53 protein-coding genes and 1 pseudogene (2 of these 54 cut by a window edge) are annotated in these 55,689 nt (G+C 71.6%); 26 read left to right on the forward strand and 28 right to left on the reverse strand.

The annotated features are described in order from the left end of the window. From IE206_RS18400 to IE206_RS18415, 4 genes are all read right to left on the reverse strand, one after another. Positions 1–321 carry the 5' portion of a gas vesicle structural protein GvpA gene (locus tag IE206_RS18400; RefSeq protein WP_189963243.1) on the reverse strand. 99 nt of this gene lie to the left of the window's left edge, so the window shows 321 of its 420 coding nt (coding positions 1–321); it begins with the start codon at positions 319–321; the stop codon falls past the left edge of the window. Positions 322–430: 109 nt separating this feature from the next. Beyond that, a complete protein-coding gene (locus tag IE206_RS18405) occupies positions 431–709 on the reverse strand; it encodes a gas vesicle protein GvpO (protein WP_189963244.1) in 279 nt (92 codons plus the stop codon). 210 nt (positions 710–919) lie between these two features. Further along, positions 920–1,672 (reverse strand): MBL fold metallo-hydrolase, encoded by a 753-nt coding sequence (locus IE206_RS18410; RefSeq protein ID WP_189963245.1) that lies wholly within the window; start codon positions 1,670–1,672, stop codon positions 920–922. Positions 1,673–1,775: 103 nt separating this feature from the next. Then, a complete protein-coding gene (locus IE206_RS18415) occupies positions 1,776–2,192 on the reverse strand; it encodes a phage holin family protein (protein ID WP_189963246.1) in 417 nt (138 codons plus the stop codon). Positions 2,193–2,360: 168 nt separating this feature from the next. Here IE206_RS18415 and IE206_RS18420 point away from each other — a divergent pair, with 168 nt between their 5' ends. Together IE206_RS18420 and IE206_RS18425 are read left to right on the forward strand one after the other, a co-directional pair. Beyond that, entirely contained in the window at positions 2,361–3,194 is an 834-nt protein-coding gene (locus IE206_RS18420) for a class I SAM-dependent methyltransferase (RefSeq protein ID WP_189963247.1), read from the forward strand. A gap of 215 nt (positions 3,195–3,409) precedes the next feature. Then, complete coding sequence (locus tag IE206_RS18425) at positions 3,410–3,763, forward strand: VOC family protein (protein WP_189963248.1); 354 nt, start codon at positions 3,410–3,412, stop codon at positions 3,761–3,763. Positions 3,764–3,829: 66 nt separating this feature from the next. On the opposite strand, the gene IE206_RS18430 is transcribed toward IE206_RS18425, so the two are convergent. Then, a complete protein-coding gene (locus IE206_RS18430; RefSeq protein ID WP_226599713.1) occupies positions 3,830–5,797 on the reverse strand; it encodes a DUF5107 domain-containing protein in 1,968 nt (655 codons plus the stop codon). Positions 5,798–5,899: 102 nt separating this feature from the next. Beyond that, positions 5,900–6,085: pseudogene (locus tag IE206_RS18435) on the reverse strand (arginase family protein); the annotation flags it as partial. Positions 6,086–6,240: 155 nt separating this feature from the next. On the opposite strand from IE206_RS18435, the gene IE206_RS18440 reads away from it, so the two are divergent. From IE206_RS18440 to IE206_RS18450, 3 genes are all read left to right on the forward strand, one after another. Then, positions 6,241–6,582: a DUF6204 family protein gene (locus IE206_RS18440; protein ID WP_189963250.1), complete on the forward strand. Its 342-nt coding sequence runs from the start codon at positions 6,241–6,243 to the stop codon at positions 6,580–6,582. 63 nt (positions 6,583–6,645) lie between these two features. Continuing rightward, entirely contained in the window at positions 6,646–7,578 is a 933-nt protein-coding gene (locus IE206_RS18445; RefSeq protein WP_189963252.1) for a class I SAM-dependent methyltransferase, read from the forward strand. Beyond that, positions 7,575–8,117 carry a hypothetical protein gene (locus IE206_RS18450; protein WP_189963254.1) on the forward strand — a complete coding sequence of 181 codons (543 nt, stop codon included), beginning with the start codon at positions 7,575–7,577 and terminating at the stop codon, positions 8,115–8,117. The genes IE206_RS18445 and IE206_RS18450 overlap by 4 nt, the downstream gene beginning before the upstream one ends. 82 nt (positions 8,118–8,199) lie before the next feature. Here IE206_RS18450 and IE206_RS18455 read toward each other — a convergent pair whose 3' ends face one another. The 3 genes from IE206_RS18455 to IE206_RS18465 form a co-directional block, all read right to left on the reverse strand. Continuing rightward, positions 8,200–8,820, reverse strand: coding sequence for a GNAT family N-acetyltransferase (locus IE206_RS18455; protein ID WP_229853206.1), 621 nt, complete (start codon positions 8,818–8,820; stop codon positions 8,200–8,202). 317 nt (positions 8,821–9,137) lie between these two features. Beyond that, on the reverse strand, positions 9,138–9,464 hold the full coding sequence (locus tag IE206_RS18460; RefSeq protein WP_226599714.1) for a hypothetical protein: 327 nt from the start codon (positions 9,462–9,464) through the stop codon (positions 9,138–9,140). Further along, positions 9,464–9,709, reverse strand: a complete 246-nt coding sequence (locus IE206_RS18465) for a LapA family protein (protein ID WP_189963255.1) — start codon at positions 9,707–9,709, stop codon at positions 9,464–9,466. Before IE206_RS18465 ends, IE206_RS18460 begins: the two co-directional genes overlap by 1 nt. A gap of 175 nt (positions 9,710–9,884) precedes the next feature. On the opposite strand from IE206_RS18465, the gene IE206_RS18470 reads away from it, so the two are divergent. Next, on the forward strand, positions 9,885–10,616 hold the full coding sequence (locus tag IE206_RS18470) for a GntR family transcriptional regulator (protein WP_189963257.1): 732 nt from the start codon (positions 9,885–9,887) through the stop codon (positions 10,614–10,616). Positions 10,617–10,660: 44 nt separating this feature from the next. Continuing rightward, positions 10,661–11,764, forward strand: a complete 1,104-nt coding sequence (locus tag IE206_RS18475; RefSeq protein ID WP_189963259.1) for an adenosine deaminase — start codon at positions 10,661–10,663, stop codon at positions 11,762–11,764. A gap of 18 nt (positions 11,765–11,782) precedes the next feature. On the opposite strand, the gene IE206_RS18480 is transcribed toward IE206_RS18475, so the two are convergent. The 5 genes from IE206_RS18480 to IE206_RS18500 all read right to left on the reverse strand — a co-directional run bounded on the left by IE206_RS18480 (position 11,783) and on the right by IE206_RS18500 (position 18,867). Next, on the reverse strand, positions 11,783–13,621 hold the full coding sequence (locus IE206_RS18480; protein ID WP_189963261.1) for a CocE/NonD family hydrolase: 1,839 nt from the start codon (positions 13,619–13,621) through the stop codon (positions 11,783–11,785). Positions 13,622–13,775: 154 nt separating this feature from the next. After that, positions 13,776–14,711, reverse strand: a complete 936-nt coding sequence (locus tag IE206_RS18485) for a S66 peptidase family protein (protein WP_189963263.1) — start codon at positions 14,709–14,711, stop codon at positions 13,776–13,778. Then, positions 14,708–16,687, reverse strand: a complete 1,980-nt coding sequence (locus IE206_RS18490; protein ID WP_189963265.1) for a dipeptidyl-peptidase 5 — start codon at positions 16,685–16,687, stop codon at positions 14,708–14,710. The genes IE206_RS18485 and IE206_RS18490 overlap by 4 nt, the downstream gene beginning before the upstream one ends. 22 nt (positions 16,688–16,709) lie before the next feature. Further along, positions 16,710–18,041 carry a M20/M25/M40 family metallo-hydrolase gene (locus IE206_RS18495; protein WP_189963267.1) on the reverse strand — a complete coding sequence of 444 codons (1,332 nt, stop codon included), beginning with the start codon at positions 18,039–18,041 and terminating at the stop codon, positions 16,710–16,712. After that, positions 18,034–18,867, reverse strand: a complete 834-nt coding sequence (locus IE206_RS18500; protein WP_189963268.1) for a M55 family metallopeptidase — start codon at positions 18,865–18,867, stop codon at positions 18,034–18,036. The genes IE206_RS18495 and IE206_RS18500 overlap by 8 nt, the downstream gene beginning before the upstream one ends. 264 nt (positions 18,868–19,131) lie before the next feature. On the opposite strand from IE206_RS18500, the gene IE206_RS18505 reads away from it, so the two are divergent. After that, entirely contained in the window at positions 19,132–19,731 is a 600-nt protein-coding gene (locus tag IE206_RS18505; RefSeq protein ID WP_189963270.1) for a flavin reductase family protein, read from the forward strand. Between the two features lie 249 nt (positions 19,732–19,980). On the opposite strand, the gene IE206_RS18510 is transcribed toward IE206_RS18505, so the two are convergent. Then, positions 19,981–21,312: a hypothetical protein gene (locus IE206_RS18510; protein WP_373300942.1), complete on the reverse strand. Its 1,332-nt coding sequence runs from the start codon at positions 21,310–21,312 to the stop codon at positions 19,981–19,983. Between the two features lie 106 nt (positions 21,313–21,418). Between IE206_RS18510 and IE206_RS18515 the strand changes: the two genes are divergently transcribed. The 4 genes from IE206_RS18515 to IE206_RS18530 all read left to right on the forward strand — a co-directional run bounded on the left by IE206_RS18515 (position 21,419) and on the right by IE206_RS18530 (position 24,678). Then, complete coding sequence (locus tag IE206_RS18515; RefSeq protein ID WP_189963272.1) at positions 21,419–22,465, forward strand: NAD(P)H-dependent flavin oxidoreductase; 1,047 nt, start codon at positions 21,419–21,421, stop codon at positions 22,463–22,465. Positions 22,466–22,557: 92 nt separating this feature from the next. Then, positions 22,558–23,280, forward strand: a complete 723-nt coding sequence (locus IE206_RS18520) for an alpha/beta hydrolase (protein ID WP_189963274.1) — start codon at positions 22,558–22,560, stop codon at positions 23,278–23,280. 81 nt (positions 23,281–23,361) lie between these two features. Continuing rightward, positions 23,362–23,754 (forward strand): response regulator, encoded by a 393-nt coding sequence (locus tag IE206_RS18525; protein ID WP_189963276.1) that lies wholly within the window; start codon positions 23,362–23,364, stop codon positions 23,752–23,754. Between the two features lie 198 nt (positions 23,755–23,952). Next, positions 23,953–24,678, forward strand: a complete 726-nt coding sequence (locus tag IE206_RS18530; RefSeq protein WP_226599717.1) for a VOC family protein — start codon at positions 23,953–23,955, stop codon at positions 24,676–24,678. 89 nt (positions 24,679–24,767) lie between these two features. On the opposite strand, the gene IE206_RS18535 is transcribed toward IE206_RS18530, so the two are convergent. The 4 genes from IE206_RS18535 to IE206_RS18550 form a co-directional block, all read right to left on the reverse strand. Next, positions 24,768–25,493, reverse strand: a complete 726-nt coding sequence (locus IE206_RS18535; RefSeq protein WP_189963280.1) for a class I SAM-dependent methyltransferase — start codon at positions 25,491–25,493, stop codon at positions 24,768–24,770. A 130-nt stretch (positions 25,494–25,623) separates the two neighbouring features. Then, positions 25,624–28,050 (reverse strand): ATP-binding SpoIIE family protein phosphatase, encoded by a 2,427-nt coding sequence (locus IE206_RS18540; RefSeq protein WP_189963283.1) that lies wholly within the window; start codon positions 28,048–28,050, stop codon positions 25,624–25,626. Positions 28,051–28,184: 134 nt separating this feature from the next. Next, positions 28,185–30,578: an MFS transporter gene (locus IE206_RS18545; RefSeq protein ID WP_189963285.1), complete on the reverse strand. Its 2,394-nt coding sequence runs from the start codon at positions 30,576–30,578 to the stop codon at positions 28,185–28,187. Positions 30,579–30,765: 187 nt separating this feature from the next. Further along, a complete protein-coding gene (locus IE206_RS18550) occupies positions 30,766–31,209 on the reverse strand; it encodes an SRPBCC family protein (protein WP_189963287.1) in 444 nt (147 codons plus the stop codon). A gap of 163 nt (positions 31,210–31,372) precedes the next feature. Here IE206_RS18550 and IE206_RS18555 point away from each other — a divergent pair, with 163 nt between their 5' ends. Both IE206_RS18555 and IE206_RS18560 read left to right on the forward strand, forming a co-directional pair. Then, positions 31,373–32,410, forward strand: coding sequence for an Rv2578c family radical SAM protein (locus IE206_RS18555; protein ID WP_189963288.1), 1,038 nt, complete (start codon positions 31,373–31,375; stop codon positions 32,408–32,410). 81 nt (positions 32,411–32,491) lie between these two features. Continuing rightward, complete coding sequence (locus IE206_RS18560; RefSeq protein ID WP_189963290.1) at positions 32,492–32,896, forward strand: RidA family protein; 405 nt, start codon at positions 32,492–32,494, stop codon at positions 32,894–32,896. A 3-nt stretch (positions 32,897–32,899) separates the two neighbouring features. Here the strand turns inward: IE206_RS18560 and IE206_RS18565 are convergent, their stop codons facing one another. Further along, positions 32,900–33,478 (reverse strand): adenylosuccinate lyase, encoded by a 579-nt coding sequence (locus tag IE206_RS18565; protein WP_189963293.1) that lies wholly within the window; start codon positions 33,476–33,478, stop codon positions 32,900–32,902. Between the two features lie 403 nt (positions 33,479–33,881). On the opposite strand from IE206_RS18565, the gene IE206_RS18570 reads away from it, so the two are divergent. The 9 genes from IE206_RS18570 (at position 33,882) to pssA (ending at position 44,701) form a co-directional block, all read left to right on the forward strand. After that, positions 33,882–35,663, forward strand: a complete 1,782-nt coding sequence (locus IE206_RS18570; protein ID WP_189963295.1) for a 3-hydroxyacyl-CoA dehydrogenase family protein — start codon at positions 33,882–33,884, stop codon at positions 35,661–35,663. Positions 35,664–35,754: 91 nt separating this feature from the next. Further along, the gene (locus IE206_RS18575) at positions 35,755–36,561 is read left to right on the forward strand and encodes a TetR family transcriptional regulator (protein WP_189963297.1); all 807 of its coding nucleotides are present in this window, start codon (positions 35,755–35,757) and stop codon (positions 36,559–36,561) included. Positions 36,562–36,964: 403 nt separating this feature from the next. Continuing rightward, on the forward strand, positions 36,965–38,302 hold the full coding sequence (ccrA, locus tag IE206_RS18580; protein ID WP_189963299.1) for a crotonyl-CoA carboxylase/reductase: 1,338 nt from the start codon (positions 36,965–36,967) through the stop codon (positions 38,300–38,302). Then, a complete protein-coding gene (locus tag IE206_RS18585) occupies positions 38,299–40,344 on the forward strand; it encodes an ethylmalonyl-CoA mutase (protein WP_264198832.1) in 2,046 nt (681 codons plus the stop codon). Before ccrA ends, IE206_RS18585 begins: the two co-directional genes overlap by 4 nt. Further along, positions 40,341–41,306, forward strand: a complete 966-nt coding sequence (locus IE206_RS18590) for an HpcH/HpaI aldolase/citrate lyase family protein (protein ID WP_189963302.1) — start codon at positions 40,341–40,343, stop codon at positions 41,304–41,306. The genes IE206_RS18585 and IE206_RS18590 overlap by 4 nt, the downstream gene beginning before the upstream one ends. Positions 41,307–41,312: 6 nt before the next feature. Further along, the gene (locus tag IE206_RS18595) at positions 41,313–41,822 is read left to right on the forward strand and encodes a MaoC family dehydratase (RefSeq protein WP_189963304.1); all 510 of its coding nucleotides are present in this window, start codon (positions 41,313–41,315) and stop codon (positions 41,820–41,822) included. A gap of 2 nt (positions 41,823–41,824) precedes the next feature. After that, positions 41,825–43,030 (forward strand): acyl-CoA dehydrogenase family protein, encoded by a 1,206-nt coding sequence (locus IE206_RS18600; RefSeq protein WP_189963306.1) that lies wholly within the window; start codon positions 41,825–41,827, stop codon positions 43,028–43,030. Between the two features lie 173 nt (positions 43,031–43,203). Then, positions 43,204–43,860 (forward strand): phosphatidylserine decarboxylase, encoded by a 657-nt coding sequence (locus IE206_RS18605; protein WP_189963308.1) that lies wholly within the window; start codon positions 43,204–43,206, stop codon positions 43,858–43,860. Continuing rightward, positions 43,847–44,701 (forward strand): CDP-diacylglycerol--serine O-phosphatidyltransferase, encoded by an 855-nt coding sequence (pssA, locus tag IE206_RS18610; protein ID WP_189389371.1) that lies wholly within the window; start codon positions 43,847–43,849, stop codon positions 44,699–44,701. The genes IE206_RS18605 and pssA overlap by 14 nt, the downstream gene beginning before the upstream one ends. A 350-nt stretch (positions 44,702–45,051) precedes the next feature. Here pssA and IE206_RS42470 read toward each other — a convergent pair whose 3' ends face one another. From IE206_RS42470 to IE206_RS18620, 3 genes are all read right to left on the reverse strand, one after another. Continuing rightward, positions 45,052–45,486, reverse strand: a complete 435-nt coding sequence (locus IE206_RS42470; RefSeq protein WP_226599718.1) for an MFS transporter — start codon at positions 45,484–45,486, stop codon at positions 45,052–45,054. Next, the gene (locus IE206_RS18615) at positions 45,429–46,571 is read right to left on the reverse strand and encodes an MFS transporter (protein ID WP_226599719.1); all 1,143 of its coding nucleotides are present in this window, start codon (positions 46,569–46,571) and stop codon (positions 45,429–45,431) included. Before IE206_RS18615 ends, IE206_RS42470 begins: the two co-directional genes overlap by 58 nt. Before the next feature lie 140 nt (positions 46,572–46,711). Then, complete coding sequence (locus IE206_RS18620; RefSeq protein ID WP_189963310.1) at positions 46,712–47,866, reverse strand: glycerate kinase; 1,155 nt, start codon at positions 47,864–47,866, stop codon at positions 46,712–46,714. Between the two features lie 142 nt (positions 47,867–48,008). On the opposite strand from IE206_RS18620, the gene IE206_RS18625 reads away from it, so the two are divergent. The 3 genes from IE206_RS18625 to IE206_RS18635 all read left to right on the forward strand — a co-directional run bounded on the left by IE206_RS18625 (position 48,009) and on the right by IE206_RS18635 (position 51,262). Further along, on the forward strand, positions 48,009–49,724 hold the full coding sequence (locus IE206_RS18625; RefSeq protein WP_189963312.1) for a BCCT family transporter: 1,716 nt from the start codon (positions 48,009–48,011) through the stop codon (positions 49,722–49,724). 60 nt (positions 49,725–49,784) lie between these two features. Next, entirely contained in the window at positions 49,785–50,297 is a 513-nt protein-coding gene (locus IE206_RS18630) for an NUDIX domain-containing protein (protein WP_189963313.1), read from the forward strand. Positions 50,298–50,527: 230 nt separating this feature from the next. Then, positions 50,528–51,262 (forward strand): SIR2 family NAD-dependent protein deacylase, encoded by a 735-nt coding sequence (locus tag IE206_RS18635; protein WP_189963315.1) that lies wholly within the window; start codon positions 50,528–50,530, stop codon positions 51,260–51,262. 39 nt (positions 51,263–51,301) lie between these two features. Here the strand turns inward: IE206_RS18635 and IE206_RS18640 are convergent, their stop codons facing one another. From IE206_RS18640 to IE206_RS18660, 5 genes are all read right to left on the reverse strand, one after another. Continuing rightward, positions 51,302–51,754: a nuclear transport factor 2 family protein gene (locus IE206_RS18640; protein WP_189963317.1), complete on the reverse strand. Its 453-nt coding sequence runs from the start codon at positions 51,752–51,754 to the stop codon at positions 51,302–51,304. Between the two features lie 115 nt (positions 51,755–51,869). Continuing rightward, entirely contained in the window at positions 51,870–52,367 is a 498-nt protein-coding gene (locus IE206_RS18645; protein ID WP_189963319.1) for a methylated-DNA--[protein]-cysteine S-methyltransferase, read from the reverse strand. A 12-nt stretch (positions 52,368–52,379) separates the two neighbouring features. Continuing rightward, entirely contained in the window at positions 52,380–53,849 is a 1,470-nt protein-coding gene (locus tag IE206_RS18650; protein ID WP_189963624.1) for an AlkA N-terminal domain-containing protein, read from the reverse strand. A gap of 127 nt (positions 53,850–53,976) precedes the next feature. Continuing rightward, entirely contained in the window at positions 53,977–54,834 is an 858-nt protein-coding gene (locus tag IE206_RS18655; protein WP_189963321.1) for a geranyl diphosphate 2-C-methyltransferase, read from the reverse strand. 89 nt (positions 54,835–54,923) lie between these two features. Next, a protein-coding gene (locus tag IE206_RS18660) for a family 2 encapsulin nanocompartment cargo protein terpene cyclase (RefSeq protein WP_226599720.1) crosses the window boundary here: on the reverse strand, positions 54,924–55,689 show its 3' portion. 428 nt of this gene lie beyond the right edge of the window; the window shows 766 of its 1,194 coding nt (coding positions 429–1,194); its start codon lies beyond the right edge, outside the window; the stop codon is at positions 54,924–54,926.

Raw genomic sequence — 55,689 nt, forward strand, 5'->3', positions numbered from 1 at the left:
GGTCTGCGCGGCGCCCGAGAGCGCTCCCTTGGACTTGCCGCGGGCGCCGGACTCGGTGATCTCGCCGACCAGGTCGGGCAGTCCGGGGCTGCGGTGCGGGCCCGCCTCCAGGTCGAGGCGGTTGCACGCCTCGGCGAACCGCAGATAGGTGTCGACGCTGGCGACCACGACACGTATGTCGATCTTCAGGATCTCGATGCCGACGAGGGAGACACGCACGAACGCGTCGATCACGAGCCCTCGGTCGAGCACGAGCTCCAGTACGTCGTAGAGGCCACTGGTGCCACCGCTGCCGCCTTGCTGTGCCGGGACAACCGTCATGGTGTCCGGCCCTCCTTGTCTGTTGGCTTGTTGGCTTGTTGCCGTGTCGTCGTCCTACGGCTTCCGCTCCTTGCGCTGCCGCTTGGGCGCCCCTGCGCCTGGGCGGGGCTCAGTTGTTCTTGTCGGCGCGGCCGCGTTCGTACCTGTGCAACCGCCGGTAGCCGGTGAGTTCGCCCTGCGCGTCGAGTTCGACCTCGTACGAGGCGAGCAGGCTCATCGTGTCCGGGACCCGGGCGAGTTCGAGGACCTCGATCCTCAACTGCCACCCGTTGTCGGCGCGTTCGAAGGACGAGACGGATTCGGCGGGCATGCCGATGAGTTCGGACAGCTGGGCGCGGGCGCCGCGCAGGACGTCCACCGCGCTGGGGTTCTGGGGTTTGTTGGCCATGTCACCTCGCGTGGTAGGCCTTCCGGGTAGCCACGGCGGGGCGGATCAAACCCGCGCGGGCGGGCTGGGCGCGAGGGGTGGCACGAGGCATGGCACCGGGCATGGCACAGCGACGCCCGGCGAGGCGGCACGGTGAGTACGGTGCCGCCCGCCGGGCGCGGACGTGGTGTTACGGGTGCGGCGCTAAACAGCCTCCGGGGCCGGGGCCGGTCAGAGCGTGAAGCGTCCGGCCGGCTTGAGCAGGTGCAGCCGCTCGGTGAGCCCGGCCCCGCCGAACGCCTCCACGAGGGTGTCGGGGCCCTGGCTGAAGTGGGCCCAGTGCTCGAAGTGCAGCGGTACGACGTGCCGGGCGCCCAGGATCGCGGCGGCCTCGGCGGCGTCCGCGCTGGACAGTGTGAGGTAGGCGTCGAGCAGCGGGGTGCGGGCGCCGCCCGCGAACAGGACGGCCACATCGACGGGCCCGAAGCGGTCGGCGATGCTGCGCACATGGCCGAGGGAGGCGTTGTCGCCGCTCACGTACACCGTGGGCAGGCCGTCCCCGTGTAGCACGAAGCCGGTGACCTCGCCGACCACGGGCTCGCAGCCGTCGGGGCCGTGCAGCGCGGGCACACCGGTGATGCTCAACTGCCCGCTGCGGTACGTCTCCCAGTTGGGCAGGACGGTGACGCGGTCGCCGAGCCTGCTGTGCGCGGCGGCCGTGGAGAGCACGACGGGGACGCGGTCGAGGTAGTCACGGCCGGCCCGGTCGAGGTTGTCGGGGTGCTGGTCGTGCGAGAGCAGCACCAGGTCGGCGGCGCCGACCTCCTCGGCGCCGAGACCGGGCCCCGCGCTCTTGACGAGCTTGCGGTCGCCCATCGGATAGTCGCCGGGGGCGTCGAAGGTGGGGTCGGTCACCAGCCGCACCCCGCCCATCTCGATGACGGCGGTGGGACCGCCCACGTACTGGATGGCGAGGTCGCTCATGATTCCCTCCCGAGTCGATCACAGCTTGGCGGGGAGACAACGAGCGCGGGCGGCACCTTTGTTCCCTTGCGCGGACGGCCGCCGCGCCCCGCTCCCACGGTAGTCAGCGGCTCGTGTCGTGGGGCGCGCCGAGCGGACCTCGCGGCGGCTCGGGGGCGCCCGGCGGGACCATCGGCGGGATGACGGGGGCGCCGGGCGGCACACCGGGTTCCGGCGGCCGGGACAGCGGGTCGGCGGGTGCGCCCCGGCTGCTGCGGGCGCCCCGGCTCAGCAGCACGGCGGCCCCGAGCAGCAGCACGGCGACGATCAGCGCGGCCGCCCAGTAGGGCAGTGCCATCGCGAGGGCGAGCAGCAGGAACGCGGTGAGCGCGGCGCCTCCGTAGAGCCCGGCGGCACCGGCTCCCGCGTACATGCGGGCGGCCCGGCGCTGTTTCCTTGTCTGTTCGCGCAGCTCGTCCTTGATGGCGTCCCGGACGACCTGGGAGAGCTGCTCCGTCAGGTTCGGCAGGTTCGTGTCCATGCGGGCCCGAGTACCCGGACACGCTGTCGGCAGTCCCGCCGAGCCGACTTCGCACATCCTTCGAGTGTCCAAATCTCAAGACGCCCATCTCATACTTCGGCCAATCGCTCTAAAGTGGGCTCACCACCAGGGCAGTTCACCCTTCAGCTCTCGGAGAGGGAGTCGCTCATGTCGCAGAAGACGCCCCCGGCCACGCCGGGCGAGACCGCCGTCTACACCCACGGCCACCACGAGTCCGTGCTGCGCTCGCACACCTGGCGGACCGCCGCCAACTCGGCGGCGTACCTCGTCGGTGAGCTCAAGCCGCACATGCGGGTCCTGGACATCGGCTGCGGGCCCGGCACCATCTCCGCCGATCTGGCCGCGCTCGTACCGGACGGCCATGTGACGGCGGTCGACCACGCGCCGGGCATCGTCGAGCAGGCCCGCGCGTACGCGGCCGGACGCGGCCTGGGCAACATGTCGTTCGCGGTCGCGGACGTCCACGCGCTGGACTTCCCGGACGACACGTTCTGCGTCGTGCACGCCCATCAGGTGCTGCAGCACGTGGGCGACCCGGTGCAGGCGCTGCGCGAGATGCGCCGGGTCACCAGGCCCGGCGGGATCGTCGCGGTGCGCGACAGCGACTACGGCGCGTTCACCTGGTTCCCCGAGGCGCCCGCGCTGGACGGGTGGCTGGAGCTGTACCACCGGGTGGCCCGCGCCAACGGGGGCGAGCCGGATGCCGGGCGGCGGCTCAAGTCCTGGGCAATGGAGGCCGGTTACACCGACATCAGGGCCTCCGCTAGCACCTGGTGCTTCGCCACCGAGGAGGAGCGCGCGTGGTGGAGCGGGCTGTGGGCCGACCGTACGGTCGCCTCCTCGTACGCGGAGCTGGCCGTCGACGGCGGGCATGCCACGGCGGACGAGCTGACCGCGGTCTCCGAGGCATGGCGGGAGTGGGGCCGCCGGGACGACGCCTGGTTCATGGTGCCGCACGGAGAGATCCTCTGCCGCGTGTGAGCGAACGGACCGTCCGGGGGCGCCACGAACGCCCCTTGCTACGGGCCGACCGCTCGATGCGGGACGGCCGGGGCCCCACGCGACCCCGGTGACGGCGGTGTCCATGACCCGGGAGCGGGAGGGGGGGAGTGACCCGCTGACGCGCGGCGGTGGCCCGCCGCCCGGGCCGCCCGATCGCCTGTCGCGGGCGATCTCTGCCAACTAGGCTTCGGGGCATGGAGATTCTAGGGACCACGCTGCGCATCTGCGTCGACGACCTGGAGAGCGCGATCGTCTTCTACGAGCGCGTCACCGGCAGTCAGGCGCTCCGCTTCGACCGCGGGGGCGTGTCCGTCGCCGCGGTCGGCGCCTTCCTTCTGATGAGCGGTCCCGAGGCGGAACTCGAAGTGCTGCGGAAGGTGGCGGCGACGGTGGCCGTCAAGGACGTCGACGACGCCCACACCACCCTCACCGCGGCCGGCGCCCGCATCATCGCGGGCCCCGTCCCGACCCCGGCGGGCCGCAACCTGATCGCCCTCCACCCCGACGGCTCGGTCTTCGAGTACGTCGACCGCAAACCGGCGTACTGAACCATTGGCGGGCCCAAGCCCCCTGTTCTGAGAGCCCGAAGGCCCGCCGCATCCGGAGGCCTCGGCCTACTCCCCGGGGCGCATCCGGTAGTCGTACCGGTCCGGGAGCGGGGCGTCGGTGAGGCGGGCCCACACCTCGTTCAGGGTTTCCGCGCCCTCGCGCAGGTCGGCGACCTCGAAGCCGGCGTCGAACAGGGCGCGGGCGGCGTCCGGCTCGCCCTCCGCGAGGAGGAGCTGGGCCTCGACCAGCCGGAAGCGGCCGCGCTCGCGGACGGCGGGGCGCAGCCGGTCCCATACGGCCCGCGCGTCCGCCGGGCGGTCCGCGGCGAGCAGCGCCTCGATCGCCTCGCGGCCGAGTGTGGCGTCGGCCGCCGTCCACGGCTCGCCGTCCCTGCGCTCCTCACAGAAGTCGTCGTACGCCTCGGCATAGCGGTCTGCGGCACGGCTGGCGTGTCCGGACAGCTGGTCGGCGACGGCGAGGCAGCGCAGCAGCGGCCAGCGGGACGGGGCGAGCGGCAGGCCGCGCTCCCAGCTGCGGACAGCCTGGGCGTGGTCGCCCGCATGCCACTGGGCGACGCCGAGGTGGTACTCGGTGAGCGGGTCGGCCGGTGCGGTCTCCAGCATGTCCCGCCAGTGCGGTGAGACCAGGGTCGGGCCGGGCGGGGTCACCTTGCGCGGCTCCGGGAGCACTCCGTTGTGCAGCAACTCCAGCCAGGGCCGCTGTTCTTGAGTGAGCGTCAGGTCCGGGAACGGGGTGCCCGGCAGCTTCGATCCCGTGCGCAGGACTTCGAGGGCTCCCCAGCCCGATCCGGTGGCCAGGCTCTCGCCCGGCTCGGTGTCGGCGAACGGGCGCCAGGCGGCGTACGCCTCCTCCACCGTGGCGCGCGGCAGGGCCCGCTCCAGGCTGCCCCCGGCCTCGGCGCGGGCGGCCGCCCAGTCGGCGCCGTGCACGAGCGCCGGGTCGGCGGACAGCGGCCCGTACGCCTCCAGCCAGGAGAACTCGCCACCCGGGTCCAGCGGAACGTGCTCCAGCTGGGTGCGGGCGAGGCCCGCCTGTATTTCGGCGTACCCGACGGTCCCCGGCTCGGTCAGCCACTCCTGCCAGCGGCGGCCGCCGCGCCCCGAACCCCACAGGAACAGCTTGCGGCCGCGCAGGGTGTCCGTGGAGGTCTGCACGAGGCCGTGGCCGCTCTCGTCGAGCGAGGCGATCCAGCGGCGCGCGCCGTCGGGGACCTCGTAGAAGTAGTCGGCGGGGTACTCGCTGCGCAGCGGGTAGGTGCGGTCGGCGCCGTCCCATTCGGGCACGGGCACCCGGCGCAGGGTGTGGTCGTATCCGAAGTGCCAGGCCTCGTCGGCCGGGGCGAGGACGCGGGTGCGCTCGCCCTCCTCGACGGCGATGTTGGACCACCAGTAGACGGGTGCCGTCTTCTCGTGCGGATTGCGGATGCGGACGCCCACGTACAGGAAGTCGGAGCCGTCGGGCAGCCAGAGGTCCACCTGGAAGGGGAGGTCGCGCAGCCGCTCCCACTCCCACAGGCGGACCATCTCGCCGCCGTCCGGGGCGGGGACGAGGGCCGCGTGGACGGGGGCGCAGGACAGGGTGGTGTGGCCGGTGGCGCCGATGTTCCACTCGATGCCGCCGGAGAACCAGGCGCCGTTGAGCGCGAAGTCGGCGGGCTGGAACACCGGGTTGGTGTAGAGCAGTTCACGGCCGGTCGGCTTGTGGAACAGGGAGTGGACGCGGCCGCCGAGGCCCGGCAGGACGGTGGCGCGCAGCCGGTCGTTCTCGATCACGATCGTGTCCAGCTCGACCGGGCCCCGCTCTCTCCCGTAGCCGTCGAGGACCCGGACGGGCAGCAGCGTCTCCAGCGGCTCGTACCCGATCTGGCGGGCCATGTCCCGGGGCAGGCCTTCGCGGGCCCGCTCGTCGAGCCGGTGCGCCTCGTCGCGCGGCCGTAGCGCGGGCAGGGGGTTCGGCTCGCCCAACGGGGCGCCGGGCAGGGTCAGTACGGCACGTCGCACGGTCGTGGCCAAGGCAACCTCACTCCCTCGTACGGGGCGTCGGCAGCCCTTTCGGCCGATCCCCCCGATGACCATGGAACACCCCGCCACTGACAACGGCCAGGGAACCCCCGCTCAGGATTGCGCAAAGGCGCCCACGACGAGGTCGGCGAGCAGCGCGCCCGCGGTGCCGTCCGGGTCCAGATCGGGGTCGCAGATCGTGATGTCGAACCCGGCACACCGCTCGGACCGCACCAACTCCCGCAGCAGCTGGCCGAGTTCATCGGGCAGCAGTCGGCCCGGGTCCGGGCTGTCGACGACCCCGCGCCGATGCGGTCGGAGTTGCCGGGGGCTCGGCGGTATTTCGATCGACACGTTCCGCCCGGTGGGCGACGATCGACCCGCAACAGAGATGTGGTTGTACAGGCGGATGCACATGTAGACGGTGGACATGCGGTACGGAAGGACAGCAGGACATGAGCGAGCAGCACACCTACCGGGTCATCGTGCGCGGTGTGTGGGACGGACTGAGCGAGGATTCGCGCACGAGACTGCTCGCGGAGGTCGACGACCACGGCCTGACCGCGATGTCCTTCACCGAGGAGGGCTCGCTCACCTATGACCGGGCGCTGAAGCACTTCTCGTGGCGCTACACCGTCGTCTCGGACGCCGCCGACGGCGAGGAGATGGCCGCGGCGATGGCCGAGGACAGGGCGGAGACTGCGCTGGGAGCGCTGGGTCATGGGTTCCGCGATCTGCGGTCGACGGTGACGGACCTCGACACAATGAAGATCAATTACAAGGGTGGGCGACGGTAGGCCGGCTCCGACGGACCCTGCCGGGGGTCAGCGGCACGAAGAGGGGCGGTTAGGGTTCCGGCCGTGCCCCATCTTGAGATATCCGACCTGATCACCGTCACGGACCCGGCCGGCGGAACGCGTCTGCCGGTCGGCCGGGCCGCCGTAGTGCGGCGGCTCGTCGAGAGCGGTGACCTGCGCGGAGCCCGTATCGTCGCCGCGCTCCCGGTCGACCCGGGCGGCGTTCTCGACCCGGTCGCCGTGGACCGGCTGATGGTCGGCGTGCACACCGAACTGCAGAGGCTCAGCGAGGAACTGCGCATCGGCGAGCGCCTGGCACATGTGCTGGGTCCGCTGTTCACCGCCATCCGCGCGAGCGGGCACGCCGGGCCGCTGCGGCTGGTCGACGTCGGCTGCGGGCTCGGCTACCTCGTCCGCTGGCTCGCGGCCACCGGCGCGCTCGGGCCGGACGTCGAACTCGTCGGGGTCGACCTCGACGCCGCCCTGGTCGACGAAGCGGACCGGCTGGCCCGAGACGAGGGGCTGGCCTGCCGCTTCGTCCACGGCAACGCCTTCGACCTCCCGGAAGCCGCCACCGTGTTCGTCTCCACCGGTGTGCTGCACCACTTCCGCGGCCCCGCCCTCGCGGAGTTCTTCCGGGCGCAGGCCGCCTCGCCGGCGCTCGCCTTCTGCCACTACGACATCGCCGCGACCCGGCTCGCGCCCATCGGCGCCTGGATCTTCCACCGCGCCCGGATGCGTCACCCGCTGGGCCGCCACGACGGTGTCGTCTCCGCGCTGCGCGCCCACGACGACGCGACGCTGATGCGCGCCGCGGCCGTGCCCGGCATCCGCCCGTTGCTGTACGAACCCCGGGGCCTGGCGAACCCCTTCTGCACCACCCTGCGCCCGGTCCTCGGCGTCCGCCCGCAGCTGGAGGAACCCCTGCGGCTGGCCCTCGGCCGGGCCTCGCGCAGGCTCGTGGGCCCCGAGCGGCTCACCGGGACCGCACGATGAACCCGGCCCTGCCGCTGGCCGCGCTCGGCCTGATCGACGCGGCGTTCAGCGGTTTCCGCGCCTTCGCCGGACGGGACGCCCGGATCCGCAAAGCCCGCGCCGTCGCCCGGGCGGCGTCGCGCGGCCTGGCCGTGGGCGCGGCCCTGCTGCTCGTGCCCGTACTCACGGCACTCGGCGTGCTGCTGTCCGTCGACGACCAAACCCGCACGTACGCCGCCTTGAGCGCAGGCGGCACCGCCTTCCTCCTCCCGCTCACGCTCTACGCAGCCACAGTCGCCCTCTCCCTGACCGCCTACTTCGTCCTGCCGTTCCGAGCCAGCACGCTCGCCATGGTCATGGGCCTGGGCCCCCTGACCTTGATACGCCCCCTCGTCGTGGCCCTCGCCTGCCTGAACGCCCTTGCCGACGGCGGCTGGACGGCCCTTCTCGTGGGCACGGTCGCGGGGGCGGCGGTCCTGTGCGTGGAGCCGCTGGTACACCGGCGGTGGTACGCCGCGCTACCGCTCCCGGACCTCCTGGGCCGGGCGCGCCCCGCCTAGCTGGTGCCGCGTCAGGGGGCGTTCGCCCTGTGCGGAACTCGGTGGACAGGGATCTCGGAGCGTCCAGGACAACGAGGGCACGTCACGTCATCGCGGTGTGCGGCTCGTCGTCGACGAACCCCAGTCGTCGGTTCATGCCGATGGCCGAGGCGTTGTGGGGATGGTGGAAGGTCCGCAGCCAGCGCATGCCATGGGAACGCGCATATTCAATGGCCAGAAGCTTCATGGCCATCGAGATCCCCCTTCCGCGGTGGCCGGCCAGTACCCCTGTCATCTCGCTGAAGGCGTGTCCTTCGGGCTGGAGTGACGTTGCCGCCATGCCGACCCACGCCCCGCCGTCCAGGGCCAGGACGATGCCTTGGGGGTCGTAGGTCGGAGTCTCGATTCGCTGGGCGAGATACTCCTCGAACGTGTAGAACTCTCCCCGTCCCGGAATGTCGGCGGAGCACGTCCTGTTCAGCTCGTACAGTGCGTGCCGGTGCTCGGCCGTGTCACCGACAGCCGCCATGGTCACGAACGCGATCCCGGCCTGCTGACAGCGTCGACGGTAGGGCTCGTACGGAGCGGCGTCGAACGCATCCAGGTCAAGCTTGAGCCGAACCCATTCACCAGTCATGAGTGCCTCCCACCTCGAACGCTTCGTCGAGGCCCAGCATCCGACAACGGGCAGCCCGAAGGCCATGGTTTCCCCCAGGAAGATCACGGTGGCTGTGTCCGCCCCGAGAGCCGGGACGCCCGAGCCGCACCACCCCCGAGTCACCCGAACGGCCTGGAGATCGGCTCGGCGGTCAGAGTGCGGCGTCGAAGCACACCTGGCTGTTCCGCGCATCGAGAGGGTGTACAGCAATGTTGAGCCCGTTCAGCTCCCCGGATGAGCTCCTCGACGTCCGCCCTCGGCAGCGTGAACGCCGGCAACATCCCGTCGTCCTGGAACCCCTTCTGGCAGGAGGCCCTGAGAGCGGTCGCCCGTGCCGGAATCGTCGGACTCATGCGCTGGGTGGCCTGGGCCGGCGTGGCAACTCACCGCTTGGGGCATCGCTCCGTCTTCTTCACCACCCCGATGCCGACCCGGCTGTGCCCGGCCAGGGGCGTACCCGCCGACGGGGTCTGGGTGCAGACCTTCCAGTTGAAGGGCCACAGCACCGTGCGGTGTCCGCCTCCGATGTCCTGGACGTCCAGCTTCGTTCTCGCGCCCAGCTTGTTGAAGACCTGGACCAGGCCCTTGCCGATGAACGCCGGCATCGGTCGCGGGGCCGCTGCCCCTTCGGCCAGGGCGATGCCCGTCGTGGCCGCTGTTGCCAGGAACAGAGTCGCTGTCACCGTCGCGGCGCGTGCCCGCATGCGCATCACCGGCCGCTCCGTCTCCTCATGAAATAGCCGCCGCAACACAGCCCCACCACGAACACCGCGAGCAGCGCCAAGTACAGCGGCATCGACACCTCGGGGATCAGCAGGCGGATCTTGACCTGGCGGGTGTTCTCGAAGATGAAGACGAGCGCCAGGACGGCGAGGGTGAGGATCGCGATCCTGGCCGGTGTGAACGGGCCGCCCGTTCTGCCCCTCGTGCCGCTCGACTCGTTCTTGGGGCTCATGACCCGGCCTTCCGCTGGTGCTGCCGTCGCTCCCTTCCGCCCAGGTTGAGGGATGTGCCGCCACGGGGAGCGGTGGGGCGGGCCGTACGGGTGAGCCCAAAGGGCCCAGGGCCGCCTTGTCAGACAAGTATGGACCGGGTCATGCTGGGGCTCCGGCATACGGAGGGGCAGGTCCATGGCCATGAGCGGGCAGCAGCGCAGGCCGGTCGTCGCGCTGTACGAGCGGATCGCGGACGCCATCCACGACGGCACCTACCCCCCGGGCTCGACCCTGCCCTCGGAGCCGAAGCTCGCGGGCGAGCTCGGGGTGAGCCGGCCCGCGCTGCGCGAGGCGCTGCTCCTGCTCCAGGAGGACGGGCTGCTGTCGGTACGGCGCGGGGTGGGCCGGACCGTGAACGACCGGCCGCCGCGGCGCGGCTTCGAACAGCTCCAGCCACTCGACGACCTGCTCGGCCCGGTCCGGGTGAGGGCCCTGCTGCGCAGCCGCGAGGAGCCCACCGACTTCACCACCCAGCACCTGCTCGCACCCGCCGGGTCCGAACTGCGGTTCTGGGAGTCCGTGCTGGTCGGCGAGTCGCTCGCGGTCGCCCTCAGCCATGAGTGGGCGGCACCCGAGGACGTCCTGGACCGGCTGCACCCCGCGTTCGGCGAGGCCCTGTCCGCCGAGCCCGCCGTCTCGATGCTCACCGTTCTCGCCGAGGCCTCGCGGGGCGTCCCGCTCACCGCGCACAGCGGGGTCAGCGCGACGCTGCTCGGCCGGCGCAGGGGTGAGCAGCTCGACCGCCCGGCGGACACCCCTGCCGTCCTGATCACCCAGGTCGTACGGGTCGACGGCACCCCCGTCATGGCCGCCAAGCACATGCTGCCGACGGGCGCGCCCGCGCTGCCGGTGCTCCAGTCCTGCTAGCACCCCGCAGGACACGAGCGCGACACGCTGTACACTCCCGCCTCATGCACTTGTCAGACAACCCTGCCGCCGCCGCTCCGGTCACCCCCGCCGAGTGGATCCGCCGCGCCCCGAAGGCCGTCCTCCACGACCACCTCGACGGTGGCCTGCGCCCCGCCACCATCGTCGAGCTGGCTCGCGCCTGCGGGTACGCCGGCCTGCCGACCGAGGACCCGGCCGAGCTCGCGGTGTGGTTCCGCGATGCCGCGGACTCCGGCTCCCTGGAGCGCTACCTGGAGACCTTCGCCCACACCTGCGCGGTGATGCAGACCCGCGAGGCGCTGCACCGTATCGCGGCCGAGTGCGCCGAGGACCTGGCTGCCGACGGGGTCGTCTACGCGGAGGTGCGCTACGCGCCCGAGCAGCACCTGGAAGCCGGCCTGACCCTCGACGAGGTCGTGGACGCCGTCAACGAGGGCCTGCGCGAGGGCGAGCGCCGCACCGGCGGGAGGATCACCGTCCGCGCGCTGCTCACCGGCATGCGGCACACCCGCCGCTCCCTGGAGATAGCCGAGCTCACCGTCGCCCACCGCGACCGCGGGGTGGCGGGCTTCGACATCGCGGGCGGCGAGATCGGCAACCCGCCGGCCGAGCACCTGCCCGCCTTCCAGCACCTCAAGCGCCACAACTGCCACATCACCATCCACGCCGGCGAGGCCGTGGGCGCCGAGTCCGTCCACGAGGCGGTCCAGGTGTGCGGCGCCGAGCGCATCGGTCACGGCGTCCGCATCACCGACGACATCGCCGCGGACGGCACCCTCGGCCACCTGGCCGCGTACGTCCGGGACAACCGGATCGCCCTGGAGGTCTGCCCCACCTCCAACCTCCAGACCGGCGCCGCGGTCTCGTACGAGAAGCACCCGATCGACGAGCTGCGCCGGCTCGGCTTCACGGTCACGCTGAACACCGACAACCGTCTGGTGTCCGGCACGACCATGAGCGAGGAGTTCCAGCACATGGCGGACGCCTTCGGGTACGGCCCGGAGGTCTTCGAGGAGTTCACCGTCGCCGCGGTCGAGGCGGCGTTCCTGCCGCTGCCGGAACGCCGTCGCATCATCGACGAGATCGTGCGTCCCGGCTACGCGCGGATCGGTTCGGCTCCCCGCTGACCCCGCCGATGACGGCCGTCAGTTCACCTTCCCTCTGACGACGGGCAGTTGGAGCGTCCCCGTGTCGCCGGGGGCGCTCACGACCGTCACCGGCTTGATGCCCTTGTTGCCGACGTAGGAGTCGTCGCTCGCGGCGACCACGAACTCGATGCGGTGCCCGGCCTCGTAGCGGTGCGCGATGCCGGGCAGGGCGACGGTGAACGGCTTGGTGACGTCCGGCACCCGCACCGGTGCGATCAGACGGCGCACCAGCGTCTTGGTGCCGTCGGGCGCCACGTCGTACAGCTTGGCGAAGAGGACCAGCTTGTCGGCGGCGTCACCCGAGTTCTGCACCTTCTCGGTCGCGGGCGAGGAGACCTTGAGGGTGGCCTTCGCCGCGCCGACCACGTCGACGGGCGCCTTCAGCGGGTCGGTGTCCCAGCCGAGGCAGGTGCCCGCGGTGTCGTACGGGGCCGGGTCGGGCAGGCCGATCGTGCCGGCCAGCGGACTCTCCGAATGGCTGGTCGGGACGAGCCAGTTGGTGTACGTGCGGCTGCCGCGCGCCACCTTCGCCCGGTCGCCGACCAGCCTGCCGTCGCCGGAGAGGTACACCTGCTGCGAGAGCGGGGGCACCTTGGCGGCCTCCCCGTATCCGCTCTGCCAGTCGCGGTAGTAGGCGAGGGCCGGGCCCGTGTCGGCGTTCTTCTGCTTGCGGAGGTAGTGGTCGAACCAGGCGAGGATGCGCCGACCGGTGTAGCTGGTCTCCAAGTTGCCCTGGGTCATGTTGAGTTCACCGGGCGCCTGGCCGCCGCTGTGGCCCCAGGACTGCCAGATCATCTTGGTCGTGGTGCCGTTGTCCTTCAGCGCGTTGTACGTCGTCGTCGCCTCGTTGAGGTTGAACAGGGTGTCGGTCTGCCCCTGGACGAGCAGGGTGGGCGCCTTGATGCGGTCGAGGTAGCCGGTCGGCGAGACGCTGCGGGCGTAGCGCTGCATCGCGGCGGTGGCGGCGGCCGGGTAACTGCCGGAGTTGAGCAGTCCGATGGTGTCGCAGACGCCGGGCACGAAGTGCACACAGCCGAGCGAGCCCCAGCGGGACGGGTCGAGGTTCGGCAGCGTGACGGGCTGGCTCTCGCCGATGAGGTAGAACCCGTTGGTCCACTGCCACTTGAAGGCGCCGGGCACCGTGCGGTCGGCCGCGTTGTTGGGGTCGAGGGCGTAGGTCAGGTCGTTCCAGGTGATCAACGGGACGAGGGCGTCGACGCGGTGGTCGACCGCGGCCGTGGCCATCTGGATGGCGCCGCCGTACGAGCCGCCGATCATGCCGACGCGGGGGTCGCCCGGGTGGTCCTTGGTGACATAGTCGATGCGCGTGCCGTCGTCGGCGGCGCGCGTACCGGCCAGGAAGTCGACGAGCCGGGACGCGGCGCGGCCGTCGATCCCCGGGTCGTCCAGCGAGATGAGGCAGCCCGACTTGCCGAAGCCGAGCCCCGAGTAGGCGAGCGCGACATAGCCGCGGGTGGCGAACGCCCTGCCGGTGGCGTCGGTCGTACCGTCCGACTTGCTGCCGCCGAAGCCGTTGGTGGTGAGCACGGCGGGGGCGGGGTGCGCCTTGTCGACCCCGGCCGGGCGGTAGAGGTCGGCATCGACGGCGCAGGTCCGGCCGCCGACCGTGACCGTGAACCGCAGGGCGGTGACGGTGACTTGGGCCGGTGCGGCTCCCTGCGACGCGGCGGCGGCCGGTGCGGCCGCGAGCAGCGGTACGGAGAGTGCGACGCCGAGGGCGGTCGCCAGCGGTTTGCGGACTCTGGGCACGGTACGGCGACGGGTCACGGCGTCCTCCACGGCGAGCGAGCCTACGTCTTGGCAGGGCGGGCTCATGCTGTGACACGTGCCACTTCGCCGTCAACGGCTCTGGCACGAGCGGTTCAGCCATCCGGCGGCCGGGCAGACGGGGTTGTTGGTCGGGTGTGGGTCCGCTGAGGCTGGTCGCGCGGTTCCCCGCGCCCCTCAAGGGCGCCGGCACCTCAGCGGATCAGGCGAGTGCGGGCACCTCGAGCGCCAGCGTGGCCCTCTCCGCGTCCAGTACCGCCGGCACCCCCAGCGGCATCGTCAGCGACGCCTCGCAGTGGCCGAAGCCCAGGTTCTCCACCACCGGTACGCCCAGACGGGCCAGGCGTTCGTGCAGTACCGGGCGCACCCTCTCCTCGTACGGGCCGCACTCCAGCCAGGAACCGAGGGCCACGCCGGTGACGCCGTCCAGCCAGCCCGCGCGCAGGAGTTGGGTCAGCACCCGGTCCAGGCGGTAGTCCTCCTCGCCGATGTCTTCGAGGACGAGCAGGCCGCCCGCGGCGGACGGGCGGGCGTGCGGGGTGGCGAGGTCCGCGGCGAGCAGGGACACACAGCCGCCGACGGTGACACCGCGGGCCCGGCCGGGGATCAGCCCGCGGGCTCCCGGCAAGCCGAGGGTCATCGCGGCCTCCGGCTCGAACAGGGTGGTGCGCAGGGACTCCTGGGTGGTGGCGTTCTTGACGAAGGCGAGCGTGGAGGCCATCGGGCCGTACAGGGTGGCCAGGCCGAGGCGGACGGCGAACGCCTCGTGCAGGGCGGTCACGTCGCTGTAGCCGATGAGCACCTTGGGGCCGGCCGCCCGCAGCGCGTCCCAGTCGAGGAGGTCGACCATGCGCTGGGCGCCGTAGCCGCCGCGGGCGCACATCACCGCGTCGACCGTCGGGTCGCACCAGGCCCGCTGGAAGTCGCGTGCCCGCGTCTCGTCCTCGCCCGCCAGGTACCTGAACTCCGGGTGCCTGGCGGTGAGTCGGGGCGTGACGACCGGGTCGAGGTGCCAGCCGCGCAGCACGTCGAGCCCGGCCTCGAGGCGCTCCTCGACGACGGGCCCGCTGGGGGCGACCACCGCGATCCTGGAGCCGGGGCGCAGCCGGGGCGGGCGGGTGAGTGCGACTGCGGTCACTTGGTGAGCTCCAGGAGGGGGATGTCGGTGCGGTCGATCGCGAACACCTGGGCGTACAGCGAGAGCTCGGCCTCCAGGGCGCGGATCATCGTGTCGGCGCGGCGGAAGCCGTGGCCCTCGCCCTCGAAGGTGAGGTAGGCGTGCGGGATGCCGCGCCCGGCCATCTTCTCCAGGAAGTGCTCGCACTGCGCGGGCGGGCAGATCGCGTCGTCCAGGCCCTGGAGCAGCAGGAAGGGTGCGGTGATGCGGTCCGCGTGCTGGGCGGGCGAGCGTTCGCGGTAGCGGCCGGGCAGTTCGGCGTACGGGCCGACGAGGCTCTCCAGGTACCGCGATTCGAAGTCGTGGGTGACGTCGAGCCAGGTCGCGAGGTCGAGGACAGGGTAGATGACGGTGCCGCAGGCGTACACGTCGGTCGCGGCGAGGGAGGCGGCCGTGGTCCAGCCTCCCGCGCTGCCGCCTCGGATCGCGAGACGGCGCGGGTCGGCGGTGCCCTCGTCGGCCAGGGCGCGGGCGACAGCGGCGCAGTCCTCGACGTCGACGACGCCCCACTGTTCGCACAGCCGGTTGCGGTAGGCGCGCCCGTAGCCCGTGGAGCCCCTGTAGTCGACCTTGACGACGCCGATGCCGCGCGAGGTGAAGTAGGCGGTCTCCAGGTCGAGTACGAGGGACACATTGCTGGTGGGGCCGCCATGTGCCCAGATCACATACGGCGGCAGTTCTTCGGCGGGGGCGATCCGGTCGGGACTGTGCGGCGGGTAGACGTGGGCGTGGATGTCCCGGCCGCCGGGTCCGGTGTAGGTGCGGATCAGCGGCTCGGGGTAGTACGCGGGGTCGACCGCGTCGTCGTGGCCGCAGCCGATCACGCGGGCGCGGCCGGTGGCGGTGTCGAGTTCGACGAGTTCGTATGCGGTGCGCGGGCTCGCCGCCACACCTACGACGCGGCTGCCGTGGGCGGCGAGCGTCGGGTTCCACTGGGTCCAGGGCCCTGCGGCGTCGACGAGTTCGCCGCTCTCGGGGTCGAGTATGCCGAGCGTGGTGGCGCCCCGGCCGTGCACGACGGCGACGAGGCCGCTGTCCAGGGGCTGGAACCAGCGCCGCCCGACCTGCCAGAGCGGTCCCGCGAACTCCTCCTCGCGGGGGCAGAGCGCGACCGCCTCCTCTGCCTCGGGGTCGCCGCGGTACAGGTTCCACCAGCCGCTGCGGTCGGAGGCGAACAGGAGCTGCCCGTCGGCGGACCAGTCGGCCTGTGCGATGGATTCCTCGGGGCCGCCCGCGAACGTGCGGGCCCGGCGCAAGGTGCCGTCCGCGTCGACGTCGGCGAGGATCAGCTCGGTGCCGTCCCACGGCATCCGGGGGTGGTCCCAGCCGATCCACGCGGCCCGCCGCCCGTCGGGCGAGAGCCGCGGGCCGGTGACGAAGCGGTGCCGCGCTTCAGTCAACTCCCTCACCGCGCCCCGGTGTTCGGCGGCCGATCCGTCCAGCGGCACGGCGGCGATCACACGCCGTACGTCGGTGGGGCCCTCGCCGGTGAACTCCTCCAGGACGCACCACACCTCGCCCCGGTCGAGGTCGATCCGGGGGTCGGCCCAGCGCAGGCCCCCGCCGACCGGGGACAGCGGAGTGAGCGGCCTGGGCGCGGCGGTCGCGTTCGGCTCGTACGCGTAGAGGCGCTGGTCGTCGAAGTGCACGAAGACGACGAGCGGCCCCCTTGCCGTGCGGTCGGCTCCGTCCCAGGGACGGCCGCCGTACTCCATGACCCGGCTGCGCACGTTCCACGGTTCGGGCAGGACCTGCTGCGCCTCGCCCTCGGGCCGGCGGCGCACCAGGACCCGCCTGCCGCCCTCGGCGGGGCGCGCCTCCGTCCACCACAGGTCGTCGCCGACCACCCCGACGTGGTCGGGGTAGCCGTCGTGGGCGGCGGCGAGCGCCGCGTCGATCGGCGACGGCCAGCTTCCGTAGGGCGCGGTGGGCACCATCGTGGCAACTCTCCCTCGGGGGCTATGCGGACCGCAGGTAGTGGTCGAGGACCCGGACGCCGAAGTGCAGCGCGTCCACGGGCACCCGTTCGTCGACGCCGTGGAACAGCGCCTGGTAGTCGAGCCCGGCCGGCATCCGCAGCGGCGCGAAGCCGTAGCCGGTGATGCCGAGCCGCGAGAACTGCTTGGCGTCGGTACCGCCCGACATGCAGTACGGCACCACATGGCCTTCCGGCGCGAACCGCTCGATGGCGGCCCTCAGTTTGAGGTACGTCGGTGAGTCGAGCGGCGCCTGGAGCGCGACCTCGCCGTGGTGGAAGTCCCAGTCGACGTCGGGCCCGGTCAGTCCGTCCATCGTCGTACGGAACTCGGCCTCGCCGCCCGGCACGATGCGCCCGTCGACGTAGGCGGTCGCGTGGCCCGGGATGACGTTGACCTTGTAACCGGCGTCCAGCATCGTCGGGTTGGCGCTGTTGCGGATCACCGGCTCGACCAGGGCGGCGGCCGGGCCGAGCTTGCCGAGCAGTTCGTCGGCGTCGAAGCCCTCGGCGTCCGGGTCGGCGTCGATGCCGTGCAGGGCGGCGAGTTCGACGAGGCTCGCGCGGACCGTGGGGGTGATCCTGACCGGCCACTCGTGCTCGCCGACGCGGGCGATGGCCGAGGCGAGCCGGCTGACCGCGTTGTGGTGGTTCACCTTGGAGCCGTGGCCCGCGCGGCCGTGCGCGGTGAGCCGGAGCCAGGCGGTGCCGCGCTCCCCCGCGCCGATCGGATAGATCTCCATGCCCCGCCCGGCGTGGAAGGTGACGCCGCCCGACTCGCCGATGCCCTCCGTGCACCCCTCGAACAGTTCGGGGTGGTGGTCGGCGAGGAAGCCCGAGCCGTCGACGGCGCTGGCCTCCTCGTCGGCGGTGTACGCGATGACGATGTCCCGCCGGGGCCGCATCCCGTGCCGGGCCCAGGCGCGTACGACCGCGAGGACCATGGCGTCCATGTTCTTCATGTCGACGGCGCCCCGGCCCCACACCACGCCATTGGTGACCTCGCCCGAGAAGGGGTGAACGCTCCAGTCGGCGGCCTCGGCGGGCACCACGTCGAGGTGGCCGTGCACCAGGAGGGCGTCGGCCGAGGGGTCGGTGCCCTCGATCCGGGCGACCACGTTGGTTCGTCCCCGGGTGCGCTCCAGCATGCAGGGTTCGAGGCCCGCTCCGGCGAGGCGCTCGGCGACGTACTCGGCGGCCGGGCGCTCCTGGCAGTCGCCGCCGCCCCGGTTGCTGGTGTCGATCCGGATGAGCTCGGAGGTGAAGGACACCACCTCGTCGAGCGCCACCTGATCGGCTGTCTCCGCCTCAGCCATATTGCTCCTCCACCGCGGACGAGACGATCGTCGTGACCGCCTTGAAGGTGCGAATGCCCTCATACATCGTCAAACTGGTGTAGGAAACGCGCCGTTCACCCGTACGCGCCACGCCGGGCACCACAGTGGCCGCGTCGGCGAGGTGCTCGGCGTCGAACTCGATCTCCACGGTGAACGGGCCGCCCTCCGCGGGCGCGACCCTGCGCGCGAGGGCCGCGGCCTCCTTGGCCGCCGCCCTGATGTCCCCGGCGGTACGCGCGGGGGTGCGGCAGACCGCCGCGTACCGCGAGACGTGGTCCTTGACGGCCACCTTGCGCGCGTCCGGCGCATAGCCCTCGGCATCGGCGCAGGTGAGGTCGTCGCCGGTGACCAGCACCACCGGCACCCCGTACTCGGCGACGACGTGCGCGTTGAGCAGCCCCTCGCTGGCGCGGGCGCCGTTGAGCCACACCCCGGTGATGGAGTTGGCGAGGTAGGTGTGGGCGAGCACGCCCTGCGTGCCGGCGCCCGTGTGGTAGCCGACGAAGGCGATCCCGTCGACGTCGCCGTGCTGGATGCCCTCCACCATGGACAGCGACTTGTGCTTGCCGGTGAGCATCTGGGCCCGCTCGTCGAGCCGCTCCAACAGCAGATTGCGCATGGACCAGTGCGCCTCGTTGATGAGCACCTCGTCGGCGCCCCCGTCGAAGAAACCGAGCACGGCCGCGTTCACATCCGAGGTGAACATGCCCCGGCAGCGCTCCCACTGCGGCGTTCCCGGCAGCACATCGGCCGGCCAGGTGACTCCGGTGGCGCCTTCCATGTCCGCACTGATGAGGATCTTCATGGCGCCCCACGGTACCTGTCACCCCATACCCAGGCCAGGGACCGGGCGGACACCAGAGGTCCATACCAGTGACGCCCGGTGCGGAGGCCGACGGGGCCGCGCCGCCGCGTCGCTCGCCCACACCGCGCGCGTACCTCAACCACCCGCCGGACGAACCGAGTTGAGCAGATGGAGTACCTCATCCAGGTGTGGCCCGCCCTGACCCCGGCGCATGCCCGGCGGTCTCCGCCGGGCGGCGGGAAGGAGCCAATGGATACTGGCCGCATGCGTATTGACTTCGATCCCGCCGCCATGTCCCGCGTCGAGTTCTACCGTCTGCTCACCGCGACCGTGGTGCCGCGGCCCATCGCCTGGGTGTCGACGGTGGACGGGGACGGCACCCCCAACCTCGCGCCGCACTCGTTCTTCACCATTTCCTCCGTCGCGCCGCCCGTCGTCCAGTTCACCTCGGTGGGACGCAAGGACTCGCTCCGCAATGTCGAGGCGACCGGGCAGTTCGTGGTCAACTTCGCGCCCGAACCGCTTCATGCGCAGATCAACGGCACGGCGACCAACTTCCCTCCCGGAGTCAGCGAGTTCGATCAGGCGGGCCTCGCCACCGAGCCGAGCCTGCGCGTGAAGCCGCCGCGGGTGGCCCTGTCGCCGGTGGCGCTGGAGTGCGAGCTGCACAGCACGCTCGGGATCGGTGACTCGACGGTCGTGTTCGGGCGCGTCGTGCACGCGGTGGTCTCGGACGAGGTCATGGTCGACGGCCACCCCGAGATCACCCGGCTGCGACCGCTGTCCCGGCTCGGCAAGGACGAGTGGGGCACCCTCGCCGAGCCGCGCGAGCTCGGCCGCGTGCCGTACACCGGCGGCGCCTGAGCTCGGACCCAGGGGCCGCACCGCCCGCTCGGCATGCGGTGGCCCGGCGGGCGGACCACTCTGGGTTCATGGGCAGAGCAAGAACAGGGAGCACCCACCCACCCCTGCGGCGCGACGTGGTGCGCGCCCGGGCCCGGCAGGCGGGGTGGGCCGCCCGCCTGGCAGGCCGCATCTGGCTGGCCGGGCGTCTTGCGGGCCGCTGGGAGGAGCGGCTGCGGCGGTTTCGGCGGCGGCGCCGATAGCTCCCGGCTATCGCCCGGCGGCCGGCACGGCGTGCAGGTGCTCCAGGCGGCGCTGTACGGCCTCCAGTGCGCCGCGCTGACGGCCCGGGACCTGACGGCGCAGGGTGACCAGGGCCGGGGCGAGGGAGCGGGCGCGGTCCGGGTCGCGGAGCTGCTCCCACTGGTGGTGCGCGCGGTCGACCGCGCCCTGGACGTCGGTGTCGTCGGTGGTCTGCCCGCGGGCGAGCCGGGCCTGCGCACAGGCCATCCACCACTCGCAGGACCGGGCCGGTTCCCCCGCGAGCCGGGCGAGGTCGGCGCGGACCTCCAGCCAGTGGATCGCCTCGAGTGACCCCGGCCCGTACGCGCGCAGCGCCTCGCTCTCCCACATCGCCGCCATGGAGGCCGCCTCACCGTGGCGTCCCGCAGCGGCGGCGGCCAGGATCGCCGGATGCGGGTCGGCCCCGGCGGGCGGTGCGGACTGCCGGGGCGGCGGGTCGGGGGGCACACCGTCCATGGCCAGGTAGAGCGCGTCGCCGGGGCCCACCCGGTCCGCCGCGTACGCGTGGAGCTCGGTGAGCGACGGCCGGGCGCCGCCGCGCCACACCTCGGCGTACACCTTCAGATAGTCGGGGGTGACGATCTTCCGGCGCGGTGCGGGTGCGGTGATCCGTCCGTACAGGCGGACGCCGTGGCTAAGGGCGAGACCCTCCTGCCGCAGCCGCTGCCAGGCCTCCGTGGTGGCGGCCAGGTCGACGACGACCGTGGTCGTGCCGGGCCCGCGCACCTGGAACTCGTGCGCCAGCCAGGCCCACGGAAGGCCGGTGTAGCGCACGGTCGCCCGGGTGGTGCGGGCGAGTGCGACATGGATCTGCTGCTGTTTGGCGTCCACGTGCAACTGGCCCGCCAGGTACAGGAACAGCGGGCCGGGCGCGGCGGCCGCGGCGCGGATCCGGGTCAGCACGGTCTGCGGGTCCACCGGATCGGCGAGCTCCACGACGGTGGCCGCGCCGCTACCGGCCAGCACGGCCGGGGCGACCGCGGCCAGGCCCGGCAGGACCGACGCCGCATCGATGAGACGGCCCTTGTTCGCCGGAGCGGCCGCCAGTAGCAGCGCCGTCCCCGGGTCCTCCCCCTTGATCAGCACAGCAGCACCGTATCCGGTCGACCCGTACGGCGCCTCGTCGATCGCCAGGATGCGGGGCCGCGCGCGGGGGCCACGGCACGCGCCGCCGTCCGGGACGAGGGCCGCCCCGCGCGCGGCGGCGACGAGTTCTGGCCATTCACGGCGAGAGCCGCGCGGGCCCGACGGGCATCGGCCGCCCCGGAACTGCGGGCCTGCGACTGTCTGATGGATCACACTTTCCTGACGGATCATCACCGCCGGCTGCGTGTAGGCATCACATAGTTCGTGGAGACACCGCACCACACCCCCCACGCCCCTCAACGCCCCGGAGCAGTCCGCAATGTTCTTCCGCTTCGACGAGTTAGCCGTTCCGATCGTCCAGTCGCCCATGGCGGGCGGCGCCTCCACCCCCGAACTGGTCGCAGCCGTCAACAGTGCCGGGGGCCTGGGGTTTCTGGCCGCCGGATACCGCAGCGCCCAGGGGATGCGGGAGCAGCTCGTCCGCACTCGTGAGCTGACCTCGCGGCCGTTCGGCGTCAATCTCTTCGTGCCGGGCATCCCGGATCCGAGCGCCGTCGACGCGGTGGGCGCGTACCGCGAGCAACTGCGCGGCGAGGCAGACCGGTTCGGGCTCACGCTGCCCGTGCCCGGCGCCGGGGCCGATGACGACGGGTGGGAGGAGAAGATCGAGGTGCTCCTGCGCGAGCCCGCGCCTCTGGTCTCCTTCACCTTCGGGCTGCCCACACCCACCGTCGTGGAGTCCCTGCAGCGGGCGGGCAGCCATCTCGTGGCCACGGTCACCACGCTCGCCGAGGCCGTGGCGGCGGAGGCCGTCGGCGTGGACTCGCTCTGTGTCCAGGGCCCGTTGGCGGGCGGCCACCGCGCCACGCACGACATCGCGGCGCGGCCGCAGGACGTACCGCTGCTCGACCTGCTGGCCTCGGTGCGCGCCCGCGTCCAGCTGCCGCTCATCGCCGCCGGCGGGCTCGGCACGGGTGCGGACGTGGCCGCCGTGCTGGGCGCCGGGGCGTGTGCGGCCCAGCTCGGCACCCTCTATCTGCGCGCGGAGGAATCAGGTGCCTCGCGTACGCACCAGGACGCCCTCGTCGATGCGCGCTTCACGGCGACGGCCGTCACCCGGGCCTTCTCCGGGCGCCCGGCCCGCGGCCTGCGCAACCACTTCGTCGACGCCTACGACGCCACGGCCCCCAGCGCGTACCCGCATGTGCACCACCTGACCCGCGCGCTGCGTGCGGCGGCCGCCGAGGCCGGGGACGCCGAGCGGCTGCACCTGTGGGCCGGGGCGCGCCACCGCCTCGCGCGCAGCGCCCCGGCCGCCGAGATCACCCGCACGCTCTGGGAGGAGACCCTCGCGGCGCGGCACTGAGGCCGTCGACCAGCGGGTTCCCGGGACCCGCTCCCCGTACGAACAGCGTTACGGTGAAGGTCGTTTCAGCACCGCTCAGCCCAAGGACCGCCATGCCGATCAGCACAGTCCCGTACGCCGTGGTGGACGGGTCGGCTCCCCGCCTCCTCGACGTGTACCGCCCCGAGGGCGCCGCCTCGACCACCCCGACCGTGCTGCTCTGGCACGGCATCGGCCCCGACACGCGGTTCGAGGTCGGCGCCCTCGCCGAGGAGACGGCCTCGCACGGGCTGACCGTGTTCGTGCCGGACTGGCGCTCGGACGCGCCCGACGGCGGCCGCGCGCACCTCGTGGCGTCGCTGCGGTACGTGCGCGAGAACGCCGCCTCCTTCGGCGCCGACCCGGAGCAGCTCGTGGTGGCGGGCTGGTCGATGGGGGCGGGCGCCGCGATCGCCACGGCGCTGCGGCCGGACCTCACGGACGGCCGTCTCCCGAAGGCGGTCGTCGGCATCGCGGGTCTGTACGGGCGCCCCGCCCGCAGCACGGGCACGATCCCCCTGGACGACCTGGAGGCGGCCACGCCCGGGGTGCCCGTCGTCCTGATCCACGGCACGGCGGACACGGTGGTCGAGTCCCACCACTCCCGCGACTTCCTCGCAGCGCTCGAGAAGCGGCCCTGGACCGCGCGCCTGCACGAGGCGGACACCGACCACGCGGGGATCATCATGACCTCGTACGACCCCGAGCTCGGCCACTGCGTACCGGCCACCGGCGCCGACGCCCTGCGGGCCGGGCGGGAGACGGCCCGGATCGTCGCCGGGGCTGCGCACGCCTGACGCCCGGAGAGCTCGCGTGGCGCGGGAGCGACCCCGGGGCTCCGCGTGGCTCTTACCCGCCCGTGCGGCCATGCTGGAAGCGTGATGACCGTCCTGCTGGTAGCCACCGACGAGGAAGCGGCCGTGCTGAGCGAGCGCATTCAGCGCAACCGCCACTTCCGCGTCATCTCGCACACCCCGAGCCCCCGGCTCGCCCTGGCCCAGGCGCATGTCCTGCTGCCCGACGTCACCGTCCTCGACCCCAGCATGGACGGGGACGGCGATCCGGCCGCCCTGTTCATGGGGCTGCGCTCGCTGACACCGCCGAGCGGTGTCATCCTGCGGACGACGCCCGCCACCGCCGGGCTCCCGGAGCTGCACGCCGTCCTTGAGGACGGCGCCGTCCATGTGGCGGCCCGGGACGATCACGACGCCCTCATGGCCGCCCTGATCAAGATCGGACGGCGCAGGGAGAGCTGCGACCCCGACCAGTGACCGGCGCCGGACGGCTCCACGTGCGAGCGGGGGCCGAGGGCGAGACAATGGAGAGGTCTATGTGCCGGTATGCCGAAATTCCTGAGAGCGAGGGTTTCAGTGACGCCGTCACCGAGTAATCCCGAAACCGCCGCGGATCCGCCCCCGGCCGCCGATTCGAGCGCCGCCGTGTGCGGGGCTCCGTGCTGGGTGAGTCTGATGGCCCGCGACCTGGATGCCGCGCTCGACTTCTACGGCGCGACGATGGGCTGGACGTTCCGGACCGGGTCGCTCGGCGAGGAGTTCCGGGTCGCCCTGGCGGACGGGGTTCCGGTCGCCGGGATCGGAGCGCTGGCGCCGTCACTCCAGGTGGCGGTCGCGTGGACGCCGTATTTCGCGGTCGAGGACGCCGATGTCACCGCGGCGCGCATCCGCGAGCGGGGGGCCACGGTCGCGGTCGGGCCGGTCGCCCTGCACACCGGGCGCGGCGCGCTGGCCGCCGACCGGGACGGCGCCGTCTTCGGGATCTGGCAGGGCCCGCTCCTCTCGAACTGGGAATCCTGGCGCGACCGCGCCCCTACCTGGACCCGGCTGCACACGCGCAACGCCTTCGACGCGGCGATCTTCTACGGCGAGGTCCTCGACTGGGCCTGCGACCGGCCCGGCTGCTGCGACGTCCAGTACGAGCACGAGGAAGTCGTCCTGCGCCACGCCGGGCACATCGTCGCGCGCCTGACGTCCGGTGCCGTCGAAGCCGCTCCCGACCCGAGCCTGCGCCCCCACTGGCACACCCACTTCGCGGTCGAGGACCCCCACGGCCACGCGGAGAAGGCCCTTGCCTACGGCGCCACGGTCCTCGCCGACGGCATCTCGGCCACCGGCACCTGGGTACGCCTGAAAGACCCCGACGGCGCCACCTTCACCCTCAGCGACACCGCACGCTGACGCATGCGCGCCCAAGGCGGTGGCACAGCACGCGTGCGCGGATCCCGGTCGGCGCCGGCGCGAGGGCCCTCCGCGAGAGCACGGCGCTTTCACGCGGTCCGGCCGACCACCAGCCATCTGGACGGCAGCTCGATGCGCCGGCCGTCGGCGGTGTACTCCGTGGTGGTGAGCGGGAGTTCGCCCTCGGCGAGCACGGTCAGGCCCGCGGTGGTGAGCAGCTCCACCAGGGCGGCGTCGGAGACCTCGCCGGGCGCGATGCCGTGCGCGAAGACCGGGCGGAGCTTGGGCGGTGGACCCGCCGGGCTCTGGGCCAGGCCCATCAGGACCGGCTTCGCGGCCTCGGCGAGCTCCACCACGAAGGCCCGGCCGTCCGTGCCGAGCAGCGTCGCGATGGCGTCGGCGACGGGCCGGCGGTCGGCCGCTTCGCACTGGTGCAGGACGCCGCGTACGTACACGTTCGCGTCGCCGAGGCGGGTGTGCAGCTCGTCGACGGCCTTGGTGTCGGCGGCGTCGAGCTGCTCGAACTCGGCCTCGCCGTCCGGGTCCTGGCTCCGGGCGTGCTCGACGGCGGCGAGCGAGAGGTCGACGCCGGTCACCTTCGGGTAGCGGGCCGCGAGATAGCGGGTCTGGGTGCCGTTGCCGCAGCCGAGGTCCACCAGGGGCAGGTCGGGGCGGTCGATGCGGGCGGCGAAGTGGGCCAGGTGACGGGCGGCGGTGAGGGCCGGTTCCGCGTCCCAGAAGACCGCGCCCTGCTCGTCCGGCGCCTCGCGCCAGAACCCCTCCCAGGCGTCCTTGTACCGACTCGTCACGCTCATGACCGACTCCCCAGGCTGCACGCACAGTGTCAAGATCGGTCTACCGCTCCGGACGCACCCGGACAAGCACCCGGACACATACCTTCACCTGCCGTTCGACCGGCGGGAGTTCCGGGATGCGGCCCCGGGGTCAGCGCGTTCGGCGTCCCGTGTGCGGCAGCGCCACGTCGAACCAGACGGTCTTACCGTTCCCGGTGCGGCTGGTGCCCCACTCCCGGGCGAGCGCGCTGACCACGCGCAGGCCCCGGCCCGCCTCGTCGCGCGGGCCCGCGCTGAGCAGCGTCGGCAGGGTGTGGTCGTCGTCGACCACCTCGCACAGGAGCGCCTCGGCCCGCACCAGGCGAAGCTCGACCCGGCGGCCGTGCGTGTGCCGGATGCCGTTGGTGACGACCTCGCTGACCAGGAGCTCGACGGTTTCCGCGACGTCCGACAGGCCCCAGTGCGCGAGCTGTTCGCGGACCAGGCGGCGGGCCCGGCCTACCTCGCGCGGGTCGGCGTCGAGCCGCCACTCGGCGACGTCCTCGCGGGTGATGCCGTTGAGCCGCGCCATGAGCAGGGCCACGTCGTCCTTGCGGCCACCGCGGGTGTTGAGGGCGCGGATGATCGTGTCGCAGGCGTCGTCCATGGAAGCCGCCGGGTGCGCCGCGAACTCGCAGAGCGTGGCGAGGCCCACGCCTATGTCCTCCCCGCGCACCTCGACGAGCCCGTCGGTGCACATGACGAGCCGGTCGCCGGGCTCGACCCGGATGCGGGCCGTCTCGAACGGCACTCCGCCGACCCCGATCGGGGCCCCGGTGGGCAGGTCGAGGAGCTCGCTGCGGCCATCCGCCGACCGTACGATCACCGGCGGCACATGGCCCGCGTTGGCCATGAGCAGCTCGCCCCTGATGGGGTCGTACACGGCGTACAGGCAGGTGGCGAGGTAGTGCTCGCCCAGGCGCTGCGCCAGGTCGTCGAGGCTGCGCAGGAGCTGGTCGGGCGGCAGGTCGAGCGCGGCCATGGTCTGCACGGCAGTACGCAACTGACCCATCATCGCGGCCGAGTTGAGGCCGTGGCCCATGACGTCGCCGACCACCAGGGCGGTCCGTGAGCCGGGCAGTTTGATCGAGTCGAACCAGTCGCCGCCGACCCGGCCGAGCAGCGTGCCGGGCAGATAGCGGGTGGCCGTGTCGCAGCCCGCCATGCGCGGGGTGACCTGCGGCAGCATCGAGTCCTGGAGGGTGTCGGCGACGCTCTCCTGGTAGGTGTACATGCGGGCGTTGTCGAGCACGAGCCCGGCGCGCGCGGCCAGTTCGGCTCCGGTGACGCGGTCCATGTCGTTGAACTCGGCGCGCTCGGCGTGCCGCAGCAGGATCATGAAGCCGAGCACCACGTTGCGTGCCTTGAGCGGAACGACCAGCATCGAGCGGCCGTTGATGAGCGGCCGGATGTCGCGCTTCTCGAACTGCGAGGCGATGGCGGTGCCCATCTGCTCGCTGATCCTCGGCACGAGGACGGGGTCGCCGGACGTCATGCACTGGAAGAACGGGGTGTGCGCGGGGAACGGCATGGACTCGCCGACCGGCACCACGTCGTCCCAGCGGCCCGGCTCGTCGACGTGCTCCAGGGCGACCCGGTGCCACAGGGTCCGCTCGTCGGGCGGCCCGTCGGGGAAGCCCTCGCCCGCGATGACCTGCTCGCGCAGATAGGTGCCCGCGACGTCGGTGAAACGCGGCACGACGGCGGCGCTGACCTCCTGGATGGTGCGGGACAGGTCGAGCGAGGAGCCGATGCGGCCGCTGACGTCGTTGAGGAATTCGAGCCGCTCGCGCACCGCCGCGTATTCGAGGTCGGCGGCGAACTCGGGCGAGGGCGGCTGCGTCCGCGCCACGGGCTCCATGGGGTGGCGGCGCCGGGCGGGCCGGTGTTCGGCGCGCCGGGGCACTCCCCAGTCGGGAGTGACGGGTACTCGGTCGTGCTGGCTGAACTCCAGGACGGGATAGCCGAGTTCGAGGACCTGGGAGACGATCCGGGAGCTCTCGCCGACGCTCATGCTGGGCAGGATCTCGGGCAGCCTGCGGGCCAGTTCGTCGGAGCCGGGGAAGTCGGTGTGCAGGGCGAAGCCGGGCGCTATCCGCTCGACGGAGCCGCCGTCGTCGTCGGCCTCCCGGTGCAGCTGGGCCGCGTCCGCGGCGAGCACCAGGAGCCGCTCGGGCCCGGGTCCGACGAGCGGGTAGGCCCACCACAGCACGTCGCTGCGGTCCCGGCCGGGCTCGGTGAGCGCGGCCCGGCCCGCGGTGGGGTAGGAGGTGCGTCCGGTCAGCGGGCCGTCGAGGCCGGGGCCGAACTCGTCGAACACGTCGTAGTCGTCGAAGCGTTGCTCCAGCGCGCCGGAGACGGGGAGCAGATCGGCGGCGGGCCTGCCCACCGCGTCCTCCTTGCCGGGACCGAACAGCCTGCGCGCACCGGAGGACCAGTGCGACACGAGGCCGTCGCCGTCCACGACGATCACGGCAAGCGGGATCCGGCCGGCCACGGCGAACTGCTGCGGCAGCTTCGGCGGAGTACCACTGTCCATGGGTGGGAGGCTCCTTCCCCGCCGCGAGAATCGGCGGCTTCACCACCACCGTACGGCCATCTCGGGGCCGCGCGGGAGGCAACCCGTGAATAGGCGCACGCCCGCGCGAAACCGGCCCTCTCCTTGACGAAAGGTCAGTCCTCGTGGCCGAGTTGGAGGTCCCGCTCGGTCCGTCCGCCGCCCGCGACCTGCAGGACCGTGGCCACCGGCGGATAGCCGGCCGCGATCACCGTGTATTCGCCGGAGGACAGGTCGACGAAGCGGAAGGTGCCGTCGGGACCGGTGGTGAGGGTGTCCACGACATTGCCCGCGGCGTCGAGGAGCGTCACCCGGGCGTCCTCCACGGGCCGCCCGCCACCGGCCCGCACGGTGCCGCGAAGGACGGCCCCGCCGGCCAGCTCGATGTCCTGCCGGGTCTCGCGCGATGCCTGCACGCTGACGGGGAGCGCGGCGGGCCGGAAGGCGGGTGCGCTGGCGGCCAGGGTGTACTCCCCCGCCACCAACTCCGTGATCACATAGCCGCCTTCGCGCCCGCTGCGGGTGGCGGCCACCACTTCGCCGCGTACGTCGGTGAGGGTGACGGCGGCGTCCCGCACCGGGCTGCCGTCGGCGGTGACGACGCTGCCGGCGAGGCGTCCGGCGCCGCCGAGCACCACGTCGAGGTCGACGGGGCGTTCGCCGACGGTCACGGCGACGGCCTGCGGCTGGTGCCCGCCGGCCGCGGCGATCAGGACGTACGATCCGGCGCCGGGCACGCTCAGCGCGTACCGCCCGTCGGCGCCGCTGGCCCCGCGGCCGACCTGCCGGCCCCGTACGTCGACGAGGGTGAGGGCGGCGCGCGGCACGGTGGATCCATCGTGGTGCTGGACGGTGCCGGTGACCGGGACGCCGCTGGCGCAGCCGGAGTTGTTGGCGGTGCGGGCGTGGGGCAGGGGTGCGGTCTCGGCTGCGGGGGCGTTCTGGGACACCAGCGGTTTCTCCTTGAGGAAGAAGGCGAGGACGAAGCCGAGCACGAGCACCGGCACGAGGTACAGGAAGATCCGCGGCATGGCGTCGGCGTACGCCCGGATGTAGCCGTCGCGCAGCGCGGGCGGCATGGCGTGCACCAGCTGCGGGGCGATCGACTCGGGGTCGGGCAGGTGGACTCCGGCCGGCAGCCGCTCGGTGAGCGCGTGGGCGAGGCGGTTGGTGAACAGGGTGCCGAAGACGGCGGCGCCCACGCTGCCGCCGATCTGCCGGAAGAAGTTGTTGGCGCTGGTGGCGGTACCGAGGTCGGCGGGGTCGACGGCGTTCTGCACGGCCAGGATGAGGACCGGCATGACCAGGCCGATGCCGGCGCCGAGCACGGCCATCCAGATGCTGTAGTCGAGCCGCGGGGTGTCGATGGCGAGTCCGGAGAGCAGCCACATGCCGAGGGCGGAGACCGCGCCGCCGAGGATCGGGTAGATCTTGTAGTGCCCGGTGCGGCTGATGAGCTGGCCGGAGACGATCGAGGCGCCGACGATGCCGCCCATCATGGGCAGCACGAGCAGCCCGGACTCGGTGGCACTGGCCCCGTCGACCATCTGCAGGAAGGTCGGCAGGTAGCTGGCCGCACCGAAGAGGGCGACGCCGATGACCGCGCCGACGAGCCCGGAGACGTTGAAGATCGAGTCGCGGAACAGCCGCAGCGGGATGACGGGTTCGGCCGCGAAGTTCTCGACGACGAGGAACAACAGAGTCGTTCCGGCGGCGCCCGCGGCGAGCCCGAGGATCTGCCGCGAATCCCAGGCGTACTCCGTGCCGCCCCAACTGGTCAGCAGGACCAGGCAGGTTGAGGCGGCGGCGAGCAGCAGCATGCCGAGCACGTCGAGGCGGGGCCGGACGCGGGGCCGGGGCAGTTTCAGTACGGCGGTGATGACGGCCAGGGTGGCCAGGCCGAACGGCACGTTGATGTAGAAGCACCAGCGCCAGGAGGCGTGGTCGGTGAAGAAGCCGCCGAGCAGGGGCCCGGCGACCGAGGCGAGTCCGAAGACGGCGCCGATCAGGCCCATGAAGCGGCCGCGCTGCCGGGGCGGCACGATGTCCGCGATGATCGCCTGCACGCCGATCATGAGCCCGCCGCCGCCGATGCCCTGAACCGCCCGGAAGGCGATGAGCTCGTCCATCGTGCGTGACCAGCCGGCCAGGGCCGAGCCGACGACGAACACGACGATCGCGAACTGGAAGACGGGTTTGCGGCCGAACTGGTCGCCGAGCTTGCCGTAGATCGGCAGCCCGATGGTGGAGGCGAGGAGGTAGGCGGTGACGGCCCAGGACACCTTGTCGAGGCCGCGCAGATCACCGACGATCTTCGGCAGCGCGGTCGCGACGATCATCTGGTCGAGGGCTGCGAGCAGCAGGGTGAGCATCAGCCCGAGGAAGACCATGCGCACCCGGCGGGGCGTCAGAGGGGCCTGCTGCACCGGGAGTTGGCCCTCCGGCCGGTCCGCCGGGGCCGGAGCGGGCTCGGCGGCCCGCTCGTCCTTCACCAGAGTGATCCCGCCCACGAAACTGCTCCCCTCGTCGCGCTTGCGCCGACCATTTCTCGCATTACGCGACAACCGGGGCAACCGAGACGAGCGGAGCGGGAGGCGCACGCCGGGGGCTTAAGCGCTGGCGGGAGCCCCTACGGCGCACTACGGGCCGGAACGGAAATCCACCCGAACCGGTGACCGCAGGGGAGGGTTGCGCGGGCTACTTCTCCACTTCCTCGGCCAGCTTGGCGAGCATCGCGTCGTAGATGCGGCCAAGTCCCTTGGGCGCAAAGGTCCTTTCGAAGAATCCGCCGATGCCTCCGGCACCGTTCCACACGGTGCTGACGACGACCTTGGAGCGGCCCTCGCCCGCGGGCGTGACCGTCCAGGTGGTGACCATGGAGGAGTTGCGGTCCTTCTCGACCAGCTGTCCGTCGGTCGGCTCGGTGACCTCCAGGAGGCAGTCGCGGACGCGCTTGCTGGTGGCCTGGAGCTTCCAGTGGACGAGAGTGCCCTCGCCGTCTCCGCCCTCGCGGACCTGGTACTCGCTGAAGTGCTCCGGCAGAAGCTTGGGGCGTCCGTCCTTGTAGTCGGCCAGCGTGTCGAACACGGTCTCCGGATCCGCCGCGACGATCCGCTCCGTCGTGGCCTCGACCTGCGCCATGGCACTTCCTCCAGCACTTGTGTTTCCGGGGTTTCGGGGGCGGACCAAGCCAACCACCTCGGGGTCCGCCGTCACAATCCGGGTTGCGATCAAGAAGGGAACATGTGTTCTATTCAGGGGTGGGAGTGACCGAACAAGGCCCACGGGAGCAAAGGAGGCGTTCATGCGCTGGGAGAATCTCGCCGATGACGACGCCCCGTCCGGCCCGGCCCGCACGGCCGCGCTCTTCGCCGCGGACGCGGTGACGACCCGGACGTTCGACACCCCCGAGTTCCGCGGGATCACCTTCCACGAGATCCGGGCCCGCTCGATCGTCAACCGGGTGCCGGGCGCCTCGCGGATGCCGTTCGAGTGGACCGTCAACCCGTATCGCGGCTGCTCGCACGCATGCGTGTACTGCTTCGCACGCAAGACGCACAGCTATCTGGATCTGGACACCGGCCTCGGTTTCGACTCGCAGATCGTGGTGAAGGTCAACGCGCCGGAGCTGCTCCGGGTCCACCTCGCCTCGCGCCGCTGGCAGGGCGCGCACATCGCGATGGGCACGAACGTCGACTGCTACCAGCGGGCCGAAGGCCGCTATCGCCTGATGCCGGGCATCATCGAGGCGCTGCGCGACCACGCGAACCCGTTCTCCATCCTCACCAAGGGCACGCTCATCCTGCGCGATCTGGAGCTGCTCAAGGAGGCGGCCGCGGTGACCGAGGTGGGCATCTCGGTCTCGGTCGGCTTCCTCGACCAGGAGCTGTGGCGCACGGTCGAGCCGGGCACCCCCTCTCCGGAACGCCGCCTCGACGCCGTCCGCACGCTCACCGAGCACGGCATCGGCTGCGGAGTCCTGATGGCCCCCGTGATCCCCTTCCTCGGCGACCACCCCGACCAGCTGCGCGCCACCGTCCGCGCGATCGCCGCCTCGGGCGCCACCTCGGTGACCCCGCTGGTGCTCCACCTGCGCCCGGGCGCGCGCGAGTGGTTCATGGCGTGGCTGGGGCAGCACCATCCCCATCTGGTGCGGCGGTACGAGCGCCTGTACGCGGAAGGCGCGTACGCCCCGAAGTGGTACCAGCGCCGCATCACCGGCCAGGTGCACGACCTGGCCAGGGAATTCGGCATGGGCCCGGCCCACCGCGGCGCGGCCCGCCGCATCCCGGCAGCCCTCGAGCCCACCCGCCCGGAGCCGACCCAGCTGACCCTGCTCTGAAGCGGCTCCGACCTGCGCCGAAGCCGTCAACTGCCGGGGTCCTCGGGGCGATTGTCAGTGCCGTGCGCGAGAATGATCCGCATGACTTCACCGACTCGTGTCCTCGCACCCGAAGGCGTCGCTCCCGGCACCGGCTACAGCCATGTGGTCTGGGGGACCGGCCGGTTCGTCGCGATATCGGGGCAGTGCGCCCTCGACGAGAAGGGGAACGTCGTCGGCGAGGGCGACGCGCGTGCCCAGGCGGACCAGGTCTTCGAGAACCTGCGCCGCTGCCTGGCCGCGGCGGGGGCCACGTTCGAGAACGTGGTGAAGCTGACCTACTTCGTCACGGACATATCCCACCTGCCCGCGGTCCGCGCGGCACGCGACGCCGTGATTGGCCCCGACCAGCTGCCCGCGAGCTCGGCGGTGCAGGTGAGCGCCCTGTTCCGCCCCGAGCTCCTCGTGGAGATCGAGGCGTTCGCGGTGACCGCGGAGGCGGTCTGACCCTCAGCGCCTCCCCGCCTCGATGCGGCGCAGTGCCCACGCCGCCGGGCGGGCGAGGCGGGGGTGGGCCAGGGCCTCGGTCAGGACGTCGACGGCCTGCTTGTCGCCCAGCTCGCCCAGGCCCTCGATGCAGGCCTGGGCCACGCGCCAGTACGGGCTGTACGGGGAGAGCAGCGGGCGCAGGGTCTTGATCAGGGCCGGTACGGATTCCGGGGCCCGCAGCGCGGTGAGCAGGCGGACCGGGTGCAGGGCGTAGGCGGTGCGCAGTTCGTTGGTGGCCAGGGCCGCCGCCGCGCGCGCGGTGCGCGGGTCGCCGAGTCTGGCCAGCGCGTACGCGGCGCTCACACAGCGCTCCGGGTCGCGGTGGTTGAGGAGCAGGATCAGCGTCTCGAAGGCCCGGCGGTCCCCCGCGACGCCGAGCCGGAACGCCGCGACCTCCCGCGCCCAGAGCGGGCGTTCGGGCTCGGTGAGCACCGCCGCGAGTTCGTCGCGGTCGGCGCAGGCGATCAGCCGCTCGTACGCCGCCGACCCCCCGGTCTCGGCACGCACCCGGTCCGCGAGCGACCTGAACTCCTCATCCATGCCCAAAAGGGTAGTGGCGCAAGGGCGTTGGCACCCCAAGGATGATCGGATGCGGGGCCCCGGAAAGCAGGGCAAGCGTCCAGCAACCACATTTCTCGCGCCAGAACGGGCGCGAGCCAGATCACACCGGTTGGACGCGACGGAGGGCTGGCGCGCTCGTTACTCGCCGGTTAACCTCAAGTGAGCGGGTAACCCCCGCCGACTCCGGTGGCCTGGTGACGCAGCCACCGCGAGTGCTTGTCGGTTCGGCAGTTCTGTACGACGCGCCCCGGGACAGGGCCGTCGGCCCTTGGCACCACGACACAACTCCCGCACGCCGTGCGCCCGTTGGCGTATTCGAGCGCCCCCTGATGCCGGTCGCGTGCGCCCTCTCTCAGTCGTCACTCATCCCTGGAGTCCCGTGATGGACATCCCCCTGAACACTGTCGCCGTGGTCGGCCTCGGCACGATGGGCACCGGCATCGCCGAGGTCCTGGCCCGCGCCGGCCGCGAGGTCATCGGCATCGACATCAGCGAGCGCGCCGCCCGCCAGGCCGTGGCCTCGCTCGAAGCGTCCACGGCCCGCGCGGTGTCCCGCGAGCGGATCACCCCGCAGGAGCGGAGCGACATCCTCGCCCGGTTCCGTACCTTCACCGACCTCCAGGCCGCGGCCGAGGCCGAGCTCGTGATCGAGGTCGTGCCCGAGTCGTACGAGCTCAAGAGCCAGGTCTTCCACGCGCTCGACGCCATCGTCGCCCCCACCACGATCCTGGCGACCGGCACCAACGCGCTCTCGGTGACCCGGCTCGCCGCCGACTCCGCGCACCCCGAGCGCGTCCTCGGCCTGCACTTCTTCAACCCTGCACCCGCGATGAAGCTCGTCGAGATCGTCTCGTCCGTGCTCACCGCTCCCCCGGCCGTCGACGCGGTCACCGCGCTCGCCCTCGACCTCGGCAAGGAGCCCGTCGCGGTCGGCGACCGCCCCGGCTTCGTCGCCGACGGGCTGCTCTTCGGCTACCTGAACCAGGCCGCCGCGATGTACGAGTCGAAGTACGCCTCGCGCGAGGACATCGACGCCGCGATGAAGCTGGGCTGCGGCCTGCCGATGGGCCCGCTCGAACTTCTCGACCTGATCGGCATCGACACCGCGCGGACCGTCCTGGAGGCCATGTACGCCTCGTCCCAGGACCGCCTGCACGCACCCGCCCCGATCCTCGGCCAGCTCGCCGAGGCCGGGCTCACCGGCCGCAAGAAGGGCCGCGGCTTCTACACGTACGAGGGCGAGGGCAGCTCGGTCGTGGTGGCCGACGCCCAGACGCCGGGCTCCATCGCGGGCGCGGGCGGCGGCCGTGAGATCCGCTCGGTCGGCGTGGCCGGCTCGGGCACCATGGCGTCCGGCATCGCGGAGGTCTTCGCCAAGGCCGGGTACCACGTGGTGCTCGCGGCCCGCAGCCTGGAGAAGGCGGAGACCGCCAAGTCCCGTATCGGCAAGTCGCTTTCGCGCTCCGTCGACAAGGGCCGGCTCACCGCCGAGGCCCGCGAGGAGACCCTCAACCGGATCACGGCGGCGGGTGCCCTGGAGGCCTTCGCCGAGGTCGACCTCGCCATCGAGGCGGTCGCCGAGGACCTGGAGGTCAAGCAGCAGCTCTTCGCGACCCTGGACAAGATCTGCAAGCCGGGCGCGGTGCTCGCCACCACCACGTCCTCGCTGCCCGTCGTCGCCTGCGCCCGCGCCACCTCGCGCCCGCAGGACGTCATCGGCATGCACTTCTTCAACCCGGCCCCGGCGATGAAGCTGGTCGAGGTGGTCCGCACCGTGCTCACCTCCGACGAGGTGCACGCCACCGTCCGCGAGGTCACCGCGAAGATCCGCAAGCACCCGGTGGACTGCGGCGACCGCGCCGGGTTCATCGTCAACGCGCTGCTCTTCCCGTACCTCAACAACGCGATCAAGATGGTCCAGGAGCACTACGCGACGCTGGACGACATCGACGCCGCGATGAAGCTGGGCGGCGGCTACCCGATGGGCCCGTTCGAACTGCTCGACGTGGTGGGCCTGGACGTCTCGCTCGCCATCGAGAAGGTGCTGCACGCCGAGTTCCGCGACCCGGGCCTGGCCCCGGCGCCGCTGCTCGAACACCTCGTCGCGGCCGGCTGCCTGGGCCGCAAGACGGGCCGCGGATTCCGCGAGTATGCCCGGCGCTGATCCGGAAGCGGGGTGGGGCGGGCTGCTGCAGCCTCCGGGCAGCTCGCCCCCGTGGGCGCGACTTCCTGCAAATATGCAGTACGTTCGGTCCATGCCCCAGCCAGCCAGGTCCTCCCGTACGAACGCTGTGCCCGACGCCCCGGAAAGTGCCGCGGGCAGCCGGGCGGCCGCCCAGCGGCTCAAGATGCGCCGGGAGCTGGCGACCGCGGCGATGGACCTGTTCTCCGCGAAGGGGTACGAGGCCACCACCGTCGACGAGATCGCGGCCCGGGCCGGGGTGGCCCGGCGCACCTTCTTCCGCCACTTCCGCTCCAAGGAAGAGGCGATCTTCCCCGACCACGACGACACCCTGGTGCGCGCCGAGGCGGTCCTGAACGCCGCACCCCCGCACGAGCACCCGCTCGACACGGTGTGCCGGGGCATCAAAGAGGTCATGAAGATGTACGCGGGCTCCCCCACGGTGTCCGTGGCCCGCTACAAGCTGACCCGCGAGGTGCCGACGCTGCGCGAGGCCGAGATCGCCTCGGTCGCCCGCTACGAGCGCCTCTTCACCCGCTATCTGCTCGGCCACTTCGACGAGCACGACCACCAGCCGGGGAACGACGACCCGCTGCTCGCCGAGGTCGCGGCGTCCGCGGTCGTCACCGCGCACAACCACGTACTGCGCCGCTGGCTGCGGGCCGGCGGCCAGGGCGATGTGGAGACCCAGCTCGACCACGCCTTCTCGATCGTGCGGGAGACCTTCGGTTCCGGCATAGGAGCGGGCCGCACGGCCAAGCCGAAGCCGGCCGCCGCCTCCGTCTCGACCAGCGACGAGGTCCTGGTCGCGGTGGTCCGCACGGACGCGCCGCTCGACGAGATCATGCAGACCATCAAGCAGGCGCTGAAGACCAGGTAACCCTCACCCGCCCCGATGGCCGCATCCCTCGCTCAGGGATGCGGCCATCGGCGTTTGCGTTGGACTGCGGCGCTGACCTGCAACGATCGATCATCGCTCATCTGCGCAGGTCAATCCGCAATTGAGAGAAACTCTTGGCACGCAGTGTCTTGTCACTTGGCACCGGGTGCCATACGTTGATGTTGTCCGGGCGGCCGGCGTGCAGAGCAACCTCGTACGCCGGCTGTCCCCACAAGCCGCCACTGGCAAGTGCGCCCGGACGCCTGCGTCACAGGCAACCCTCCCGCGCCCACCAGGCGCTGCCGTATCTGAACCACACCGCCGAACCGACGGCACACCTCCACAGCACCACCCCCGAAGACCCTCAACGCCCCCCGTCGGGCGCTTCGCCGGAGGCAACACCGTGAAGGAAATCCTGGACGCGATCCAGTCGTCGGAGTCCACCTCCGCCGACTTCGCCGCTCTGCCGCTCCCCGAGTCGTACCGCGCGATCACCGTGCACAAGGACGAGGCCGAGATGTTCGCCGGGCTCAGCACCCGCGACAAGGACCCCCGCAAGTCGATCCACCTGGACGAGGTGCCGATCCCCGAACTCGGCCCGGGCGAGGCCCTGGTGGCCGTCATGGCCTCCTCGGTCAACTACAACTCGGTCTGGACCTCGATCTTCGAGCCGGTCTCCACGTTCAACTTCCTGGAGCGCTACGGCCGGCTCAGCGAGCTCACCAAGCGCCACGACCTGCCGTACCACATCATCGGTTCGGACCTCGCGGGCGTCGTGCTGCGCACCGGCCCCGGCGTCAACGCCTGGCAGCCGGGCGACGAGGTCGTCGCGCACTGCCTGTCGGTCGAGCTGGAGAGCTCCGACGGCCACAACGACACGATGCTCGACCCCGAGCAGCGCATCTGGGGCTTCGAGACCAACTTCGGCGGTCTCGCCGAGATCGCCCTCGTCAAGTCCAACCAACTCATGCCCAAGCCACGGCACTTGAGCTGGGAGGAGGCCGCCGCTCCGGGCCTCGTCAACTCGACCGCCTACCGTCAGCTGGTGTCCCGCAACGGCGCCGGCATGAAGCAGGGCGACAACGTCCTGATCTGGGGCGCCAGCGGCGGACTCGGCTCCTACGCCACGCAGTTTGCGCTCGCCGGCGGCGCCAACCCGATCTGCGTCGTCTCCAGCCCCGAGAAGGCGGACATCTGCCGGGCCATGGGCGCCGAGGCGGTCATCGACCGCAACGCCGAGGGCTACAAGTTCTGGAAGGACGAGCAGACCCAGGACCCCAGGGAGTGGAAGCGCTTCGGGAAGCGCATCCGCGAGTTCACCGGCGGCGAGGACATCGACATCGTCTTCGAGCACCCCGGCCGCGAGACCTTCGGCGCGAGCGTCTACGTCACGCGCAAGGGCGGCACCATCACCACCTGCGCCTCGACCTCGGGCTACATGCACGAGTACGACAACCGCTATCTGTGGATGTCCCTGAAGCGCATCATCGGCTCGCACTTCGCCAACTACCGCGAGGCGTGGGAGGCCAACCGCCTGGTGGCCAAGGGCAAGATCCACCCGACACTCTCCAAGGTGTACTCCCTGGAGGACACCGGGCAGGCCGCCTACGACGTGCACCGCAACCTGCACCAGGGCAAGGTCGGCGTGCTGGCCCTCTCTCCCCGCGAGGGCCTCGGCGTCAGCGACCCCGAGCTGCGCGAGAAGCACCTGGACGCCATCAACCGCTTCCGCAACATCTGAGCCGGGGACCACTCATGACAGAGCGTCAGAAGGATCGGCCGTGGCTCATGCGGACGTACGCCGGTCACTCGACCGCCGAGGCGTCCAACGAGCTCTACCGCAACAACCTGGCCAAGGGTCAGACGGGTCTGTCGGTCGCGTTCGACCTTCCGACGCAGACCGGATACGACCCCGACCACATCCTCGCCCGCGGCGAGGTCGGCCGGGTCGGGGTCCCGGTGTCCCATCTCGGTGACATGCGGCGGCTGTTCCAGGACATCCCCCTGGAACAGATGAACACCTCGATGACGATCAACGCCACCGCGATGTGGCTGCTCGCCATGTACCAGGTGGTCGCCGAGGAGCAGGGCGCGGACATCACCAAGCTCCAGGGCACCACCCAGAACGACATCGTGAAGGAGTACCTCTCGCGCGGGACGCACGTCTTCCCGCCGGGCCCTTCGCTGCGGCTGACGACCGACATGATCTGCTACACCGTCAACAACATCCCCAAGTGGAACCCGATCAACATCTGCAGCTACCACCTGCAGGAGGCGGGAGCCACCCCGGTCCAGGAGATCGCGTACGCGATGTCCACCGCGATCGCCGTCCTGGACTCGGTGTTCGCGTCGGGCCAGATCCCGGAGGACCGCAAGGGCGATGTCGTGGCGCGCATCTCGTTCTTCGTGAACGCGGGCGTCCGCTTCATCGAGGAGATGTGCAAGATGCGCGCCTTCGGCCGCATCTGGGACAAGATCACGCGGGAGCGGTACGGGATCGAGGACGCCAAGCAGCGCCGCTTCCGCTACGGCGTCCAGGTCAACTCGCTCGGCCTGACCGAGGCCCAGCCCGAGAACAACGTCCAGCGGATCGTGCTCGAAATGCTGGCCGTCACGCTCTCGAAGGACGCCCGCGCCCGTGCGGTCCAGCTCCCCGCCTGGAACGAGGCGTTGGGCCTGCCCCGCCCCTGGGACCAGCAGTGGTCGCTGCGCATTCAGCAGGTCCTGGCGCACGAGAGCGATCTGCTCGAGTACGAGGACATCTTCGCCGGGTCGCACGTCATCGAGGCCAAGGTGGACACCCTCGTCGAGGAGTGCCTCGCCGAGATCGACCGCATCCAGGAGATGGGCGGGGCGCTCGCCGCCGTCGAGTCGGGCTACCTCAAGTCGCAGCTCGTCTCCTCGCACGCCGAGCGCCGGGCCCGTATCGAGGCCGGCGACGAGAAGATCGTCGGCGTCAACTGCTACCAGGCGACCGAGCCGAGCCCGCTCACCGCGGACCTGGACGGCGCGATCATGACGGTCGACCCGGCCGTCGAGGCCCGCGTCGTCGCCTCGCTCAAGAACTGGCGCGACACCCGCTATCAGCCGCCCTTCAACCACCCGCGGCCCTGCAAGGCCCTGGAGAAGCTGAAGGAGGCCGCCAAGGGCACCGGGAACCTCATGGAGGCGACCCTGGAGTGCGTGCGCTCCGGGGTCACCACCGGCGAGTGGTCCGAGGCGCTGCGCGAGGTGTTCGGCGAGTTCCGGGCGCCCACGGGCGTCTCCTCCGCGCCGGTCGCGGTCACCGCCGAGGCGGGCACGCCGCTGGCCCTGGTCCGCGAGAAGGTGGCGCGGACGGCCTCGGACCTGGGCTCCGGGCGGCTGCGCCTGCTGGTCGGCAAGCCGGGCCTTGACGGGCACTCCAACGGCGCCGAGCAGATCGCGGTGCGGGCGCGCGACGCCGGGTTCGAGGTGGTCTACCAGGGCATCCGGCTGACCCCCGAGCAGATCGTGAGCGCCGCCCTCGCCGAGGACGTGCACTGCGTCGGCCTGTCCATCCTGTCCGGCTCGCACGCCGAACTCGTCCCGGATGTCCTGGTGCGGCTGCGCGAGGCGGGCGCGCCCGACATTCCGGTGATCGCGGGCGGGATCATTCCGCCGGCCGACGCCGAGGAGTTGCGCAAGGCGGGCGTTGCCGCCGTTTTCACCCCTAAGGACTTCGGTATCACGGAGATCATCGGCCGTATCGTCGACGAGATCCGGAAAGCGAACAAGCTCGACCCGTTGGAGGTCCCCGCATGAGCACCCCCGTCAACCGTCTCCGCCCGCGTCGCTCCTGCCTCGCGGTCCCCGGGTCGAACCCCCGCTTCCTGGAGAAGGCCCAGGGCCTGCCCGCCGACCAGGTCTTCCTCGACCTGGAGGACGCCTGCGCCCCGCTCGCCAAGCCCGAGGCGCGGCACACCATCGTCAAGTTCCTCAACGAGGGCGACTGGACCGGCAAGACGCGAGTCGTGCGCGTGAACGACTGGACGACCGAGTGGACGTACCGCGACGTCGTGACCGTCGTGGAGGGCGCCGGCCAGAACCTCGACTGCATCATGCTGCCGAAGGTGCAGACGGCCGACCAGGTCGTGGCCCTGGACCTGCTGCTCACCCAGATCGAGAAGACGATGGGCTTCGAGGTCGGCAAGATCGGCATCGAGGCGCAGATCGAGAACGCGCGCGGCCTGAACAACGTCAACGCGATCGCGGAGGCCTCGCCGCGTACCGAGACGATCATCTTCGGCCCGGCCGACTTCATGGCGTCCATCAACATGAAGTCCCTTGTCGTGGGCGAGCAGCCGCCCGGGTACGGCGCGGACGCGTACCACTACATCCTCATGAAGATCCTGATGGCCGCGCGCGCCAACGACCTCCAGGCGATCGACGGCCCCTACCTCCAGATCCGCAACGTGGACGGCTACCGCGAAGTGGCCAAGCGCGCCGCCGCCCTCGGCTTCGACGGCAAGTGGGTGCTGCACCCCGGCCAGGTCGAGGCGTCGAACGAGATCTTCTCGCCGTCGCAGGAGGACTTCGACCACGCCGAGATGATCCTCGACGCCTATGAGTGGTGCACCTCCGAGGCGGGCGGCAAGAAGGGCTCGGCGATGCTCGGCGACGAGATGATCGACGAGGCGAGCCGCAAGATGGCGCTGGTCATCTCCGGCAAGGGCCGGGCCGCCGGCATGAAGCGCACCACGACGTTCGAAGCCCCGGAGGCGTAAGACATCATGCAGTTCGGCCGCACCTACGAAGAGTTCGAAGTCGGAGCCGTCTACAAGCACTGGCCCGGAAAGACGGTCACCGAGTACGACGACCACCTCTTCTGTCTGCTCACCATGAACCACCACCCGCTCCACATGGACACCAACTATGCGGAGAACACGACCGACTTCGGCAAGAACGTCGTCGTGGGCAACTACATCTACTCGCTCCTGCTCGGCATGAGCGTGCCGGACGTCTCGGGCAAGGCGATCGCCAACCTGGAGATCGAGTCGCTGCGGCACGTGGCGCCGACCTTCCACGGCGACACGATCTACGGCGAGACGACGGTCCTCGACAAGACCCCCTCGAAGTCGAAGAACGACCGCGGGATCGTCTACGTCGAGACCAAGGGCTACAAGCAGGACGGCACTCTGGTCTGCGTCTTCCGCCGCAAGGTGATGGTGCCGACCGAGACGTACATCAAGGAGCGCGGCGGCGAACAGCCCGGCCGCCCCGAGCTGCGGGAGAAGAACTAGCCATGGCCCGTCTCGCGCAGACCGCCGGTCTGACCGACGTCCAGCAGGAAATCCTGGCCACCGTGCGGGACTTCGTCGACAAGGAGATCATTCCGGTCGCGACCCAGCTGGAGCACAAGGACGAGTACCCGACGCAGATCGTCGAGGGGCTCAAGGAGTTGGGCCTGTTCGGCCTGATGATTCCCGAGGAGTACGGCGGTCTCGGGGAGTCGCTGCTCACCTACGCGCTGTGCGTCGAGGAGATAGCGCGCGGCTGGATGTCGGTGTCCGGCATCATCAACACGCACTTCATCGTCGCGTACATGCTCAAGCAGCACGGCACCCAGGAGCAGAAGGACACCTTCCTGCCGCGGATGGCGCTCGGCGAGGTGCGCGGCGCGTTCTCGATGTCGGAGCCGGCGCTCGGCTCGGATGTGTCGGCGATCACGTCGAAGGGCGTCAAGGACGGCGACGAGTACGTCCTGAACGGCCAGAAGATGTGGCTGACCAATGGCGGAACGTCATCACTGGTGGCCGTTCTGTGCCGGAGTGACGAAGGACACCCCGAGGGCACGGCGCCCCACAAGTCGATGACGACCTTCCTGGTGGAGAAGGAGCCGGGCTTCGGCGAGGTCCGCCCCGGCCTGACCATCCCCGGCAAGATCGACAAGATGGGCTACAAGGGCGTCGACACGACCGAGCTCATCATGGACGGACTGCGCATTCCGGCCAATCGGGTCCTCGGCGGGGTCACCGGCCGAGGGTTTTACCAAATGATGGACGGCGTCGAGGTCGGCCGCGTCAATGTCGCCGCCCGTGGCTGCGGAGTCGCGCAGCGTGCATTTGAGCTGGGTGTCTCTTATGCCCAGCAAAGGCAGACTTTCGGAAAGCCGATCGCCCAGCACCAGGCGATTCAGTTCAAGCTCGCCGAGATGGCTACCAAGGTCGAAGCCGCCCATGCGATGATGGTGAACGCAGCACGCAAAAAGGACTCCGGGGAACGAAACGACCTCGAAGCAGGGATGGCGAAGTACCTCGCCTCCGAGTACTGCAAGGAGGTGGTGGAGGACGCCTTCCGTATCCACGGCGGCTACGGCTTCTCCAAGGAGTACGAAATCGAACGCCTGTACCGCGAGGCGCCGATGCTGCTCATCGGTGAAGGTACCGCCGAGATCCAGAAAATGATCATTGGCCGCCGACTTCTTGAGGAGTACCGGTTCCAGGGTTGATTGTCGCTTTTGGGTCGGTTTGGCCGCGAAGAACATCACACCCTGTCATCGTCTTCCGGCCGCCGACTCGGCTTCTGGCTTGCCCAGTTGCGGCTCGCAACCGATACCATCGCCGGTAAACCTGCCGCCGTCCCCCGTTGCCAGCGCGGCATCATCCGCTACGAAGGTCATCCATGCCCCACAGCCAAACCTCTGCACCACGCGACGGCTTCCTCAAGGGACGCCTTGCTCGCGGAGCATCGCCGTGGCTTCTGCCGACCGTCGCCACCGCAGCCCTCAGCCTGGCCCGCTCGCGCCGCTCCAAGGGCGCCGCGATCGTGGCCGTGCCCACCACCGCCCTCGCGGCGGGCATGCTGTGGTTCTTCCGCGACCCCGAGCGTGAGATCACGCAGGGGCGGGTCATCTCCCCCGCCGACGGTGTGGTGCAGAGCATCATGCCGTGGAAGGACGGACGTACCCGCGTCGCGATCTTCATGAGCCCGTTGAACGTCCACGTCAACCGCGCGCCCCTCGCGGGCACGGTGACGTCGGTGGAGCACATCCCCGGTGGCTTCGTCCCGGCGTTCAACAAGGAGAGCGAGAACAACGAGCGCGTTGTCTGGCACTTCGACACCGAGCTCGGCGACATCGAGATGGTGCAGATCGCCGGCGCGGTCGCGCGGCGCATCGTGCCGTACGTCCCCCAGGGCACCAAGGTGGAGCAGGGCGAGCGCATCGGCCTGATCCGCTTCGGCTCGCGGGTCGACATCTACCTCCCCGAGGGTGTCGAGGTCGCGGTCGAGGTCGGGCAGGCCACCACGGCGGGGGTGACTCGAATTGACCGTGATTGATCCCGAGACGCAGGCCGGCTGGGTCCCCGAGGCGGAGTCCGAGGACGACGTCGAGGAGATGCCGCTGTCACTGCGCCTGTCGATAGCGGACACGCTCACGCTCGGCAACGCCACGTGCGGATTCATGGCGGTGTACTTCACCACCACGGGCATCCTCATCCCGCACCTCTCCGGCAGCCAGGAGACGGGCATGGCGCGGCACTCCGCCGCGACCGCCGTGATCCTGATGCTGCTCGCGGCGATCTTCGACCTCTGTGACGGTCTGGTCGCCCGCAAGCTGCGCAGCTCCCCGATGGGTGCCGAGCTGGACAACCTGTCGGACCTGATCAGCTTCGGGCTCGCCCCGGCCTACTTCGTGCTCGTGTACGGAATGGTCGCGGACGACGCCCACCAGCGGGTCGCCGCGGTCGCCGCGATCACGGTGCTGCTCGCCGTGGTGCTGAGACTCGCGCGCTTCAGTTGCGTGACGATGAAGGACGGCATGTTCCAGGGCATGCCGAGCCCCTTCGGTGCGCTCACCGTCGTCTCGATCGTCCTGCTCGAGCTGCCGTTCGTCCCGACGCTGCTCGCCGTCATAGGAGTCGCCTGGCTGATGGTGAGCCGGGTCGAGTACCCCAAGCCGCGGGGCATCCTCGCGGTGGCGATGCTCAGCTGGATCATCGGTGCGATGGGTCTGCTCGCGGCGTGGGCGTTCGACGCTCCGGGCGGTCAGATGCTGCTCCAGACCGGCTGTGCGCTGCAGATCGTCCTGGCCGCCACGATCCCCCTCTTCGCGACGGCCCGCCGGGTGAACACCTTCCGCGACAACCGCCGCGAGGCGCGGGCGGCTCAGCTGCCGTAGTGCCTCACGGTGCTGGAAAGGGGCCCAGGGTTCTTGAACCCTGGGCCCCTTTCCGTACGCCTATGCCTTTTCCGCGTCCGCGGGGGCGTGCTGGGTGTTCGGCTGCCGGGTTTGCCCTCCCGTCCGGCCCCGGCGGGGGCTCCGCCCCCTGCACCCCCGGTCGCGCCTTGAGGACGCTCGTCCTCAAACGCCGGACGGGCTGTAAGTGCCCCGGCATCGACGCTGCCAAGGAGCCCGGGGAACTTGCGCGACCCGCTCGGCATCAGTCCTGCCAGGGGCGCGGGGAACTGCGCGAGAGGCGGGCCCGCCCCGCCCGGGGTGCCCGGGCGGAGCGAGGCGGCGGCGGGGGGTCAGTGGGCGTTTTCCGTGGGGCGGAGGTCGGCCGGGATCTTCGCCCAGGCCAGCGCGGCCGCGGCGAGCGGCAGGATCGCAGCCAGCAGGAACGTCGGGGTCATGCCCGAGGTGAACGCGGCGGAGGCCTTCTCCAGGAGCAGCGCCCCGGCCGGTCCGCCGATCTCCCCGGCCACATGGGCCGCCTCGCCGACCGAGTCCCGTACGGAAGCGGTGGTGGCCCCGTCCAGGGCCAGCTCCGGCAGATGCGTCCGGTACAGGGCCGCCGCGACGCTGCCGAGGATGGCGACGCCCATGGCCGCGCCCAGTTCGTAGCAGGTCTCCTCGACGGCGGCCGCCCCGCTGACGTGCTCCTTCGGGGTGGAGGCCATCAGGGTCACCGACGCGGCCGTGGTCGCGACGCCGACACCGCAGCCGAGCACGCCGAGCGCCACGGCAACCCCAGGTAGGCCAGCGGCCCGGACTGCTGGAACAGCCACGGCAGCGCGAGGCCCGCGGTCATCAGGAGCAGTCCGCCGCCGATGACGTGCCGGATCGGCAGGCGGTGCATCAGGACCGGGGCCACCAGCGAGGTGACGACCAGGCCGAGCGGCGCCGGCAGCAGCCGGATGCCGGCCTCCAGCGGGCTGTAGCCCTGGCCGTACTGGAACCACTGGGTGACCAGGAACAGGGCCGAGCCGAGCGCGATCATCCCGAGGAAGATCGATGCGGCGGCGATGCTGAACGAGCGGTTGGTGAACAGCCTCACGTGGAGCAGCGGCTGGGGCAGTCTCAGCTGGCGGCGGACGAAGATGGTCAGCGCGACGGCGGCCACCACGAGCAGCGTCCACGCGACGGGGTCGGTGGGACCGCCCTTGCCGAGCTGCTTGATGCCGCCCGCCAGGGCGAGCATGCCGACGATGGACTGGCCCACGCCCCACCAGTCCCATCGGCCCTCGCGCCGCTGCCGGGACTCGGGCAGCATCCAGGCGCCGAACGCGATGATCGCCAGGGCGACCGGGATGTTGATCAGGAACGCGGACTGCCAGCCGTTCCGCTCGACGAGCAGCCCGCCGACCACCGGCCCGAGCGCCATGCCGCCACCGAAGACGGCGGCCCACACGGCGTAGGCGAGGGCGCGTTCGCGGGCGTCGGTGAAGACGTCGCGCAGGATCGACAGGGTCGACGGCATGATCGCCGCGCCGCCGACGCCGAGCAGCGCCCGAGCGGCGATGACCTGCCAGGCCTCGGTGGCGAAGACCGCCATCAGCGAGGCGAGCGCGAAGATCGCGAAACCGGCGAGCAGGAGCCGCTTGCGTCCCCAGCGGTCGCCGAGCGCACCGGCCGTCACCAGCAGCCCGGAGAGCGCGAGCGCATAGACGTCGATGATCCACAGCTGCTGCACGGAGCTGGGCTGCAGGTCGCTGACCAGCGAGGGGAAGGCGACGTTCAGGATCGTGGTGTCCATCGCGATCAGCAGCAGGCTGCCGGAAAGGATCGCGAGGACAACCCAGCGCCGAGGGTCGAGGGGCGGCGTCATGACACACTCCAGTATCGAATGAGACATCATTGTCTCATATGGGATGGAGGCGTGCACGCGCGTGGCTCCCGCATGACTTCAGGGAACGACAGAACGGCCCCCACCGCGATGTGCGACGGGGGCCGTTCTCGTACGACGGGCTAGCGCAGGAAGTCGCCCGCGATGTTCTGGGCGACGCGCTCCAGGAGCGGGCCCGCGTTGGCCATGCACCGGGCCGGGTCCGGCTCCAGCTCGGTCAGCGCGTAGGCGCGGCGGATGCCTGCCTCGCCGAGCTGCCCCGGCTGGAGCAGGAGGCGGCCGCACACCGCGACGACCTCGACGCCGGCCGCGCGGGCCGCCGCCGCGACGCCCGCCGGGGCCTTGCCGTGCAGGGTCTGCTCGTCGAGCGAGCCCTCGCCGGTGATCACCAGGGTGGCCCGGGCCAGCGCGGGCGCGAAGCCCAGCACGTCGAGCATGACCTCGATGCCGGGCCGGAACGTGGCGTCCAGGGCGACGAGCGCGCCGTAGCCGATGCCGCCGGCCGCACCGGCGCCCGGGGCGAGCGCGGCCTCGGCGGCCTTCGCGCCGAGCACGCCTTCGAGGACCTTGGCGTAGTGGGCCAGGGCCGCGTCCAGGGTCGCCACGTCCTCGGGCGATGCGCCCTTCTGCGGGCCGTAGACCGCGGGGGCACCCTTCGGGCCGGTCAGCGGGTTGTCGACGTCGCTGGCGAGGACGAGTTCCACGTCCTTGAAGCGGGCGTCGAGGCCCGAGAAGTCGGCCGTGGCGAGGCCCGCGAGCGCGCCGCCGCCGGGGCCGACGGGCTCGCCCGCCGCGTCCAGGAAGCGGGCGCCGAGCGCGGCCAGCATGCCGGCGCCGCCGTCGGTCGTCGCGCTTCCGCCGACGCCGAACACGATGGTCCGCGCGCCCGCGTCGAGGGCTGCGAGCAGCAGCTCGCCGGAGCCGTACGTGGTGGCGGTGAGCGCCGCGAAGACGCCCTCGGGAAGGTACTGGAGCCCTGAGGCCTCCGCCATCTCGACCACGGCCACACCGTCGCGTACCGCGTACGCGGCGGTCACCGGGGTGCCGACGGGGCCGGTGACCCGCACCTCACGGCGCTCGAACCCGGCCGCCACCGCGGCCGCCACCGTGCCGTCGCCGCCGTCGGCGACCGGCAGGGTCTCCACCCGCAGATCCGGGACGACCCGCCGCAGCCCGGCCGTCACCCGCTCCGCGACCTGTACGGCCGTGAGCGAGCCCTTGAACTTGTCCGCCGCCACGAGTACGCGGGCGGTCTCCAAAACTGCGCCGTCCGTCACCTTGCTATCCCTTGCTTTCGAACAGGCAGTCGCGCCGCTTCAGACCCTATCCGCCCGGCGCGCACCTGCCCATAGCTGCCAGGGTTCACGGACGGCGCGCCACCCCACAAAATGCGTACATTCCACACCATAGTGGGCCGACATGAGGATGGATTCGATCGATCATTCCGGCTCCGGCACCCCGCCGGGCGACTCTTCCCCGGCTCCCGGCCCCTCCCCCGACCACACCGTGATCACCGTCGGTGTGCTCGCGGTGGTGGCCGTGGTGGGCTGGGCGGCGCTCGGCAAGAGCTCGTTCGACAGCGCCTCCTCGACGGCGCTGGCCTGGGTCCTGGACAACTTCGCCTGGCTCTTCGTGGTCGCCGCCGACGTCTTCCTGGTGCTGTGCGTGGTCCTCGCGATCAGCCGGTACGGGCGGATCAGGCTGGGCGCCGACGACTCCGAGCCGGAGTTCACCAACCTGGCCTGGATCGCGATGATGTTCAGCGCCGGCATGGGCATCGGCCTCATGTTCTACGGGGTCGGCGAACCGCTCACCCATTTCCTGAGCCCGCCCCCGGCGACCGGTGCCCAGCCCGGCACGGGCGATGCCGCGCGCACCGCCCTGGAGTACTCCTTCTTCCACTGGACGCTCACCCCCTGGGCGATCTACGGCATCGCGGGGCTCGCGCTCGCGTACGCGGGGTTCCGCAAGGAGCGCGGCAACCGGCTGTCCTCCGCGTTCGTACCGCTCATCGGCGAACGCCGGGCGGACGGCCTGCCCGGCCGATGCGTCGATCTGCTCGCCGTCTTCGCGACCGTCTTCGGCACCGCGACGAGCCTCGGCCTGGGCGCGCTCCAGGTAGCCGAAGGCCTGGACATCACATCAGGCATCAACAACTCCCAGACCACCCAACTCGTCATCATCGCCTCACTGTCGGCGGCCTTCGTGCTCTCCGCCTTCTCGGGCCTGCACAAGGGCGTGAAGTGGCTGTCCACGATCAACATCGTGCTCGCCGCGGTGCTGATGCTCTTCGTCTTCCTGCTCGGCCCGACCGTCTACGTCCTCGACACCATCCCGGCCTCGATCGGCGGCTATCTGCACGACCTGCTCCCGATGGCCAGCCGCACCGGCGCCTTCACGGACCGGGCGTGGCTGGGTGCGTGGACGGTCTTCTACTGGGCCTGGTGGCTGTCCTGGGCGCCGTTCGTCGGCACCTTCATCGCCAGGATCTCCCGCGGCCGTACCATCCGCGAGTTCCTCATCGGGGTGCTTCTCGTGCCGAGCGGCGCGACGGTGATCTGGTTCTGTGTCATGGGCGGCACGGCGATCCGGCTCGCCTCCACCGACGCGGCCGACCTCGCCGGCGCGGTGAAGGACGGGGCCGAGGCCTCGCTCTTCGCGATGCTGGACGCGCTGCCGATCGGCACGGTCACCTCGTACATCGCGATGGCCCTGGTCATGACGTACTTCATCACCAGCGCGGACTCGGCCTCGCTCGTGATGGGCTCGCTCACCAGCCGGGGCTCGCTGCACCCGCCGACCTGGCTCGTGGTGATGTGGGGCGTGCTGATGGCGGCGGTCGCGGCGGTCCTGCTCGTGGCGGGCGGCCTCAAGTCCCTCCAGACGGCGACGATCCTGGTCGCGCTCCCCTTCGCCTTGGTGATGCTGGGCCTCTGCTGGTCCCTGGTGAAGGAACTGCGCGAGGACCCGGGTGCGGGGCCGTCCCGCCACGGCGCCCTGCACGGTCTGGGCGACGCGGTGCGGGCGATGGTCGGCGACGCGATCACCGAGCAGGGCGCGGCCAGGCACCACCGGCTGCGCCGGGCCGCCAAGTCCCGTACGGGTGAAGACGGTTCGGGCCCGTCGCAGGCCTAGCGGGGATGAGCCCCACCATGGCGGGTCGGCCCCCTGACCAGGCCCCCTACCCTTCACCCCATGACGACCGACAACGCCACAGCCCCCGACAACGACTACGCCGCCTACATCGCCGGACTCCCCCGCGTACTCTCCGGAGCCGCCGCGCTGTTCCTGGACGCCGGGAACCGGGTGCTGCTCGTCGAGCCCAACTACCGCGAGGGCTGGGCGCTGCCCGGCGGCACCGTGGAGTCCGACACCGACGAGACCCCGCGCATGGCGGCCCGCCGCGAGACCCTCGAAGAGATCGGCCTCGACGTGCAGCTGGGCCGCCTGCTCGCCGTGGACTGGGTGCACGGCAAGGCGCGCCCGCCGATCGTGGCGTACGTCTACGACGGCGGGGTGCTCGACGAGGACCGCCTGCGGGCGATCCAGCTCCAGGAGGAGGAACTCCTCTCCTGGCGCCTGGTCCCCCGCGAAGACCTCCTCGCCCACCTGCCCGGCGCGCTGGGCCACCGCGTACTGGCCGCGCTGGACGTCCTGTTGGAGGGGCGGGGGACGGTGGAGCTGGAGAACGGTCACCGCGTGGGGTGAGCGGCACCGGCTGCCGGAGGGGCGCCCCCGGATCGGCAGCGATGTGGCTCGCCCCGTCGGTGCGGCGGGCGGTGCCGTGGTGGTGGGTGTGCCCGGTTGTGATGCTGGGGCTGGTCGCGGGGGTGCGGTGGGGGGGTGGGCGGGTAGGTGGCTCCAACGGGGCCTCGCGCCCGGGAGGGGCGTGCCGAAATCCGTTCGCTCCCTTTCCCGGCGCCCCCTACGCTCCCCGCATGAGCAAGCCACTCGTCGCGATTCTTTCCGGTGCCGGGATCTCCACCGATTCGGGGATCCCCGACTACCGCGGGCCGAACGGTCTGTGGCGGCGCGACCCCGAGGCCGAGAAGCTGGTGACGTACGACTTCTACATGGCCGATCCGGAGATCCGGCGCCGGTCCTGGCTGATGCGCCGGGACAGCCCCGCTGTCAAGGCCGAGCCGAACGCGGCGCACCGCGCGGTCGCCGAACTCGAGAAGTCCGGCGTGCCGGTCCGGGTGATCACTCAGAACGTCGACGGGCTTCAGCAGCGCGCGGGCTTCCCGGAGCGCAAGGTCCTCGAACTCCACGGCACCGCAAGGGCGGTGACCTGCACCCGCTGCCACGCGCGGTCCTCGATGGACGAGGCGCTGGCGCGGGTGACGGCGGGCGAGGCGGATCCGCCGTGCACGGTGTGCGGGGGCATCCTCAAGGCGGCGACCGTCATGTTCGGCGAGCGGCTCGACCCCGAGGTGCTCGCCCAGGCGATGACGATCGCCAAGGCGTGCCAGGTCTTCATCGCGGTCGGCACGACCCTCCAGGTCCAGCCGGCCGCCTCCCTCGCGGGGATCGCGGCGGACGGAGGCGCCCGGCTGGTCATCGTGAACGCCGATCCGACGCCGTACGACGCACTGGCCGACGAGATCGCACGCGAACCGATCGGCACGGCACTGCCACAACTCCTGCGCGAGCTCGGCCGGTTGACCCTGTGAAGGAGTGACTGGACGGGGCGCCCCGCGCCTCACACACAACTACCGGACGCCAGCGCTCCCCGCGTCGAATGCCCTGGCAACGGCGAGGCTGTCCTCGTAGATGTGATGCCGGGTGACCAGGCCGTGCTCGATGGTGAGATGCAGGGCGAATCGCGCGGTATAGGCGCGGCCGGTGGAGCGGGCGGTCTGGCGGATTTCGCCGAGCACCACCGCGTCTTCGCCGTCGATGAGTACGCGCTCGACCTCCGTGGCCGCCTGTCCGGGCACATGGTGTTCCGCTAGCTCGCGGTAGTGCGCCGCGGCGTCGTCGCGGGTGCGCCGGTGGCGGATCCACGGGGTGGCCGGGCGGCCGTGTTCGGACTCCGGCCAGGCCAGTTTCCAGTCGCCGCTCTCGGCGTACAGCTCGGCGATGCGGTCGGGGTCGCCCTCCCCGATCCGGCGCAGTAGCTCCTCCACCACGGAGCGGGTGGTCGCGGGCGCGCTCAAGGACATGGCCAACCTCCGTTCGAGGTCCGCGGGTCGGCGCGGAGTGATCACATTCTCAGCCGCCCCTACCGCCCGCGGCGATTACCTCCCGGGTAATCGACGGGCCGCCCCTCAACCCGCCCTAGAACAGCGCGTCCTCCGCCTCCCCCCGCTCGAACGCCAGCAGCCGCTGCTTGCGGTCGAGCCCGCCGCCGTAGCCGGTCAGGCTGCCGTTCGCGCCGATCACCCGGTGGCAGGGGACGATGATGCCGACCGGGTTCTTGCCGTTGGCGAGGCCCACCGCGCGCGACGCGTTCGGGTTGCCGAGGGCTTCGGCGAGCTCGCCGTAGGAGCGGGTCTCGCCGTACGGGATCTGCTGGAGCTGGTGCCAGACGCGCTGCTGGAACGGCGTGCCCTGAAGGTTCAGGTCCAGCTTGAATTCGGTCAGTTCGGACGCGAAGTACGCCGCCAGTTGGCGGATGACTTCTGGGAACGGGCCGTCCTCGTCCCGCTCGCCGAAGGTTTCCTGCGGGGGCCGGTGGCGCTGGCCCTCCATGTAGAGGTGACTGAGGACGCCGTCCGTGGCTACCAGGGTGAGCGGGCCGTAGGGGCTGTCGATGACTGTGTGGGTGATGTGCACGGCTGAACTCTCTTATGCGGGAAGGTGGTTGATGGCGTGGTCTTCCGTCGCCCACAGGTACTGGACGGCGTAGGCCCGCCAGGGTCGCCAGGAGGCGGCGCGCGCCGTGAGGGCGGCGGGGGTGGAGGGCAGGCCCAGGTTCTGGGCGGCGCGGCGCATGCCGAGGTCGGTGGGCAGGAACGCGTCAGGATCGCCCAGGGCCCGCATCGCGATCGCCTCGACGGTCCAGGGGCCGAAGCCGGGCAGCTCCATGAGCTGGGCCCTGGCCAGGTCCCAGTCGCTGTCGATGCCGAGTTTGAGGGTGCCGTCGGCGAGGGCGGCGACGAGGGTGGTGAGGGTCGTGCGTCGGCTGCGCGGCAGGGCCAGCGTCTCCGGGTCGATCTCCGCGAGCTGGGCCGGCGTCGGGAAGAGGTGGGTGAGGCCGCCCGCCGGGTCGTCGACGGCCTCGCCGTGAGCGACGACGAGGCGGGCCGCGTGGGTGCGGGCGGCGGCCGTCGAGACCTGCTGTCCGAGCACCGCCCGCACCGCGAATTCCGCGGCGTCGACCGTACGCGGCACGCGGCGCCCCGGCGCCTTGTCGACCAGCGGCGCGAGCAGCGGATCGGTGCGCAGGCGGTCGTCCACGGCGACGGGGTCGGCGTCCAGGTCGAGCATCCAGCGGCAGCGGCTGATGGCGATGGTGAGGTCGCGCAGATCGGTCAGGTGCAGCACGCATCCGATGTGCTCGGGCTGCGGGGTGAGCTCCGCGATGCCGTGCCCGTACGGGAGGGACATCGTGCGGCGGAACGAGCCGTCGCGCCACTCCTCGACGCCGGGCACGCCGGTCGCGGCGAGGTGGCCGAAGAGGTTGTCCGGGGTGAGCGGGGCGCGGAAGGGCAGCCTGAGGGTGATCGCGCCCGGCGTCTGGCGGGCGATGCCGCGCGCGGCGCGGGCCCGCAGCTCGGTCGGGGCCAGCGCGAACACCTCGCGGACGGTGTCGTTGAAGGTGCGGATCGAGGAGAACCCGGCGGCGAAGGCAACCTCGGCCATGGGCAGCGGGGTCGTCTCGATGAGCAGCCGCGCGGTCTGGGCGCGCTGGGCGCGGGCCAGGGCGAGGGGGCCCGCACCCAGCTCGGCGAGCAGCTGGCGCTCGATCTGGCGGGCGCTGTAGCCGAGCCGGGCCGCGAGCCCCGGAACGCCTTCGCGGTCGACGACTCCGTCCCGGATGAGGCGCATGGCGCGGGCGACGGTGTCGGCGCGGGCGTTCCACTCCGGCGAGCCGGGCGTGGTGTCGGGGCGGCACCGCTTGCAGGCGCGGAATCCGGCCTGCTGGCAGGCGGCCGCGCTGGGGTAGAAGGTCATGTTCTGGACCTTCGGCGGCACGACCGGGCAGCTGGGCCGGCAGTAGATGCGGGTGGTCAGGACGGCCGTGAAGAACCAGCCGTCGAAGCGTGCGTCCTTGGACTGGACGGCGCGTACGCAGCGCTCGGTGTCGGTGTGCATCAGGGCGGGGGCGACGGGAGGCATGTGTCAAGCATCGGGCACTCCTCTTGCCCTTGCTGGCGAGAATCCGACATTGACCTCGCGGGGCCAGGGGCGGGGAACCCTCCAGGTTCCCCGCGCCGCTGGATCAGATGCGGTCGGCGGCGATCAGCAGGTAGTGGAAGCTGCCCTCGCGGTACGCCGTCAGGAACGGGTCCTCGACGCCGGTGGCCAGGGAGGACTGGGCCCGCAGCTCCCAGTACGGGATCGCGTCGGCGGTGAGGTCGACGACGTTGATCGGGACGAGACCGTTGGCGGCCATCGCCTTGAAGTACGCGCTGCGGGGGTGGATGTTGCAGGTGTAGTGCTCGTCGATGCGGCTGACCGCCTTGGAACGGCCGCCGGTGACGTCGTTGTAGCAGCCCGTGATGACGACGTAGCGACCGCCGAAGGCCAGCTGGCGGGCGTGCTCGGAGAAGAGCTCGAAGAGATCCACGTACATGGTGGACTCGTTGTTCCAGATCCCCTGGAAGGCACCGGTCGGGAAGCCGGTGTCGAGCATGTTGCCGAAGTGGTAGCGCACCTTGCCGTCCACGCCGCGCTTGCGGGCCTGGCCGTTGGCGAAGTCGACCTGGGACTGGGATATGGACACGCCGTCGACCTCGCAGCCGAAGCGCGCGTTGGCCATGATGCTGCTGCCGCCCCGGCCGCATCCGGCGTCCAGGAGGCGCTGGCCCGGGGCGATGGGGCCGAGGTGATCGAGGAGGACATCGGCCTGGGCCGACTCCAGGCGGTGCAGCTCCTCGACGATGCGGGCGTCACGGGTCTCCTGCGGGCCCTCCAGGACGGAGGGGTCGTAGTCGCCGAGCCCGTAGTGGTGGTGGTAGAGGCCGTCGACATCGCCCAGGCGCAGGTTGACCGGGTCCTGCTCGTTGTTCCAGTACTCCGCGACGGCCTTCTGGTAGGCGGTGCGCAGCACGCCGGCGGGGGCAGGGGTGGTGGTCATGGGGGCTCCTTACTTGGGTGCGGGCATACCGCGGGGGGTGGTGACAAGAGTTGGGTGACCGCGGGGGGTGACGAGGCGAAGGGGCTGGCTCAGGCGCCGTTGTAGCGGAGGCTGCCGCTGTGCCATGCGCGGTTGCCGCCGAGCCAGGCCCACACCCCCGCGAGGAAGTGGCGCAGCTGGGGCGATCCGGTGACGGCGAGGGCCGCGGCCTCGGTCTCGTAGGTGCGCACCAGCTCGTCGTGGATCTCCACGCTCCGCTCCACCGCCTCGCTCGGCGAGCACCGCTCTTCCTCGGCGATCACGGTGGGCAGGTTGAACTCCACGCCCGAGGACTGGTGTTCCTTGGTCATCGAGTACAGGTCATTGACGAGCGTGCTGGCCGTGCCGGCCATCGTCACGGCGCGGCGGACCCTGGGATCGGCGTACTCGGAGGCCGTCAGCGGATGGCCGCTCACCACGTCGACCAGGGCGATGCAGGGCAGGAAGCTGTTGATCTGACGGTGTGCCAGATATTCACGGACGGTGGGCATGTGGCCCCGGGAGCGCCAGGAGCCCTCCTGCCCGTAGCCGACGAACAGGACGGCGACCTCGTGCCGGAGCCGAGCCAGCTGGGCGGAGTCGGCATACCTGGCCAGGTCGTGGAGCGCCGAGCGCAGGGCGACCCGTACGGGGTCGGCGCCCATGTCCGCTTCCCACGCCGACGCGTAACGGGCCGGGAGGTGGGCGGGGTCGAGGGCCGCGTGGGCGAGACCGAGGTGCGAGCCGAGGAGTTCGGGCCGGGATCCCATGGTCTCGTCGTCGCAGTAGTAGTCGTCCGTGGCCCACTCCGCAAGCGCGCACCGGGCTGCGGCGAGG

Source organism: Streptomyces violascens (assembly GCF_014649955.1).
Lineage (GTDB): Bacteria > Actinomycetota > Actinomycetes > Streptomycetales > Streptomycetaceae > Streptomyces > Streptomyces violascens.

Coding starts and splice junctions, on each gene's coding strand:
- IE206_RS18405 (WP_189963244.1), bottom strand. CDS start 709: ATGGCCAACAAACCCCAGAACCCCAGCGCGGTGGACGTCCTGCGCGGC.
- IE206_RS18410 (WP_189963245.1), bottom strand. CDS start 1,672: ATGAGCGACCTCGCCATCCAGTACGTGGGCGGTCCCACCGCCGTCATC.
- IE206_RS18415 (WP_189963246.1), bottom strand. CDS start 2,192: ATGGACACGAACCTGCCGAACCTGACGGAGCAGCTCTCCCAGGTCGTC.
- IE206_RS18420 (WP_189963247.1), top strand. CDS start 2,361: ATGTCGCAGAAGACGCCCCCGGCCACGCCGGGCGAGACCGCCGTCTAC.
- IE206_RS18425 (WP_189963248.1), top strand. CDS start 3,410: ATGGAGATTCTAGGGACCACGCTGCGCATCTGCGTCGACGACCTGGAG.
- IE206_RS18440 (WP_189963250.1), top strand. CDS start 6,241: ATGAGCGAGCAGCACACCTACCGGGTCATCGTGCGCGGTGTGTGGGAC.
- IE206_RS18450 (WP_189963254.1), top strand. CDS start 7,575: ATGAACCCGGCCCTGCCGCTGGCCGCGCTCGGCCTGATCGACGCGGCG.
- IE206_RS18460 (WP_226599714.1), bottom strand. CDS start 9,464: ATGCGCATGCGGGCACGCGCCGCGACGGTGACAGCGACTCTGTTCCTG.
- IE206_RS18465 (WP_189963255.1), bottom strand. CDS start 9,709: ATGAGCCCCAAGAACGAGTCGAGCGGCACGAGGGGCAGAACGGGCGGC.
- IE206_RS18470 (WP_189963257.1), top strand. CDS start 9,885: ATGGCCATGAGCGGGCAGCAGCGCAGGCCGGTCGTCGCGCTGTACGAG.
- IE206_RS18475 (WP_189963259.1), top strand. CDS start 10,661: ATGCACTTGTCAGACAACCCTGCCGCCGCCGCTCCGGTCACCCCCGCC.
- IE206_RS18480 (WP_189963261.1), bottom strand. CDS start 13,621: ATGAGCCCGCCCTGCCAAGACGTAGGCTCGCTCGCCGTGGAGGACGCC.
- IE206_RS18490 (WP_189963265.1), bottom strand. CDS start 16,687: ATGGTGCCCACCGCGCCCTACGGAAGCTGGCCGTCGCCGATCGACGCG.
- IE206_RS18495 (WP_189963267.1), bottom strand. CDS start 18,041: ATGGCTGAGGCGGAGACAGCCGATCAGGTGGCGCTCGACGAGGTGGTG.
- IE206_RS18500 (WP_189963268.1), bottom strand. CDS start 18,867: ATGAAGATCCTCATCAGTGCGGACATGGAAGGCGCCACCGGAGTCACC.
- IE206_RS18505 (WP_189963270.1), top strand. CDS start 19,132: ATGCGTATTGACTTCGATCCCGCCGCCATGTCCCGCGTCGAGTTCTAC.
- IE206_RS18515 (WP_189963272.1), top strand. CDS start 21,419: ATGTTCTTCCGCTTCGACGAGTTAGCCGTTCCGATCGTCCAGTCGCCC.
- IE206_RS18520 (WP_189963274.1), top strand. CDS start 22,558: ATGCCGATCAGCACAGTCCCGTACGCCGTGGTGGACGGGTCGGCTCCC.
- IE206_RS18530 (WP_226599717.1), top strand. CDS start 23,953: ATGGCCCGCGACCTGGATGCCGCGCTCGACTTCTACGGCGCGACGATG.
- IE206_RS18535 (WP_189963280.1), bottom strand. CDS start 25,493: ATGAGCGTGACGAGTCGGTACAAGGACGCCTGGGAGGGGTTCTGGCGC.
- IE206_RS18540 (WP_189963283.1), bottom strand. CDS start 28,050: ATGGACAGTGGTACTCCGCCGAAGCTGCCGCAGCAGTTCGCCGTGGCC.
- IE206_RS18550 (WP_189963287.1), bottom strand. CDS start 31,209: ATGGCGCAGGTCGAGGCCACGACGGAGCGGATCGTCGCGGCGGATCCG.
- IE206_RS18555 (WP_189963288.1), top strand. CDS start 31,373: ATGCGCTGGGAGAATCTCGCCGATGACGACGCCCCGTCCGGCCCGGCC.
- IE206_RS18560 (WP_189963290.1), top strand. CDS start 32,492: ATGACTTCACCGACTCGTGTCCTCGCACCCGAAGGCGTCGCTCCCGGC.
- IE206_RS18565 (WP_189963293.1), bottom strand. CDS start 33,478: ATGGATGAGGAGTTCAGGTCGCTCGCGGACCGGGTGCGTGCCGAGACC.
- IE206_RS18570 (WP_189963295.1), top strand. CDS start 33,882: ATGGACATCCCCCTGAACACTGTCGCCGTGGTCGGCCTCGGCACGATG.
- IE206_RS18575 (WP_189963297.1), top strand. CDS start 35,755: ATGCCCCAGCCAGCCAGGTCCTCCCGTACGAACGCTGTGCCCGACGCC.
- IE206_RS18590 (WP_189963302.1), top strand. CDS start 40,341: ATGAGCACCCCCGTCAACCGTCTCCGCCCGCGTCGCTCCTGCCTCGCG.
- IE206_RS18595 (WP_189963304.1), top strand. CDS start 41,313: ATGCAGTTCGGCCGCACCTACGAAGAGTTCGAAGTCGGAGCCGTCTAC.
- IE206_RS18600 (WP_189963306.1), top strand. CDS start 41,825: ATGGCCCGTCTCGCGCAGACCGCCGGTCTGACCGACGTCCAGCAGGAA.
- IE206_RS18605 (WP_189963308.1), top strand. CDS start 43,204: ATGCCCCACAGCCAAACCTCTGCACCACGCGACGGCTTCCTCAAGGGA.
- IE206_RS18615 (WP_226599719.1), bottom strand. CDS start 46,571: ATGACGCCGCCCCTCGACCCTCGGCGCTGGGTTGTCCTCGCGATCCTT.
- IE206_RS18625 (WP_189963312.1), top strand. CDS start 48,009: ATGAGGATGGATTCGATCGATCATTCCGGCTCCGGCACCCCGCCGGGC.
- IE206_RS18630 (WP_189963313.1), top strand. CDS start 49,785: ATGACGACCGACAACGCCACAGCCCCCGACAACGACTACGCCGCCTAC.
- IE206_RS18635 (WP_189963315.1), top strand. CDS start 50,528: ATGAGCAAGCCACTCGTCGCGATTCTTTCCGGTGCCGGGATCTCCACC.
- IE206_RS18640 (WP_189963317.1), bottom strand. CDS start 51,754: ATGTCCTTGAGCGCGCCCGCGACCACCCGCTCCGTGGTGGAGGAGCTA.
- IE206_RS18650 (WP_189963624.1), bottom strand. CDS start 53,849: ATGCACACCGACACCGAGCGCTGCGTACGCGCCGTCCAGTCCAAGGAC.
- IE206_RS18655 (WP_189963321.1), bottom strand. CDS start 54,834: ATGACCACCACCCCTGCCCCCGCCGGCGTGCTGCGCACCGCCTACCAG.